At 67.9% G+C, this 57,671-nt stretch carries 43 protein-coding genes, 8 pseudogenes and 1 other annotated feature (1 of these 52 running past the window's edge); of the genes and pseudogenes, 19 read left to right on the forward strand and 32 right to left on the reverse strand.

Features of this window, described 5'->3' with window-relative positions; genetic code table 11:
- Window positions 1–37: 37 nt before the first annotated feature.
- The 20 genes and pseudogenes from V5F53_RS21750 to V5F53_RS21845 form a co-directional block, all read right to left on the reverse strand.
- Window positions 38–1,750 (reverse strand): plasmid recombination protein, encoded by a 1,713-nt coding sequence (locus V5F53_RS21750; protein ID WP_393998683.1) that lies wholly within the window; start codon window positions 1,748–1,750, stop codon window positions 38–40.
- A gap of 295 nt (window positions 1,751–2,045) precedes the next feature.
- The gene (locus tag V5F53_RS21755; protein ID WP_393998685.1) at window positions 2,046–2,969 is read right to left on the reverse strand and encodes an IS3 family transposase; all 924 of its coding nucleotides are present in this window, start codon (window positions 2,967–2,969) and stop codon (window positions 2,046–2,048) included.
- 366 nt (window positions 2,970–3,335) lie between these two features.
- A complete protein-coding gene (locus V5F53_RS21760) occupies window positions 3,336–3,719 on the reverse strand; it encodes a hypothetical protein (RefSeq protein ID WP_393998682.1) in 384 nt (127 codons plus the stop codon).
- A 143-nt stretch (window positions 3,720–3,862) separates the two neighbouring features.
- Window positions 3,863–4,114, reverse strand: a complete 252-nt coding sequence (locus tag V5F53_RS21765; protein ID WP_393998681.1) for a hypothetical protein — start codon at window positions 4,112–4,114, stop codon at window positions 3,863–3,865.
- Between the two features lie 5 nt (window positions 4,115–4,119).
- Window positions 4,120–4,647, reverse strand: a complete 528-nt coding sequence (locus tag V5F53_RS21770; RefSeq protein WP_393998680.1) for a hypothetical protein — start codon at window positions 4,645–4,647, stop codon at window positions 4,120–4,122.
- A gap of 129 nt (window positions 4,648–4,776) precedes the next feature.
- Complete coding sequence (locus tag V5F53_RS21775; protein ID WP_393998679.1) at window positions 4,777–5,007, reverse strand: DUF4113 domain-containing protein; 231 nt, start codon at window positions 5,005–5,007, stop codon at window positions 4,777–4,779.
- A gap of 13 nt (window positions 5,008–5,020) precedes the next feature.
- The gene (locus V5F53_RS21780) at window positions 5,021–5,308 is read right to left on the reverse strand and encodes a DinB/UmuC family translesion DNA polymerase (RefSeq protein ID WP_393998684.1); all 288 of its coding nucleotides are present in this window, start codon (window positions 5,306–5,308) and stop codon (window positions 5,021–5,023) included.
- Window positions 5,309–5,575: 267 nt separating this feature from the next.
- Entirely contained in the window at window positions 5,576–6,403 is an 828-nt protein-coding gene (locus V5F53_RS21785) for a Fic family protein (protein WP_393998678.1), read from the reverse strand.
- A 77-nt stretch (window positions 6,404–6,480) separates the two neighbouring features.
- Window positions 6,481–6,702 (reverse strand): hypothetical protein, encoded by a 222-nt coding sequence (locus V5F53_RS21790; protein ID WP_393998677.1) that lies wholly within the window; start codon window positions 6,700–6,702, stop codon window positions 6,481–6,483.
- 26 nt (window positions 6,703–6,728) lie between these two features.
- Window positions 6,729–6,890 (reverse strand): hypothetical protein, encoded by a 162-nt coding sequence (locus V5F53_RS21795; RefSeq protein WP_393998676.1) that lies wholly within the window; start codon window positions 6,888–6,890, stop codon window positions 6,729–6,731.
- Between the two features lie 17 nt (window positions 6,891–6,907).
- Window positions 6,908–7,219: a hypothetical protein gene (locus V5F53_RS21800; RefSeq protein WP_393998675.1), complete on the reverse strand. Its 312-nt coding sequence runs from the start codon at window positions 7,217–7,219 to the stop codon at window positions 6,908–6,910.
- Between the two features lie 68 nt (window positions 7,220–7,287).
- Window positions 7,288–7,929 (reverse strand): PIN domain-containing protein, encoded by a 642-nt coding sequence (locus V5F53_RS21805; protein ID WP_393998674.1) that lies wholly within the window; start codon window positions 7,927–7,929, stop codon window positions 7,288–7,290.
- A gap of 55 nt (window positions 7,930–7,984) precedes the next feature.
- On the reverse strand, window positions 7,985–8,275 hold the full coding sequence (locus tag V5F53_RS21810) for a hypothetical protein (RefSeq protein ID WP_393998673.1): 291 nt from the start codon (window positions 8,273–8,275) through the stop codon (window positions 7,985–7,987).
- Window positions 8,276–8,361: 86 nt separating this feature from the next.
- Window positions 8,362–8,514 carry a hypothetical protein gene (locus V5F53_RS21815; protein WP_393998672.1) on the reverse strand — a complete coding sequence of 51 codons (153 nt, stop codon included), beginning with the start codon at window positions 8,512–8,514 and terminating at the stop codon, window positions 8,362–8,364.
- 10 nt (window positions 8,515–8,524) lie between these two features.
- Complete coding sequence (locus V5F53_RS21820; RefSeq protein WP_393998671.1) at window positions 8,525–8,896, reverse strand: hypothetical protein; 372 nt, start codon at window positions 8,894–8,896, stop codon at window positions 8,525–8,527.
- Window positions 8,897–8,917: 21 nt separating this feature from the next.
- Window positions 8,918–9,265 (reverse strand): helix-turn-helix domain-containing protein, encoded by a 348-nt coding sequence (locus V5F53_RS21825; RefSeq protein WP_393998670.1) that lies wholly within the window; start codon window positions 9,263–9,265, stop codon window positions 8,918–8,920.
- Window positions 9,266–9,273: 8 nt separating this feature from the next.
- Window positions 9,274–9,528: a type II toxin-antitoxin system RelE/ParE family toxin gene (locus tag V5F53_RS21830; protein WP_393998669.1), complete on the reverse strand. Its 255-nt coding sequence runs from the start codon at window positions 9,526–9,528 to the stop codon at window positions 9,274–9,276.
- 860 nt (window positions 9,529–10,388) lie between these two features.
- A pseudogene (locus V5F53_RS21835) lies at window positions 10,389–11,372 on the reverse strand (IS3 family transposase); the annotation flags it as partial.
- Window positions 10,972–11,088 (reverse strand) — a sequence feature (AL1L pseudoknot). It overlaps the preceding pseudogene by 117 nt.
- Window positions 11,373–11,441: 69 nt before the next feature.
- Window positions 11,442–12,455, reverse strand: a complete 1,014-nt coding sequence (locus V5F53_RS21840) for a glycosyltransferase 61 family protein (protein WP_509213027.1) — start codon at window positions 12,453–12,455, stop codon at window positions 11,442–11,444.
- A 180-nt stretch (window positions 12,456–12,635) separates the two neighbouring features.
- Window positions 12,636–13,151 (reverse strand): annotated as a pseudogene (locus tag V5F53_RS21845) (IS5 family transposase); the annotation flags it as partial.
- Between V5F53_RS21845 and V5F53_RS21850 the strand changes: the two are divergent.
- Window positions 13,148–13,390, forward strand: a pseudogene (locus V5F53_RS21850) (transposase); the annotation flags it as partial. The pseudogenes V5F53_RS21845 and V5F53_RS21850 overlap by 4 nt on opposite strands.
- Here V5F53_RS21850 and V5F53_RS21855 read toward each other — a convergent pair.
- Window positions 13,358–14,287: an alpha/beta fold hydrolase gene (locus tag V5F53_RS21855; RefSeq protein ID WP_393998667.1), complete on the reverse strand. Its 930-nt coding sequence runs from the start codon at window positions 14,285–14,287 to the stop codon at window positions 13,358–13,360. The pseudogene V5F53_RS21850 and the gene V5F53_RS21855 overlap by 33 nt on opposite strands.
- A 148-nt stretch (window positions 14,288–14,435) precedes the next feature.
- Window positions 14,436–16,193: a sulfotransferase family protein gene (locus V5F53_RS21860; RefSeq protein WP_393998666.1), complete on the reverse strand. Its 1,758-nt coding sequence runs from the start codon at window positions 16,191–16,193 to the stop codon at window positions 14,436–14,438.
- Window positions 16,194–16,552: 359 nt separating this feature from the next.
- On the opposite strand from V5F53_RS21860, the gene V5F53_RS21865 reads away from it, so the two are divergent.
- From V5F53_RS21865 to V5F53_RS21900, 8 genes and pseudogenes are all read left to right on the forward strand, one after another.
- Window positions 16,553–17,581 (forward strand): hypothetical protein, encoded by a 1,029-nt coding sequence (locus V5F53_RS21865; RefSeq protein ID WP_393998665.1) that lies wholly within the window; start codon window positions 16,553–16,555, stop codon window positions 17,579–17,581.
- Window positions 17,578–17,856 carry an acyl carrier protein gene (locus V5F53_RS21870; protein WP_393998664.1) on the forward strand — a complete coding sequence of 93 codons (279 nt, stop codon included), beginning with the start codon at window positions 17,578–17,580 and terminating at the stop codon, window positions 17,854–17,856. The genes V5F53_RS21865 and V5F53_RS21870 overlap by 4 nt, the downstream gene beginning before the upstream one ends.
- Window positions 17,853–19,571, forward strand: a complete 1,719-nt coding sequence (locus tag V5F53_RS21875; protein WP_393998663.1) for a fatty acyl-AMP ligase — start codon at window positions 17,853–17,855, stop codon at window positions 19,569–19,571. Before V5F53_RS21870 ends, V5F53_RS21875 begins: the two co-directional genes overlap by 4 nt.
- Window positions 19,564–20,844 carry a cytochrome P450 gene (locus tag V5F53_RS21880; protein WP_393998662.1) on the forward strand — a complete coding sequence of 427 codons (1,281 nt, stop codon included), beginning with the start codon at window positions 19,564–19,566 and terminating at the stop codon, window positions 20,842–20,844. Before V5F53_RS21875 ends, V5F53_RS21880 begins: the two co-directional genes overlap by 8 nt.
- On the forward strand, window positions 20,819–21,085 hold the full coding sequence (locus V5F53_RS21885) for an acyl carrier protein (protein ID WP_393998661.1): 267 nt from the start codon (window positions 20,819–20,821) through the stop codon (window positions 21,083–21,085). The genes V5F53_RS21880 and V5F53_RS21885 overlap by 26 nt, the downstream gene beginning before the upstream one ends.
- Window positions 21,082–22,824 carry a TylF/MycF/NovP-related O-methyltransferase gene (locus tag V5F53_RS21890; protein ID WP_393998660.1) on the forward strand — a complete coding sequence of 581 codons (1,743 nt, stop codon included), beginning with the start codon at window positions 21,082–21,084 and terminating at the stop codon, window positions 22,822–22,824. The genes V5F53_RS21885 and V5F53_RS21890 overlap by 4 nt, the downstream gene beginning before the upstream one ends.
- A complete protein-coding gene (locus tag V5F53_RS21895) occupies window positions 22,821–24,278 on the forward strand; it encodes a class I SAM-dependent methyltransferase (protein WP_393998659.1) in 1,458 nt (485 codons plus the stop codon). Before V5F53_RS21890 ends, V5F53_RS21895 begins: the two co-directional genes overlap by 4 nt.
- A gap of 203 nt (window positions 24,279–24,481) precedes the next feature.
- A pseudogene (locus V5F53_RS21900) lies at window positions 24,482–24,604 on the forward strand (transposase); the annotation flags it as partial.
- A gap of 143 nt (window positions 24,605–24,747) precedes the next feature.
- Here the strand turns inward: V5F53_RS21900 and V5F53_RS21905 are convergent.
- Window positions 24,748–25,544: pseudogene (locus V5F53_RS21905) on the reverse strand (IS5 family transposase).
- A 428-nt stretch (window positions 25,545–25,972) separates the two neighbouring features.
- Between V5F53_RS21905 and V5F53_RS21910 the strand changes: the two are divergent.
- Both V5F53_RS21910 and V5F53_RS21915 read left to right on the forward strand, forming a co-directional pair.
- Entirely contained in the window at window positions 25,973–27,808 is a 1,836-nt protein-coding gene (locus tag V5F53_RS21910; protein WP_393998840.1) for an ATP-binding protein, read from the forward strand.
- Between the two features lie 192 nt (window positions 27,809–28,000).
- On the forward strand, window positions 28,001–28,414 hold the full coding sequence (locus tag V5F53_RS21915) for a hypothetical protein (RefSeq protein ID WP_393998839.1): 414 nt from the start codon (window positions 28,001–28,003) through the stop codon (window positions 28,412–28,414).
- Between the two features lie 220 nt (window positions 28,415–28,634).
- Here the strand turns inward: V5F53_RS21915 and V5F53_RS21920 are convergent.
- Window positions 28,635–29,743: pseudogene (locus V5F53_RS21920) on the reverse strand (IS3 family transposase); the annotation flags it as partial.
- Between the two features lie 71 nt (window positions 29,744–29,814).
- Here V5F53_RS21920 and V5F53_RS21925 point away from each other — a divergent pair.
- Window positions 29,815–30,754, forward strand: a pseudogene (locus V5F53_RS21925) (IS481 family transposase); the annotation flags it as partial.
- Between the two features lie 71 nt (window positions 30,755–30,825).
- Here the strand turns inward: V5F53_RS21925 and V5F53_RS21930 are convergent.
- The gene (locus V5F53_RS21930; protein WP_393998867.1) at window positions 30,826–30,999 is read right to left on the reverse strand and encodes a transposase; all 174 of its coding nucleotides are present in this window, start codon (window positions 30,997–30,999) and stop codon (window positions 30,826–30,828) included.
- Window positions 31,000–31,363: 364 nt separating this feature from the next.
- The gene (locus V5F53_RS21935) at window positions 31,364–32,344 is read right to left on the reverse strand and encodes a hypothetical protein (RefSeq protein ID WP_509213028.1); all 981 of its coding nucleotides are present in this window, start codon (window positions 32,342–32,344) and stop codon (window positions 31,364–31,366) included.
- Window positions 32,345–32,560: 216 nt separating this feature from the next.
- Here V5F53_RS21935 and V5F53_RS21940 point away from each other — a divergent pair.
- The 4 genes and pseudogenes from V5F53_RS21940 to V5F53_RS21955 form a co-directional block, all read left to right on the forward strand.
- Window positions 32,561–32,860: pseudogene (locus tag V5F53_RS21940) on the forward strand (integrase core domain-containing protein); the annotation flags it as partial.
- 414 nt (window positions 32,861–33,274) lie between these two features.
- Window positions 33,275–34,216, forward strand: a complete 942-nt coding sequence (locus V5F53_RS21945) for a class I SAM-dependent methyltransferase (protein ID WP_393998712.1) — start codon at window positions 33,275–33,277, stop codon at window positions 34,214–34,216.
- An 81-nt stretch (window positions 34,217–34,297) separates the two neighbouring features.
- Window positions 34,298–39,580, forward strand: coding sequence for a glycosyltransferase (locus V5F53_RS21950; protein WP_393998713.1), 5,283 nt, complete (start codon window positions 34,298–34,300; stop codon window positions 39,578–39,580).
- Between the two features lie 211 nt (window positions 39,581–39,791).
- A complete protein-coding gene (locus tag V5F53_RS21955; protein WP_393998714.1) occupies window positions 39,792–42,137 on the forward strand; it encodes a capsular polysaccharide export protein, LipB/KpsS family in 2,346 nt (781 codons plus the stop codon).
- 69 nt (window positions 42,138–42,206) lie between these two features.
- On the opposite strand, the gene V5F53_RS21960 is transcribed toward V5F53_RS21955, so the two are convergent.
- From V5F53_RS21960 to V5F53_RS21985, 6 genes are all read right to left on the reverse strand, one after another.
- On the reverse strand, window positions 42,207–44,084 hold the full coding sequence (locus V5F53_RS21960; protein ID WP_393998715.1) for a hypothetical protein: 1,878 nt from the start codon (window positions 44,082–44,084) through the stop codon (window positions 42,207–42,209).
- 82 nt (window positions 44,085–44,166) lie between these two features.
- Window positions 44,167–45,228: a glycosyltransferase gene (locus V5F53_RS21965; protein WP_393998716.1), complete on the reverse strand. Its 1,062-nt coding sequence runs from the start codon at window positions 45,226–45,228 to the stop codon at window positions 44,167–44,169.
- Window positions 45,228–47,114: a glycosyltransferase family 2 protein gene (locus V5F53_RS21970; protein WP_393998717.1), complete on the reverse strand. Its 1,887-nt coding sequence runs from the start codon at window positions 47,112–47,114 to the stop codon at window positions 45,228–45,230. Before V5F53_RS21970 ends, V5F53_RS21965 begins: the two co-directional genes overlap by 1 nt.
- Window positions 47,114–48,958: a tetratricopeptide repeat protein gene (locus tag V5F53_RS21975; RefSeq protein ID WP_393998718.1), complete on the reverse strand. Its 1,845-nt coding sequence runs from the start codon at window positions 48,956–48,958 to the stop codon at window positions 47,114–47,116. Before V5F53_RS21975 ends, V5F53_RS21970 begins: the two co-directional genes overlap by 1 nt.
- Window positions 48,959–48,998: 40 nt before the next feature.
- Window positions 48,999–50,774 (reverse strand): hypothetical protein, encoded by a 1,776-nt coding sequence (locus V5F53_RS21980; protein ID WP_393998719.1) that lies wholly within the window; start codon window positions 50,772–50,774, stop codon window positions 48,999–49,001.
- 114 nt (window positions 50,775–50,888) lie between these two features.
- On the reverse strand, window positions 50,889–53,681 hold the full coding sequence (locus tag V5F53_RS21985) for a glycosyltransferase (RefSeq protein ID WP_509213022.1): 2,793 nt from the start codon (window positions 53,679–53,681) through the stop codon (window positions 50,889–50,891).
- A 244-nt stretch (window positions 53,682–53,925) separates the two neighbouring features.
- On the opposite strand from V5F53_RS21985, the gene V5F53_RS21990 reads away from it, so the two are divergent.
- The 3 genes from V5F53_RS21990 to V5F53_RS22000 form a co-directional block, all read left to right on the forward strand.
- Window positions 53,926–55,116, forward strand: a complete 1,191-nt coding sequence (locus tag V5F53_RS21990) for a glycosyltransferase family 61 protein (RefSeq protein WP_393998781.1) — start codon at window positions 53,926–53,928, stop codon at window positions 55,114–55,116.
- 128 nt (window positions 55,117–55,244) lie between these two features.
- Window positions 55,245–56,411, forward strand: a complete 1,167-nt coding sequence (locus tag V5F53_RS21995) for a nucleotide sugar dehydrogenase (protein WP_393998780.1) — start codon at window positions 55,245–55,247, stop codon at window positions 56,409–56,411.
- 301 nt (window positions 56,412–56,712) lie between these two features.
- A protein-coding gene (locus tag V5F53_RS22000) for an alpha/beta hydrolase family protein (RefSeq protein WP_393998779.1) crosses the window boundary here: on the forward strand, window positions 56,713–57,671 show its 5' portion. The gene runs 832 nt beyond the window's last position; the window shows 959 of its 1,791 coding nt (coding positions 1–959); the start codon lies at window positions 56,713–56,715; the stop codon falls past the right edge of the window.

The following is a 57,671-nucleotide window of genomic DNA, read 5'->3' on the forward strand; positions in this document are numbered from 1 at the left end:
CGACGTCCCCTTCGCCTACGTTGCAACATCGTTGCGGCTAGTAGGTTATGGTTCTTGGTGTCGCGATGTCCACTGAAGGGACTGAATCACGAAGCTCCGATTCTGGCAATTTGATGCGCTGGAGGCTTGCTGCCAGACGGTCCAGTCCGAACCATTCCAGGATGATGCGTGCTGCCAGCAGCCCGTTGCCGATGAGCGTCGTCAGCCAGGATAGCGGCCCAATACCCTTGCGCTGCTTTTGCTCCTGATCTGTCAGGATCCAGCGGTTCTCCCCGTCGAAGTGCCCGTCTGTCCATTTCGGTTGCGCCATGGACCAGGCGAGGCGGACTAAGCCGTCCGGCAACTCGTGGAGCTGGATGGGGGTTACCCGGGCCTCCTCCTCTTCGCGCAGGCGTGCCTCGGCTTTCCTCACATCTGCCTCCCGCTGCGCGAGCGAAATGCCTAGCTTGTGCAGCTCTGCGGCACGCACATCGTCACGTGCGTTGAGCCGCTTCGCTTCTCGCGCCCGGGCGTGCAACCGCTCCACCTCGACGCGCTGTTGCGTCTGCTGCCTTTCCGTTTCTGTCAGCTTTTTTTCCCTGGCCTGAATCCGGGCGGAGTACTCGGTTGCCCAACTCTGGATCCGCTTGTTCTGTCTGGCCGCCCAGGTTTCTGCGCTGGCAGATCGCATGAATAGGTCAGGTGCAGGAATCGTTGGTGGTTCCGGCAAGGGAGAGGATGAGAGGGCTGCGATTTCGTCCTCGATCCGCTGCTTTTGGGTCTGCGCCTGCTCTCTCAGGCGCACCTGCTCGGCAGCCTGTTTGGAAGCCCGCTTCAGCGCGGTATCGGCGTCCCCGAGCTTGTCCAGAACGCTCTCCATCTCGGCTGTCAAATCGCCCAAGTTGGCTTTAGCGTCCCGTGCACGACGTTCATAGGTTTCGACGTTCTGGCGCGCCTTCTCGGCTTTCTCGGCGGTCTCCGCCCATTTCTCAGCCTTTTGCCGCGCTTCCGCGGCTCGCTGCTCGTTTTTGGAGATCTTGTCCTTTGCCTCCACCACCTGCCTTTCAAGATCGTTCAGCTGGGCGCGGAGAGCGTCGGCCTCGACAGGCAGGTCATGGTGCAGTTCCTTGACCGTGCGGTGCACCACCTCCGAATATTTCGCCCCCGCCGCCAAGCGGTCGCGCTTTTTGTTCCCACGCTCAATTCGGGGCTCGTACTGCTGGGCCACAGTTGCGGCGATATCCTGGAGCTGGGATGTCACCGAGGGTGTCGCGATCTTCGCGACCGGCCGCCCGTCCTGGGCGACGGCAGCGAGCTGATAATGGGCATGGATCGCGGTCTCGTCGAGATGCACGACCAAGCCGTGCAGGCTGGTATTCAGACGTTGGGCGATCGCCTCCGCTACCTCGCGGAACATGCGATCCTGGACATCAATGGATAACGCTTCCACCCATGGCTGTGCCTCCGCGCCGAAGGTGATGATGCCCGCCGTCGAAACCGCCGCGCTCTTCGAAACCTTGCGTTTGCGGGAAATGCCGGAGGCCTCGCGTCGGGCGTCGCAGATCTTCCGCATGTCCGTGCCGGGCAACGTCGGGATCAGCTTACGATTCAAGTGGGTGCGGTCGGCAATCACATATCCAGGCTGTTTCCCTAGCCTGAGATCATGCCGGCGCTCCCCGTTCGTTCCCGCCTGACTCCGCGCCTCGATGCGGGTCGAGATGGCCCGCGGATTGGCCTTTGCGGCCTCGGTGTCTGGCCTCATCTCCACCATTGGAGGCCCCCCCAAGAACCATAACCTACCAGCCGCAACCATGTTGCGTCGCAGGCGAAGGGGGCGTCGGCCACCTTTCGAAACCCCCTCGGGCCATCAGCCCATGGTGCAGTGGTCACTGATCGCTCTCCAATTCCTTGAGTAGAAGGTGGACCAGGCGACGAGATCACCCCTTTAGCCTGTCGGTTTCCAACTGAGGAGCCTGATCACGAGGCCGTGTAAATATCTTGGTGGAAGTGGTCTCCCATGTTAATGCTAACGTAACATGGGAGACTCGTGACGTTGCCCCGAAGTTTTATCCAGCGGTGAGTTTGTTCTGGCGGTTGGATTTGGCCTTGTCGGCCGGGTGAGCGACGGGATCTGTCGCGGAGCTTTTGGCCTGGCGCCGCGGCAGATCCCGTCGCGGATGGAAGGTGGCGGCGAAGGCGGAGGGGGTCTGCCAGCCGAGGGCGGAGTGCGGGCGTGATCCAGTGTCGTCGGACCGCCACCTGCCCAGGCTTGCTCGGGCCTGGCCGAGCGCCGAGAACAGCGTCTCGTGGAGAAGCTCGTCCCGCAGGCGGCCGTTGAAGCTCTCGATGAAGGCGTTCTGCATGGGCTTGCCCGGCGCGATGGAATGCCACTCGACCTGTGCCGCGACCGCCCAGGCGAGGATGGTATTGGAGGTGAACTCGCTGCCGTTATCGCTGACGATCATCTTCGGCCGGCCGCGCTCGGCCACGAGGCGGTCCAACTCCCAGGCCCCCCGGAAGCCGGACAGCGATGTGCCCGCCAGCAGGGTGAGGCATTCCCGGGTACAGTCGTCGACGACGGTGAGGATGCGGAAGCGACGGCCACAGGTGAGCTGGTCCGACACGAAGTCGAGCGACCGGCGCGCGTTCGGCCGCATCGGGATCGTCATGGGGGCCCGCGTCCCGATGGCCCGCTTGCGGCCACCACGGCGCCGTACCTTGCGCCGCTCCTCGCGATAGAGCCGGAACAGGCGCTTGTGGTTGAGCGTGAACCCCTCCCGCTTGAGCCGCACGTGCAGGCGTCGATAGCCGAAGCGACGCCGCTCGTGGGCGATGGCCTTCATGCGCTCACGCAGGGCGCCGTCATCGCCCCGCTTTGCCTGGTATCTCATGGTCATAGGTTCTCTCCTTGAGTTGTCTGCGAAGCAGCACTGCGCTGCTGCTTCCCGGGGCCGCGTGAGCGGGCAGGGCTGGGAGAGGGAAAGCGAAATCGCTGCGGGTGGTGCGGGCGCAGGGAGCCGAAGGCGACCGAGCCTCGGCCGCGGCTATTTCGCTTGGGGAGAGAGAAGGGGCAGCCAGCCCCTCGGCCTCTCCCCCTCACGCCGCGTCTGCGGCGGTGAGGATCTGCATCAGGGGTGGAAGCCGGAGGGCCGAAACCGCGTGCGGGTTCGGTTCACGACAGCCCGGCCCGAAGGGGATGCCAGTCCTGCACATTGCATGCGCATCCTGGTCAAGCACGATCTCAACGCCACGCTTCTCATGCAGAAGGGCCGATACGAACTGTAATTCGTACCGGCCACATCCAGGCGATGAGAAAGAGACGCGGCCTTGCTTACTGCATCGGCCGCATCCTTCATTCACTTCTTCTGTTCATTGATGGTCGTCTCGGGGTACTTGGGATAGGTGACGGTCACACCGCCCTGCACCCCCCCAGGCGTGTGAAAGACGCCTCCGTTGATCTCGGTGTTGCCGATGCGCCCCCCACCGACGACGCCGGGCGTCTGCGGGATCGGGACCGGACGGGCCCAGAACTCGTTCTGGGAGGGCTGCATCGGAGCGATCGGGGGAAGCGTCGGCACCGGGTTGGGGGTCGGCGTCGGCGCCGGGAAATAGTTCGGGAAGGTCGTATCCACCCCGAGGTTGTAGGACAGCTTCGTCAACGGGCGGTCGAGGAGCTGGGCGGACGCGACCTGAACCCCGAAGATGGAGAGTGTCACGAAGTAAAGGAAGAGACGTTTCACTGTCGGTCTCCATTGCCAGGCCCGCGATGCGGGCGATTTCAATGGAATTTACATTGCCAGTTCCTGATTCCTAATTGTGTCTTCCGGCCATTACCGGAATGAGTACAAGTGCGCCTTGGGTCTTACCCAAGGCGCACACGCTATCAGGCGATATCGAGGAGCTTTCCCGCATCGGCCGGGTCGGATTCCTCTCCACCCCTGCTGCGCCCGATTGCGATCTGAGCCGAAGCTAAGATAGTGCCCGTGACAGATTCATTGTAAAGGAACTCGCCGGCATCCGCTGGGTCGCCCTCCATGACGATGCGCTCGCCAAGCGCTACCGGAATCGCCGTTGCCACCGGGCCCGCAATGCTTGCGGAGAGCAGGGCGGCCAGGAAAAGGCTTTTGATCCTCATGGTCTTCACTCCGCTGCCGCCTGGATGGCGGTTTCACGTGCATGACGGTTCGCCACGATGTTAAAATAAACTCCAGTGGGCAGCAGCTCCCGTCCAATATAGGGATCATCCGGATTTTCGGCCTGCAGGGCGACCACCCGGCCGATGACGAGCTTAAGCTCGGCGAGCTGGGCGAGAGCGTCACGGATCTCCGGCCCCTTCAGGTGCCAGTGGTGAACGTTGCCCTGGTCCTCGCTTTGACGCTGGACGATGAAGACATTCTCGAGTTTTCGCGCCAGCCGCTCGACGGCGGAACGGCTCCTACAGAGCCATTTCTCGGCCGCTTCGTAGAGCTGCATCGTCCGGCCGGTACCGGCATGGCTGTAGTTCTGGGCGGCGACGATCGAGATCATGACCTGCGTCGCCAGCGGCACCTTCGTCATCCCGAGCACATGTCGCCAGGCCCGGGTCTCCATCTGCCCCGAATTGACGAGCAGGATCGCCGTGCGGGCGTCAACGTCCGGCACCGGCGCATGAGGCGTAGAGAACTTCATCTGAGTTCACCTCGTTAAAACTCCATTCAGTTGCGGCAGGAAACATGTCCGCAAAAAGGCACCTCAGCGTCACAAGTTAGTATTCCCATTTCGCGACACACCGTTGCTTTGGATGTTGGTGGCGGGACGTTATCGCACCGCCAACAGCTCGTTCCAACGGGTCGTGAAGCGCGGGCTGCGCATGGCGCTGCGTAGCGCCCAGGCTTGCGTGCGCCCAGCGGCGGCAAGCGCGATGGTGCCGCGGCCATGGTCGCGGTTGATGGTGTCGATCGTCACCATCAAGGCCTTACGGCGTTCGGAATCGGGGCGGTCGAACAGGCCGTGCTGCACTTGCCGGGCCGGCACCAGATCGAGCAGCATGACGCCAGCTTTCTTATAGGCGTAGCCCTCGCGCCAGAGGCCCGCCGAGCGCATCGAGCGCGGCGCGGGTCAGGCGCGTCGTGTCGGCGGTCGCAACATTGAGATCCACGGTACGGCTCGCGGCATATTGCAGGTCGGCCGGGCGGAAGCGGTTGGTGTGCAGGAACAGCTGGAGCTGAGTGGCCGCGAGCTGCTGGCGGCGCATCTTCTCGGCCGCCCGCGCGACATAGGTGGCGACGGCCTCCTCCATTTCGCGGCGGGCAGTGACCATGCGGCCGAAGGAGCGTGAGCAGGGTGTCAGAAATTGCCATGGTTCATCTCCGCCTGCTCCTCAGTTGGACACGAGTTCAGCAGCGCGCGCGCCCGGCTTTTCGGCATCCAGCGGCGCCACCAACCCCAGCTTCAGCAGCTTCATGACGACCCTCGTGCGGAACTTGGCCATATCGCTGCGATCGATGCCACGACCGCACAGCCGCACCAGATCACCCGCTGTGATCCGCCCTCCCCTGCGAGCTGGCGCAGCGCTCTCATGTCGAGGTCATCCAGATCGCTCATCTCGCATCGCTCCTCAGTTGGAAGGCCCGAACGACGACGGGGGCACAAAGCCACCGTTATCATCCTCCGGCTCGTCCTCATCGTGCTGGCGAGCCGCAGGCGTAGACGTTGCCCCGGCTTCCCGCGCCGCGGTGATGTACCGGTCCAGCGTCTCTGCGAGCCGCTGGAACATCAGCCCGCCGAAACTGGCGAACCCCTGGCCGGCTTGCCCGGCTTCCAGCGCGCCAATATAGGCCGGCCGGTCCTCGGGCCGTATCGCGATCGGCGGATAGCCTCCACGGACCAGCACCAGGTTCATCAGCAGCCGGGCGGTGCGGCCATTCCCGTCATTGAACGGGTGGATGCCGACCAACCGCCGGTGCGCCTCAAAACCAGCGGACGGCGTGTTTCCCGCCTGCTGGAGCCAGGTCCCGAATTCGTGCATCAAGGCGGGGACCTCCATCGGGGACGGAAAGTGGTGCACACCGGCGTCCGTGTTCACATAGCGCGCCACATCGGCATAACGGCCCGCAATCTCGGGCTTCGACTGGGCAACCACCAGCTCATGAAGGTTCCGGATATCGGTTTCACGGAGTGGCTCCGCACGCTGAGAGCCGATTTCCACGACCCAGTCCAGTGCGCGCGCATGATCTACGGCCTCGAGGTGATCCTTCAGCGGCTTCCCGCTGACGGTGATGCCCTTCTCGATCACCAGGGCGGTTTCACCGGCGGTGAGCGTGTTCCCTTCCAGGGCATTTGAAGTGTAGGTGATGTCAATACGCTGGGCGTGATCGAGATTGTCCAGACCGCCGTGGCGCAGGTCGCCCTTCAAGGCGTCCAGCAGACGCTTCTTGTCCGCCACGATACTCTCCAGTCGCGCCAAGTCGCGCTCCGCTTCCGTTCCGCCCCTGGGCGGCAGCCTGATCATCATCTTCCTCCTCAGTTGGACGAACGCCGGGTCGCCACGGCGCGGCGCGCCAAGTCCTCGTCCCATTCGGCCCGCTCCACGAAACCGGAGCGCGCGATGCGCAAAGCCGCCACGCTGGCGCCATAGTCCTGCCCGCGGGCCACCGCGCAGCCCTCGCCACGCTCCAGGTGCCCGTCCATGCAGCTCAGGCGGGCGAGGTAGCCGTTACAGCGGGCACCAGCGGATTTGCCCATGCGGACAGCCCTTCACCTGCCTCTCCCTATTTGGAGGCCGCGAGCGCGGCTTCGCATTCGTTGGCGATGGCCTCCGCAAGTTCGGTCGAGGCATTGCCATATTGGTAGCTGCGCAGCGCATGGCCCGCGCCACGCGTGGCCTTCTCCAAGGCGGTGGCCATAGCCTCGAGGTCACTCGCCACTTTCATCGCGCCGGGTCCTGCCATCACACGACCGCGATGACGCTGCTCGTCGGCGTGCGGAACAGCGAGAGGGCGAGGCGGAGCCGCGCCAGGTACTCACCATCGATCTCCAAGCGATCTGGATCATAGATGTCCAGGAACCCCAGAGGATCAGGGGGCAGGCGCGGGTTGGTGCGCTGCACCGACACCTCGATGGCACCGGCCACAGTCTCAACCAGGCACAGCCGCCGGAGCGCGGCCATGGCCTCGCGACGGCGCCGGGCTGCGGTGTCGCCAGCGAAGCGATTGTGCTCGCCCAGCACGGCCAGGAAGCCTTCCAGGAGCGGGCGCGTCATTCTTCGCCACCACGATGCCCTTGGGCTCGCCACCGGACCTCATGTCTCGCTCCTCAGTTCGAAATGACCTACATCCCCGGCCCGTCGCCGCCGGGCGGCCGACGCTGGGAGAAGGAGCGGATGGTGTCGTTGGTCGTGGGCGAGGACTCAACGATGCGCCGCCACAGAGCCTCTGCGGATGGGATCAACCCTCGGCGCTCTGCCAGCGCCAGGAACGCCCGCGTCGTCACCACGTCGATGTCGGCATGCAGGTCCTGGTCCGCGATCAGCTTCGGCACCTTGCCATTTTCATAGAGCACAAGGGCAGTGCGGTCGGTGCCCGACACCTTCTCCGCAAGCCACTCGACCATGGCCACCTCGCCGCCGTTGCGCATGCGGAAGTCCGGCTTCACGAGCCGTGCCAGGCGCAGCGCCTCTCCGGTCTCGGTCAGCTCGAGTCGCACGGGCATGTTCGAGCCGGGCTCCAACCCACGTTCGATCCACTGCTGGATGCGCTCAGCCTCTGGCTTGGTCATATCGGTCGTCAGCTCGTAACGGACCACGTCCACGATCACCACCGCGCCACCGATCTCATGCAGGAGCGGCAGGGCGTCCACCTGCGAGAGGTGGATCAGGGGTCCCGTGTCCGGGATCACGATGTCCGGCCTCTCGATCGGTTCCACCGGCATGGCCTCGCCTCCTCGCCGCTCCCGCGGCACCTTGATGATCATCCGCGCTCGCTCCTCAGTTGGTCATCGCCGCGATCATCCGCGTACGGCCAACATCTCACCTCTCCTTCGCAAGGCCCCGGCGTCGAGCGATGGCGAAGTCGCGCCCCACCACTGTGCAGCCGGATCGGAAGTCCTCTTTCCTGCGCCGCCATGCTTCGTCGAGCTTCTTCGCCGCAATTGAATGGAGCGCACATTCCTGCGCCTCGATGATCTCGGCTCGCATGCGCTGGAGCCTCTTATAGGCCGCGTCGTACGGCTCGACGATGTGGAGAAACGCGTCGGAAGGGTCGATGTCGCGCTCACAGTCAGGGCACCAAATTCGCCGCTCTTTCTGATCGTAGTGCAATCGTGGATGTTTGCACGTCGACGCGGGCCGACGCGTCAAGCCGCGAGCGACACGAATATCTCCAATATCGACGACAGTCGTACCACTCAGATAGTCCTGCGGCTCGATGGGCTCAGTCCGGGGGAGGAGAACCCGCCCACGGCCTCCACCTGGCGGCCGGGCAGAGCGGCCTCGTAGGCCCACCGGCCCGGCCGCTCCGCGTCCGGCACGATCTTGAACTGTGCTGCCTCGATTGCCATTGGCCGCTCCTCAATTTGACGCCGGCGCGCGGCTGGCGCTCTCGACCAGGAAGTGGCCCAGGCTGGCCGCGGAGCCGGGCGGCAGCTCGAAGGCGAGCCAGCCAAGCCCGGGATGGCGCACGGCCAGCATGATGCGCCCATCATCCACCACCGCCCTCCAGATCGGGTCCTGGATCGCCATGATCCGGGCTCCGGGATCGAGTTCCCTCACCACCTCCGGCACCATGTTCCCACGGAGCGCGGCCAGCCGCTCGACCGCCTGGGACAGCTCGGCCGCGTCCAGCTCCACCCAGGCGGCCGGATCAGCCTCGCCGTCGAGCGACAGCCTCACCGCCTGGCGATCCTCCGAAAGCACGGCATTCATCGCGACCCGCTGTTGCATCGATCCGCTCCTCAGTTGGAATTATGCCGCCCGGCCTTCCGCCACCAGGGCACGGCGGACCGCCTCCGGCTCGCGTTCGATGATGCGGAACAAGGCTTGGGTCGCTGCGTCCGGCCGGCGGCGGCCGCGCTCATAGCCATCGATCGTTCCGGCCGGAATTCCAGTCATCTTCTCAAACACCTTCCGCGACCCCACGCTCTCGCGGATCGCGCGGATCCGCGCGGGGCTGAGATCCTCGGGCGGGACGAACTCGTAGCTCTCGACCTCAGCCTCTCCCCGGAGGTGCGCAGCCAGTTCGGTAAATGCCTCGATCAGGCCCTCGCCGACCGTCGGCATGGGCTCAGCAGACGATGACGCCGCCTTCTTCATAGTGGCCATCACTGAACTCCTTTCATGATGTCGGACACCAGTGCCAGCAGCGCCTTGCGCTGGTCCGGTGTCAGGTCTTCCTGCTCGTTCTTCGGGTAGGCGAACATCATGAAATGCGAGGCGCCAAGGTGAATGTAGTAAATCACCCTCGCCCCGCCACTCTTGCCGCGCCCCGGCAGAGCGATGCGCGCCTTCCTGAGGCCAATGCCCTTGACCACAGGATAGCGCTCCGGCGCGAGCGCGATGATGCCGCGGACTTCCATCTCTGTGCGGATGCGCGGGCCAGGCGCTCCAGCAGCGCCCGGCAGGTGTCGGCCATGCCGGCCGCCAGGTCCGGGGCGGCGTTGCCGTACTGGTAGCTGCGCAGCGCGTGCACGCCCCCTTCAGCACCGGCACTAGCTCGCCCGTCGGCATCGCGCGGCCATCTAGCGCCATGCCCAGGGCCACCAGCGCAGCGCTCGTGTCCGCAGCAGCGGCCACCGCCAGCGCGCGGCTCACCTGATCCAGTTCCGTCCGCATCAGCGACAGATACAAGCGATCTTCATCCTCGCTCATGAGGTTCTCCCGCGGTCACAGCCGTGTTCGGCGCGAGGAATGTCACCCCTGGCCGCCAGCAGCACGATCATCGCCTCCCGCGCCGCCGGCCAGCCCCTGGCGCGCCGCGCTGGATCTCCGGCCCACAGGTATTCCAGCCCGAGATGGTCCGCCACAGCCCGCTCCAGCCAGTGGTGGGGGGCTAGCATCGACCTCCTCCGCCGGCTCCGGGGCGGACGCCATGACATAATCCCAACCCTTGCGGCGGGAGCCGACCGGCGTCGCCCAGCGGGTCACATGGCATTCCGGCTCGCCGTCACCATCGGGCGCCGGCGGCAGGAGCCGGCCGACCACGATGCCCTCGACGCCTCGGCTCCACTCTCCCTCGAACGCCGAGTCCTTACGATGCTCATCAATGGTTCTTCAGTTGGAACTCGCCTTTCGCGCTTCCCTGCGCCGGCGCTCGAATGCCTTCCGGGCGGCATCGGCGGATGCGAAGCCGCCCACCGTCTCGGTGGCGCGACCGGGCAGCGTCGCCTCATACACCCATCGGCCCGGCTGCCTTGTGTCCGGAACGATGGCGGTCGGGAATGCTCACATATTGCGAACCGCGATCACTATGGTGCACGAGGCCGCCGCGATGAACAGGGCGGCGCTCGTGAAGGGCCTGCTCCAGCGCATCCAGCACGAAGCTGGCATGCGCGGTCCGGCTCACCCGCCAGCCGACGATACGGCGAGCATAGGCGTCGATCACGAAGGCTCGCGTTGTCGAAGCCCGCCCAGGTGCTGACATAGGTGAAGTCCGACAGCCACAGCCTGTTCGGTGCCGGGGCATGGAAGACCCGGTTCACATGATCGAGCGGGCATGGCGCCATCTTGTCCCGCATCGTGGTGCGGACCGGCTTGCCGCGGATCACGCCGGCGAGGCCCATGCCCTGCATCAGCCGCTCGATGGTGCAGCGGGCGACATCGCCCCCTCCCGCGCCATCTGCCGCCAGACCTTGCGTGCCCCGTACACCTCGAAGTTCTCGGCGAACACGCGCTCGATCTGGGGCCGCAAGGCCGCGTCCCGCCGCGCCCGCACCGAGCACTTCGAAGGATCAGGCCGCCGGGCGACATGCGCATGATAGGTCGCATAGGGTCGCGGGACGCGATCAATTCCGGATCGCTTTGGGGGCGATCGGCAGGACCTTGCAGATCGGCTCGACCCCATACGCACCGCGATGATCGTCGATGAAAACGATCATGTCTTCGACCGGCGGTCGAGCTCCGCCAGGGCAAAATACGCCGACGCCTTGCGCAGGATCTCGTTTGCCTGCCGAAGCTCCCGGTTCTCACGCTCAAGCGCCTTTAGCTTCGCCGCCATATCCGTCGACACGCCGGCCCGCTTGCCGGCATCTACATCGACCTTCTTCAGCCACTCGTTCAGTGAGTGCGCCGAGCAGCCCATCTTCGCTGCAATCGACATGATCGCCTGCCAGCGAGACGGATACTCCGCCTCGTGATCCAGCACCCGCCGCACCGCCCGCTCGCGCACTTCGGGCGAAAACTTGTTCGTCGTCTTGCTCGTCATAGACCCATCCTCTCTGGAGTTGGGGCCTCCGACAAACCCGGGGCGGTTCAGTGGGTCAGGTGTCGGCAGTCAATCGATGAACCCGGCTTCCCGAAGAAATGGCTGCAACAGCTTCATGTTGACCACTTGGTCTTGCGTGCTCGTGTTTACTTTTTCAGAGGATATATTGTCTTTTTTATTTGTTTTAAAATAAAATGAATTATAATCTTTTATCTTATCGATCATATAGAATCTCCAATTGCTTGGCTTTGGTCCAAGGACGCCGAGCTTCATATCGGAGTATGAAAATAGAGATGTGTGAACAGCAGAACCCTCGCAAAGTAGAACGTTTCCAGTCGTGTTGAATATTTCAATCTGCTGAGCGACAGTAAGTTGCTCCGGAAACATAACCTTATATCCATGCCTAACAAGGAACGCCTCAACCTCGCCTTCATTTATCACCTTGCGTTTAGTGGATGGCAGTCGCGACCTTGACAGGTAATAATTGTCTTTCGTATCCTGAATATTTCCACAATCTCGCAGATATTTTACAACATTAAAAAAGAAAATGTTGTGGCATTTATATATTTTTGTTGTGAATTGAAATGATGGAATAGGAATAGTTACGCTATTTATATTAATTGGAACTTTTGATTTCAAGATATGATCTTGATTTATACCGGAAAGCCGAAGCAATTCTAGGACCCACTTTTTCTCCAGCCCGGAAGAAGCGGAGAAAAATATTTTTCGATCTCGCCCAGAAGTAAAATAATACCATAAACGAGATATGTCATCAGTGAGAAAGTGCCCCCACTCTGCATAGATGGAGCTACCGAAAATCACGTGCTCATCCAGTTTATAAAAAGAGTATTTAGATATATCTACTTGAGTAGGTGGCTTCGACCATTTAAAAAGGATGTCACCCTTCTCCGTATAATCACAACATGATTCGATAATTATATTTCCGCCTGAATCATATAGGCAATCGAAATGCGGGATATAAAATACATTATCGTATTCGATCACCGCAGGATGTTGTGTTGACACCTCGACTCCATAGTAGCGCTTTGACAGATAATCAACGCCGATTCCGATCGAATGCATGTTTCCGAGCTTCCCGCGAATAATATCTTCCATAACAGCCTCGTATTTTATGTTTTACATGCCATTTCTCGTTGAATATATTTAATATAATTTAACGAGAATGTTCACGACCTTGATATCATATCCTTATCGCAAGCGTGAAGTAAAAATTTATTTGGATGTAAGAGTCCGTCCCGAACCTCATGACGTTCGGGCGATGCGGCGGATGAGGACCATGGCGGCGGCGGCGTAGAGGAAGGCGGTCGCTGAGGCAATGGTGGCTTCGGCGTCCTTCCAGAGCCGTCTGTTCCGATTGATCCACGCGAAGAAGCGCTCGACGACCCAGCGCCGGGGCTGAACGGCGAAGTCGATCTGATCGGGCTTGCGACGGACGATCTCGACGGCGATGCGGGTCGCGGTCGCGACACGCGGGCCCTGGTAGCCGGCGTCCGCGAAGACCTTCTCGATGAAGGGGAACGGGCGACGCGAGGCAGCCAGCAGCGGGCCCGCCCCATCGCGATCCTGCACACTGGCGGGATGGGCGAAGAGGACGAGGCCACGCCCGTCGGTGTCGACGAGGGCGTGGCGCTTGCGACCCATGATCGTCTTGCCGGCGTCGTAGCCGCGCGGGCCGCCGGCTTCGTTGGTCTTCACGCTCTGGCTGTCGATGATGCAGGCGCTTGGCGAGGCCGCCCGACCGCTGCGCTCGCGATCGATCAGGGATGGAAGCGCGCGGCATCACCCCGATCATTCCGATGCGGCGAAGTCGGAAGGTGCAGTTGCCCGTAGATAACCACGTCTACGCGCTCCGGAACCGGATCGAACGTTGCTTCAACAGGTTGAAGAACTGGCGCCGTCTCGCCACCCGCTACGACAAGACCGCCGACAGCTACCTTGGCTTCGTCCTCATCGCCGCCGTCCGTCTATGGATGCGCGCATTCGTCAACAGGACCTAGCAGCTCGGCCAGCAGCGGCTGCAGCGCGCCGCGCCGCAGCAGCACGCCGAGCACGTCATGCTGATCGCATTCCGGCACCGGACGGATGCTGACCCCGGGCCGGCCGGCCAGCCGGCGGCACATGGCGGCATCCCCCGCATGCTCCGCCCCGTGCGCCAGAACCACCGGCGCGGGCGCCTCCCGCCCGGGATAGAGCGCCACGAGATCGAGCGGTTCCGGCAGCTGGCTGGCGGGAATGCCGGCCGCGCCCAGCACCGCGGCGAGGCCGGAGACCTCCGTCTCCGGCGACAGCGCCAGCCCGCGGGCCCGCTCCGTCAGCGCGAAATGCAGCGCCGGAAAGCCGCCCGACGAGGTGCCGATCACATCCACCCGCTCGGCCCCCAGGCGCGCGATCAACCGGCGCACCCCCGTCTTCAGGGCCGCGAATCCGGAGCCGAAGGCATCGACGCCGGTCAGATAGCCGCGCCGGTCCGGGTCCTTGAGGAACACCAGGTGCCGGTCCGCCGGCAGCAGCCCATATAGCAGCCGGAGCGACACCAGATACTGGCTGGCCGTGCCCAGGAACACCACCACGCACGCCGTGGCGCCGGGGCGCCGGGCCAGCACCACGCCGCGCGTGCGCAGCGCCCGCTCGGCCATGGGCGCGGCCGGATCGGCGTAGGCGTCCAGCCGGGTGTCCAGCCCCCAGCGTTCGAACTGGCGGATGGCCGCCTGCAGCCGGCGGGCACGGGGCGCGACGGCGGGGTCCGCCAGCAGCGCCTCGGCGACCCCGGCCATGGGCGCCAGCACCCCTTCCCCGGCCATGATCTCGGCCATCACGAGCCGGTCCGCCGGCGGCGCCGAGGGATCGAGGGCTTGGGCCAGCCAATCCTCGAAGGCTGGGATCGAGACACGCATTCAGACCTCCGGACCCGCGCCGCCCGGCGGCGGCGCGGCCATGCAATGCACCAGCGGCCCCGGTCTTCGACCGGTGCCAAGTGGGTCCGCTCAAACGCCGCGCGGGCTTGGCCAAAGGCCTATGAGTCAGGCCCATGGGCCTTTGGTATCAGGACCGGGCGGCGGGCTTGCGCAGCAGGATGCGGCGGGCCTTGCGCGGGGCGGCGAGGTCGGTGACCGGGCCCAACGCCGAGAGCCTGGCGATCTGCGCCTCGGCGGTCTTGATCCGCAGGTCGAGGATGGCGGCGCCGCCGGGCCTGAGCCCGGTTTCGAGGAACGACAGGTAGCGATCGACCGGATAGCGGAAGCCGCAGGACAGGAAGCTGACCACCAGGTCGACCGGCGCCGCGCGGTCCAGCCCGCCGTCGCGCGGATTGAGGGTGGCGATGGCCCCTGGCGGCACGCCATTGTCCTCCAGGAAGCGGCGGGCCACCGCCAGGCTGGAATAAGCGGCCGCTTCGGCGGTGAAGCCGAAATGACGGTGCTCGTTGCGCTCCAGGTCGATCAGCAGCAGGTCCGCCGCGAGGTCGCGCGCGGCGAACAGGTCGAACATGGCGTAGCCGCAGCCGATGTCGGCGATCCGCCGGGGCGCCAGCTGCGCCAGCAGCGGCGCCAGCGCCCGGTATTCGGCCCCGATCACCCCGGCCACCCGACGCGGGATCTCGTTTCCCAGGGTCGCGATCACCTGGTTGGCCGGCCCCAGATCATGGCTGCTCCAGGCCGGCAGCACCTGGGCCGCCTCCGGCCGGTCGAACAGGATCTCCGGACGCTGCAGGATCAGGTTGACGCAATCCGCGTGGCCGAACGCCGAGACATCGAGGGCGACAACGGCGGCCGCCTTCGCCTCGGCGCCGATGTCGATGGCCAGGCGCGCCGTCTTCGCGCCGTCCTCGGGCGGCCGCGCCACGACGCGCGCCGGGCGCGTCCCGAGCGCCTCCTCGACATCCCGCACGAAATCCCGGGTCAGCGTCTCGACCGCACTGGCCGCGGCCCGCAGCTCGGCGATCTGGCGATCCCGCTCCAGGATCTCCCCGATCAGGTCCTCGGCCGCGTTCAAGCGGTCCCGCACCGTGTCGAGCGCGGCCTGGGCGGCGCCGTCATCGGGGTCGGCCTCCAGGCGCCGCAGCGCCCCATGGGCGGTGCTCACCCAAGCCTTCAGATAGGCGTCGGCCTCCATCTCCCCGTCATCGGCCGTGTGGTGGACCAGGGCGCGGTCGAGATGCGCCTCGATCTCGGCGGCGCGCGCCGCCACCTGCTCCGGCCACGCGATCGCCAGCCGCCGCTCGATGTCGGACAAGACCGCGCGCCAATCCGCCAGCAGGCGCGACATGCTGGTGACCGCCCGCCGGCACGGCCGGCTGTCGTGCTCGGCATCGACCACGTGGCGCAGCCACAGCAGGAGCGAATGGGACAGGCCGAACTGGTTGCGCCGCTCGAGCGAGCGCGCCACCTCGAGCGGATGGCGATAGGCGATCAGCGCCAGCGGCTCGCCGCCCTCGGCGCGCGCCGCGTCGAGCCAGACCTGCGTCAGCCGGCAGATGCGCGGGTCCTTCACGACGATGAGCCCGGCGTCGCCGAACTCCTCGCGCAACCCCGCCGCCGCCCGGTCGCGCAGCGCGGCATAGGCCCCGCTGCCGCGCTCCGGCAGGCGAAGCGCGCGCCAATCGCTCCAGCTCGACCCCCGCGCCGCCAGGATCCGCTTGTTGATGTTCATGATCTCCACGGACTCGAAATAGCCCTTCGGATTGAAGGTGCCCGCGCCCATGGGATGGCGGGGCATGGGGGCCCCCATGATCGTCAGCAGGCCGGTCAGAGCCGACGTTCCGCTGCGGTGCATGCCGAGAATGTAGAGGATCTTGCGCATCATCAGGAGGAGTAGGACAAAGGGGACCGGGGGAGCCCGGAAGGCGGCGCGCCGCGGGCCAGATCGCGTGGAAGCGGTTCTCGCGCCGGGCCGGATGTATTGACTTCGCCGACCGCTCCTTGCAAATCGGCCACCTCATGCATCTCATAAGCATGCCATGTGCGTGAGGTATAATTGAGTTGCCTGTGGGGTAAAATGTTCTTCCCTCTCCATCCCCAGGCCCCTGCGGCAGGCCCCTCCCCACGACACCCGGCTCATCCTCGCGTTCCCCGCCCGGCCCGGATCGCCCGGCGCCGCGCGGCGCCGCGTGCCCGTCGTCTTCCCGACCCCGCGCCCCCGTCCCGGCATGCGAGGCGGCGGCCATGGATCTGACCGACAAGCTCGCGCTGCTGCGCCATTTCACCTCCGGCTGGGCCGGCGCGCCCGTCGCGGCCCAGAGAGAGGGCCAGGGGGAGGAGGCCCAGGGTCTGGTGCGGGTGCTGAACCGGGAGGGCGGCCGGCCGCCGCTCGTGTGGTGCTTCAACGCCAAGGAGGAGTTCCCCGCCCTCGCCGCCGGGCTCGGTCCCGACCAGCCGCTCTACGGCCTGCGCTCACTCAATCTGGTGACGCGGATGGAAGTAGGGCGGACGGTGTGGGACGAGGCCCTGGGTGAGCGCTACGCGGCGCTCCTGCTCGACACCCTGGCCGATGTCCCCTGCCTGTTCGGCGCCAATTGCCAGGCGGTTCCGGTGATGATGCAGGTGGTGCGGCGCTGGCTGCTGGCGGGGCGCCGCTGCGCCGGCGCCATCGCCCTGGAATGGCAACCCACCGTGCCCCTGCCGGTCCCCATGGAGCTGCTGTTCGGCGCCGAAAGCCAGACCTTCAACCCGTTCCTCAACGGGCAGGACCCCACCCCGCGCTGGCGGCTCATGTTCGCCCGGCACCGGGTGGGCATCCTGCCCGGACGGCACGGCCGCTATTTCCGCGGGGCCGGGCTCGAGGCCCTGGTCGCGGCGGTGCGGCAGGCCGGGGACGCGGCACCGGCAGCCGCGCCACCAGGCCTCCGCCTCGGCCCGGTGACCCTGCCGGACCAGGTCGCCGCCGGCGGCGACATCGACATCGCGCTGCCGGCCGTCGCCGGGCCGGTGCCCGATGGCCTGACCCTCTGCCATTTCTGGCGCGCCCCGGACAGCGGGCTGGTCTCGCCACTCGGCTGGCAGCTGGCCGACGGCTCGGCGGCGGCGGCGCACCGTCTCGCCGTCACGGCACCCGCATGGCCCGGCCCATGGGACCTGCACCTGTTCCCGGCGCTGCCGGAACACGGGCCGCTGGCGTGGCGCGACCACCTCGCCCCGGCGGCGCGGACCCAGGTCATCGCGCCCCTTCCTCCGACCGGACAGGACACCCCATGACGGATGACGCAACCCCGGACCTCGCCGCCGAGGTCATCGCCATGGTGGCGGAGCAGGTGGGCCTGCCGCCCGCGGCCATCGGCCTGGACGACAGCTTCATCGACATCGGCCTGGAATCCATCGAGGCGGTGCTGCTCTGCGGCCAGATCGAGGAGCGGTTCGCCCTTGAGCTCGATCCGGTCATGGTATTCGAGCACCCGAACATCGGCAGCTTCATCGCGGCGGTCGGGCAGATCGCCGCCCAGGCCGCCCAGCGCGCCACGGCCCCGCGATGAGCGCGCGCGACCTGCGCGACGCCCTGTTCCACTGGGCCGCCCATCGGGGCGACGTCGCCGCCTTCACCTTCATGGAGCGGGGCGAGGACGTCACCGACGCGCTGACCTTCGCCGAGACGCGCGCGCGCGCCAGCCGGCTGGCCGCCCGGCTGCGCCGGCAGGGGGCCGGGGACGGCCCGGCGGTGCTGCTGTTTCCGCCCGGACTGCGGTTCGTCGAGGCCCTGTTCGGCTGCCTTATCGCCGGGGTGGTGGCGGTGCCCGTGCCCTATCCGGTGAACGCCCGGGCCCGGGCGCGGATCGGCACCATCCTCGCCGCCGCCGGCGCCACCTCGATCCTGACCACGGCGCGGCTCGCCGCCGACCCAGCGCTGGTGGAAGCCGCCGGCGGACACCGCCGCTGGATCGCCGTCGACGCCGCGCCGCAAGACACAGACACAGACACCGGCGACGGGACGGGGGACGTCCCGGCGGCGGCCGGCGCGGACCGTTCGCCCGAGGACGTGGCGCTGATCCAGTTCACCTCCGGGTCCACCTCGGCCCCGCGCGGGGTCACCCTCAGCTTCGGCAACCTGCAGGCCAACCACACCATGATCGGGCCGGTGTTCGGGTCCGATCCAGACGCCCCGGCGGTCACCTGGCTACCCATGTTCCACGACATGGGGCTGATCGGCACCCTGCTCCACGCCTTCCAGGCCGGGCGCACCCTCCACATCATGCCGCCCTTCGCCTTCCTCCAGAAGCCGGCGCGCTGGCTGCGCGCGATCAGCCGCACCGGGGCGACCACCAGCGGCGCCCCCAGCTTTGCCTATGACCTGTGCGCCCGCGCCCTCACCGCTGCCGACCGGGAGGGGCTCGACCTCCGCCGCTGGACGGTCGCGTTCTGCGGCGCCGAGCCGGTCCGCAGCACGGCGCTGGAGCGGTTCGCCGCCGCCTTCGCCGGCTGCGGCTTCGACCCCGCCGCCTTCCTGCCCTGCTACGGCCTGGCGGAGGCGACCCTGTTCGTGTCCGGAGGCCCGGCCGGCAGCGGCCTCAGCACCAGCGGCGGCGCCCGTCCGGTGGTGTCCTGCGGGCAGGCGCTCGGCCCGCAGCGGATCGCCATCGTCGATGCCGACGGCCGGCCGCTGCCCGAGGGCGAGACCGGCGAGATCTGGATCGCCGGGCCCCATGTCAGCCGCGGCTACTGGCGCGACCCCGAGGCCACCCGCCGCACCTTCGGCGCCACCCTCGCCGAAGCCCCGGGCGAACGCTTCCTGCGCTCCGGGGACCTCGGCGCGCTGCGGGGGGACACCCTGTTCGTGACCGGGCGGATCAAGGACATCCTCATCGTCCGCGGCGCCAAGCACCATGGCGACGACCTCGACCGGACCGTCTGCGCCGTCTCCGACGCCCTGCTGCCCGGGGCCGGCGCGGTGCTGGTGGCCGACGCCGCCGCCGCCGCCGGCGAGCCGCCGGTGGTGGCGGTGCACGAGGTCGGCCGCCGGGCCTGGCCCGGCCTCGACCGGGCGGCGCTGGCGGCGGCGGTGAAGGCGGCGGTCACCCGCGAGCACGGCATTCGCCTGGAGCGGATCGTGTTCGTGCGGGAAGGCCGACTGCCCCGCACCACCAGCGGCAAGATCCAGCGCCACCTGTGCCTGCCCCTCGCCATGGCGCGGGACACTTCCACCGATGACGGCGGCATCACCAACACCGGGAGCGGCGAGAATGGCGATGACTGACAAAGGCCCCCAGGTCCCCGGTTTTTGCGCCCTGGCGCCGAACCAGATGGACGACCCCGCCGCCTTCTACGCCACCCTGCGGGCGGCCCCGCCGGTGTTCTGGAGCCCGGCCGACACCTCCTGGATCGTGCACCGCCAGGCCGAGGCCCGGGCGGTCCTCGGCGACCGCAGCTTCCGGGTGGCCGAGCTGTCGGCCATCGTCGCCGGGGTCGCCACCCGCGGCGGCAAGGCCGCCCCGACCCTGACCAGCCTGCTGTCGGTGTTCCTGCCCTTCATCAACCCGCCGGAACACGCCGCCGCCCGGCGCTACATCCACGCCGTGCTGGAGCCCGGCCGGGTGCCGGAGCACGCCCCGGCCATCGCCGCGATCGCCGCCGGGCTGCTGGCTGACATCCCTCCCGGCCAGGCCTTCGACGGCGCCGCCCATTATGCGGACCTGCTGCCGTCCCTGGTCATGGGCCACCTCCTGGGCCTGCCCGGGGCGATGGTGATGGACTTCGTGCTGGCCTCCGCCGAGATGGGCCGCGCCTTCGACCGCGGCGGCTCGCCCCGCTATTATGCCCGCATGGAGGCGCTGATCACGCGGCTGCGCGCGCCGTTCCAGGCGGCGGTGGACGCGCGGCGGCAGGCCCTCGACGCCAACGGCCCGGGCCCCGCCATGGACGGCCTCACCCGCATGATCGTCCTGGCCGACAGCCTGCGCCCGATGCCGGATTCCGCCATCGCCGACCATGCCATGTTCCTGATCATGGCCGGATCGGAGAACACCTCGGCCCTGATCGGCTCCACCCTCGCCGCCACCCTCGAGGCCGGCCTCGACCTCGGACGGCTGGCCACCGATCCGGACTGGTGCCTGGCCGTGGTGGAGGAGACGCTGCGCCACGACGGGCCGGTGCTGCACCTGTGGCGCTTCGCCACCCGCGACCTGGAGCTGGGCGGAGCCTCCATCCCCGCCGGCGACCGCCTGCTGCTGCTGGCCGGCGCGGCCAACCGCGACCCGCTGGCGTTCCCCGACCCCGACCGCTTCGACCCCGGCCGCACCGACCGCCACGGCATCGGTCTCAGCATCGGCATGCATTATTGCCTCGGCGGCGACCTGGCGATGCTGGAATCGAGGATCGCCCTGCAAACCCTCGCCGCGCGCCGGCCCCGCCTCGACCCCGGCCACACCACGGCCTGGCGCGACCGCCAGACCCTGCGCCGCCTCTCCCGCCTTCCCCTCCGACTGGACACCAAGGATCCCCCCGATGCCCTCGCCGACCCGCAAGCTTGACGGCGCCGCCGTGACCGCCTGGGTGCGCACGCACCTCGCCGATTTCCTCGACCTGCCCGAGGACACGGTGACCGAGGACGCCGAGTTCGCGGCGCTCGGGCTCGATTCCGCCGACAGCGTCATCATCTGCGGCGCGTTCGAGGAGGCCTTCGACGTCGAGCTGGACGCCACCTTGTTCCTGCGCAACCCCAACATCGCCAGCCTGATCGAGGATCTGCGCGGCACGGGCGTGGTGGCATGAACACTGGGCCATCGCCGGTCCTCAGCGTCGTCGTCGCCTCCTATGAGATGGCGCGCGAGCTACGCCGCACCCTCATCAGCCTGTCGCCGGGCTACCAGCGCGGACTGGATGTCCCCTACGAGGTGATCGTGGTCGACAACGGGTCGGCCGAGCCACCCCGCCTGGAGGAGTTCGCCGACCTCGGCCTCGACCTGAAGATCCTGCTCCATCCGCCCGGCTCCATCTCGCCGGTGGCGGCGCTGAATCGCGGCCTCGCCGCCAGCCGGGGAACGCTGATCTGCAGCATCATCGACGGCGCCCGCATGGCCTCCCCCGGCCTGCTGGCGGCCTCGGTCGCCGCCGCCGGCGCCCACCTCCGGCCGGTGGTGTACACCGCCTCCATGATGCTGGGCTTCGCGCCGCAGTGGCTGGCGCATGAGACCGGCTACGACCAGGCGGTCGAAGACCGGCTCCTCGCCTCCATCGGCTGGCCCGCGGACGGCTACCGCCTGTTCGAGATCGCCAACGGCCTGGTGGTGCAGCCGGGGGCGCTGGTGTGGTATGCCCCCGGCGGCGAGAGCAACGCCATCACCCTGACGCGGGCCATGTGGGACCAGCTCGGCGGCTATTGCGAGGCGTTCCAGACCGCCGGCGGCGGCTGCGCCAGCCACGACCTGTTCAGCCGCGCGGCGGCCCTGGACGGCAGCCAGATCATCGTCATCGGCGGCGAGGCCACGTTCCACCAGTATCACCGCCGCAGCGCCTCGACCGCGACCCCGGACGCCGGGCGCCGCATGGTCGAGTTCAGCCGCGAATACTTCCGCATTCGCGGCCGGACGGCGAAGCCGGTGCGCAAGCCCTACTGGCTGTTCGAGACCCATACCCCACCCCTGGCCGCGCAGACGCCGGAGGCGGCGCCCGACGGCCTCTCCCGCCGCTATCTCCACCTGCTCCAGAACCGCCTGCTCAACACCGGCGCGCGCGAGGTGGAAGCCCGCCTGCGGGCGCTGGAAGCCACGGTGCGGGCGGCCGGGCGGGACGACCTGATCGAGACCGCCAAGGCCAGCGTCCCGCGCCAGCTCAAGCGCGTGGTGGGGGCCTATACCGAGGGCATGCTGCTGGACCAGACCCCGCCGAGCGGCCTGACCATGACCGGTCGGCGGCGGCTGGAACAGCTCACCGCCTGCCTCCACCAGATCCTCGACGAAGCCATTCCCGGCGACCTGGTGGAATGCGGGGTCTGGCGCGGCGGCTCGGCCATCATGATGGCCGGCGTCCTGGCCGCCCGCAACGTGAGCGACCGCAAGGTGTGGGTGGCGGATTCCTTCGCTGGCCTGCCGCCCGCCGACAGCCAGCGCGACTACGGCTTCGACAGCGCCGCCGTCAATGCCGCCGGGCTGGCGGTGTCGCTGGAGAGCGTGCGGGCCAATTTCGAGGAACTGGAGCTCCTGTCCGACACCGTCCGCTTCCTGCCCGGCTGGTTCAAGGACACCCTGCCGGAGGCCCCCATCGCGCGCATCGCCGTGCTGCGGCTGGACGGCGACCTCTACGCCTCCACCATGGACGCGCTGAACGCGCTCTATGCCAAGGTGGTGCCGGGCGGCTTCGTCATCATCGACGACTATGCCCTGCCCTCGTGCGCCGACGCAGTGCGCGACTTCCGCGCCGCCCATGCCATCACCGAGCCGCTGCAACGCATCGACTATACTGGTGTGTTCTGGCGCAAGACCCAGGCCGAAAAGGACCTGAGCGCGCCATGAACCGCACCTGGGCTCCCATCCTGCGCCCGATCATCGCGGCGGCCGCGGCCCGGCGCGTGATCGAGATCGGCGCCGACCGTGGGCGGACCAGCGAGCGGCTGGCCCGCTGGTGCCGCGCCAACGGCGCCCATGCCGACATCATCGACCCGGCGCCGGGCTTCGACGCCGCCGATTTCGAGCGGCGCTGGCAGGACACGGCGCGCGTCCACCAGGCGCCCAGCCTCGACGTGCTGGACGCGCTGGCCGGGGCCGACGTGGTGCTGATCGACGGCGACCACAATTGGTACACCGTCTATCACGAGATCCTGACGCTGATCGGCCCGGCCGACGCGCCCCGCGCCGACGCGCCGGTGATGATCTTCCACGACGTGGGCTGGCCCTGGGGCCGGCGCGACGCCTATTACGCCTTAGAGCGCATCCCCGAGGCGTTCCGCCAGCCCTGTTCCGAGGCGCCCATCAGCCCGCGCATGCGCGGCTGGGACCCGGAGGGGGGGGTGCCGTTCGGGATGCCCTGCGCCAATGTGGCGGGCGGCCCGCGCAACGGCGTGCGCACCGCCATCGAGGATGCCCTCGCCGGGCGCGGGGACGCCTTCGATGTGGTCTGGATCGAGGGCCTGTTCGGGCTGGCCGTGGTGACCCCGCGCGCCCGGCTGGAAGCGCGGCCGGAGCTGGCCCGGTTCCTCGCCGGGCTGCGCCCGGCACCGGCGCTCAAGACCCTGATCGACCTGCTGGAGCTGGAGCGCCTGGGGGGAGCGCGGGCCAGCCAGGTCATGACCAAGGTCCTGTCCCCGCCCGCCGTCCCCGCGCCGGTGCCGTCCGGCGAACGGCCGCTGGCGACCGCCTTGTCCACCGACGTCTGGCGCGGCCTGCAGCAGGGGCTGCTCTCGCAGCGCTACAAGGGCCGGGCCTTCCTGCTCTGTCCCATGGACCAGTACAATTACATGAGCCTGATCGAGACCCTGCGCCCGGCCACGATCTTCGAGATCGGCACCCTGGAAGGCGGGCGGGCGCTGTGGATGGCCGACCAGCTGCGGGCCTTCGGCATCGACGGGCGGGTGATCGCGCTGGACCTGCGCCCGCCCGCCGGCCTCGCCGACCCGCGGGTCGAGCTCATCACCGGCAACGCGCTGGATCTCGAGGCCGCCTTGCCGGCCGCGCGGCTGGCCAGCCTGCCCCATCCCTGGCTGGTGATCGAGGATGCCGCGCACACCGAGCCGGTCACCCGCGCCGTGCTCGACCACTTCGATCCGCACCTGGCGCCGGGCGACCGGCTGGTGGTCGAGGACGGCAACACCGGCAGCCTCTCCGGCACCCCCGAGGCGGCGCCGGTGATCGACGCGCTGCGGGCGTTCCTGGCCGGGCGCGGACAGGACTACCAGCTGGAAACCGAGGTCTGCGACCGCTACGGCTACAACATGACGGCCAACCCGAACGGCTGGCTGCGCCGGCTGTGAGCCGGCGGCCGCGGCCTGCGTCTCGCCATGCAGGCCGCCATCGAGGTCACGCGGACGGCTCTAAGAGCCCGTCCCGAAAGGGTTGAGCGGCTGGGGCGCTTGTGATTCCCAGGGGTTGTTCAGGCCATCTTGGGAAGCGAGCGATGTGGACCCCAGCCACTCGCCGGCAGCATAGTCGTGCGGGGCTTCGATAAGAAACGGATTTGACGGATGCGGAGTGGCGGCTGGTGGAGCCGTTGCTGCCGGCGCCGAAGCGGACGGGGCGCCCCGGGTCCTGGCCGGTGCGCGAGATCGTCAACGCGATCTTCTACGTGATGCGCGGCGGCGGCGCCTGACGGCTTCTGCCGGCCTCATGCTCCTTCAGGATCCCAATAATCTGCTCTTCCGAAAAGCGACTGCGCTTCATGTTCTGGTCCTCGCAATGGGCCAGAACGAACTTCAAACTGGATTAGCTAGGGCTGAGACTCGATCAGAGCCAGAAGGCGATGGCGGTGGCGAGCGCTACGGCTGAGAGGAAGTTGGCAGCGAGTTTGTCGTAACGGGTGTGGACGCGCCGGAAGTCCTTGAGGCGACAGAAGGCATTCTCGATCAGATGGCGGCCCCGGTAGCGCGCTTCGTCATATCGGATGGTACGTTTGCGGTTGCGACGGCCCGGTATGACGGGCGTGGCACCCGCTTCGCGAGCCAGGCGGCGTAAGCGGTCGGCATCGTAGCCCTTGTCGCCCAGCAGGTAACGAATGGTCCCGGCCCGTTCGAGAAGCTTGGGGGCCGCCTTCATGTCGCTCACGTTGCCGGGTGTCAGCATCAGCGCGTAGGGACGGCCGATGACGTCGGTGAGCGCGTGGACCTTGGTTGTCCAGCCGCCACGCGAGCGACCGATAGCCTGCGCTGTCCGCCCCCTTTTGCCCCGAATGCCGCGCGCTGCGCCTTGATGTAGGTGCTGTCGATCGCTGTGCTCTTTGTGACCGCACCGGCCTCTACCAGCGCGTCGAGCAGCTGGAGCCAGAAGCCCCGGCGAGACCAGCGATTGAACCGATTGTAGACCGTCGTCGATGGCCCGTAGTCGGCCGGGCAATCGCACCAGCGGCAGCCGACCTTGAGGACGTGCAGAATGCCGGAGATCACCCGCCGGTCATCAACACGCCGCGCACCGGGTTGGTTTTTCGGCAGATGCGGTTCGATCGCCGCCCACGCCGCATCCGACAACCAGAACAATGCCATACGTCGCCTCCCGTGATCCATGCCCCTATGAATCAGGAAAACCATGCATCCTCAAACCAATGATTGGGTTTTGACCCTAAGCTAGCATAGCGCGGGCTTCGAACTCCATGGGGCTGAGGACCCGTGACCAAGACGTCTCGGCTGTGCAGTCCAGGCCATAGGCGATGAGATCGTCGCGGCAAAAGGCACACTGCAAGTGATCATCCTCGACCACGCGGGACCGGACGTTTGGGGGAAATTCCGGGTGTCGCGCTCACCGAGGAGTGGCGAGACAACGCCGCCCTCGTGCCGCCCCACTGGCTCACGCAGCGCGGCTAAGGTTGTCCGGTCGGGCTTGCAGACCGGCGCGAGGCGACATTTTCGGCACGAGGCCCGTCACAAAGCGCGTTTCCCATCTCCAATAGAGTGAAGGCCCAGCCTTCTCCCTGGCGGCGTCAGAGCACGACCCCCACAGACCCTAGGAGACTAAAGCTATGTCCAACACCAAAAACGCCACCGTTGCGCCCGAACCGGCGCTGACCTGGTCTTCTGACGCGCCTAAGGGCGGCAAGGCGGTGATGAACCGCGTGCTGAAGGACGGGGCCAGCGTGCCCCTGTTCTTCGCCCAGACCCTGATCTCCTCCTTGCGCGACGTGGGCTACAACAACACCACGTCGGCGATCTGCGAACACGTCGACAATGCCATCCAGGCCAAGGCGACCGAGGTTCGCATCTTCTTCCGCCAGACCGGCAAGAAAGGCGACACCGTCATCGACGCAGCCGTCTACGACAACGGCCTGGGCATGGCACCCAACGTGCTGAAGGTCGCGACCTCCTTTGGCGGATCAATGAACTTCAACAACCGCGCCGGCATCGGCCGCTTCGGCATGGGCATGAAGACCGCCGCCCTCAGCATGAGCCCGGTAATGGACCTCTATTCCTGGCAGGAGCCGCGCACCTACTACAGCATGACGCTCGACGTGGACGCGATCGGCCGTGAGCGGACCAATACAGTCGAGCTGCCGGACCCGACCCTGATGACCGAGCTGCCCGACGAGTTGGCGGACCTTTTCGTCAAGCCGCTGAGCTTCCCGGCCAGCGCCAACGAGCAGTCCCTGAAGGTCGGGAAGGGCGAAGACCTCGACGACCGCTTGGGTGGTCACGGCACCATCATCTACATGCCGGCTTGCGACCGCCTCACCTACGCCACAGCGCGCACCCTGGTGGAGCACGCCATGAAGGAGATGGCGCGGGTCTATCGCCGCGCGATCGAAGAAGGCCTCAAGCTTTACGTCAACAACCGCCTGGTCGAGGCCTTCGACCCGACCTACGCCATGGCCGGGGCGCGCCATGTCCGCTTCCTCGATATCCCGGAGAAGACCAGCAGGTTGATGTTCGCCAAGAAGATCCCGGTCCCGCTGCGCGAGCACGGGGCGGAAACCGAGGACATCGTCATCCGCCTGTACCGCCTGCCGATCGAGCAATGGTCCACCCTGACCCGCAAGACCTTGCGCAACGACCTGCAGGTGTTCAATGGCCTAACCGTGACCATGCTGCGCAACGACCGCGAGGTCTTCGCCGGCGCCATGCCCGACCTGACCACGCGCCATACTGTCACCCACTGGTACCGCGTGCAGATCGACTTCCCCGGCGAGCTGGACGAGGCTTTCGGCGTCGCGGCCAACAAGCAGGGCGTGCGCCTGAAGGGCTATGTGAAGGAGGCGATCAAGAAGGCGATCGGCGACGACATCACGACGATCAACGACGAGATCAAGCGCTATCAGGGCGCCCAGGCCAGCGCCCGCAAGGGCGCGCAACCTAGCGCCGCCGAGGCCCGCGCCACCGACGCCGACCTGCACCAGGCCAAGCCCCTGGAGCTGACGCCGGAGGAAGAGGCTCAGGTCGAAGCCAACCTCAAGACCCTGGCCATCGCGCTGCGGCGTGACGGCGAGACCGACCAGGAAGCCTTCGAGCGCGTGAAGGCTTCGAAGTACTTGATCGAGTTCAAGCACGACGAATATTGGCCATTCTACCACGTCGAGCACCGCTACGGCCGGGTGATCCTCACCATCAACACGGCCCATCCGTTCTTCGAGCACCTGTACGAGCCGCTGCGGAAGCTGGGGTCGGTGCAGGCCGAGGAGGAGGACGGCGGCGAGGCGCCGGCGGCCGAGGCCCAGGATGGCCCCCTGGTGGCCCTGGAGCTGCTGCTGCTGTCGCTCGGCCGGGCCCAGGCCCAGGTCACCGCCCAGAACGAAGACGCCCGCAAGATCCTCGAAACCCTGCGGCGCGAATGGTCCGAAGCCTACCGCGTGCAATTGACCGCCTAAGGATCGTCCCCGGTCTGGCGTCTTGCCAGATCGGGGATTTCCTGGCGTATTAACCTTGAGCGCAAGGCGCTGGCCTACGGGTCCGACCGCTTCACCAGGACACAGCGTTCCTGACGAAGATCCCGGACTTGGCCCCCAGCGCCGCTCACAACCCGCGGCGAACATCCGTCGCACAGACCTGGGAGACTAACCATGGCGGAACCTCCGCACCCGTGGGACGCCTATGCGTCCGCTCAAGCCCAACTCTCCAATCGCACTGCCGTCGGCGATCGATCCTGGGGCCTCGAAGCGGCCCTGAACCGGCTCGTCGTCAACACGGCGTTGGACCCGGCCCAGGTGGCGACCGTTCAGGCCAGCGCCGAGCGCCGGTCCCGCTACGGCCGCGCCCTCGTGGGCCGCAACGCCGCCGCCTTGAACGGCGACGCCCCCTCCGTAGAGGCGCAGATGGAGGCTCGATCCGATTTGATCTTCCTCGGCCGCCACCTCTCCGCGCCGGACATGGCGAGCCTGCTGGCCGTCGGCCTCGGCCACGCCGCCGCCACGGACGCCGCGCGTCAGCGCCTCACCCGTGCGCGCCGCGGTGCGCGCATGCTGCTGATTAAGTAGACTCTAAGAGCCCGTTTGGAAATTCGCCCAGATGGGCACGCGAAGCCCTTGCAGGCGCTTTATCACCGTCATGGCCGGCTTCGTCCCAGCCATCCACACGGGGAAGCTGGGAGCAATTTTCGGAGGCTATCTCAAGCGGTTCGGCGTGGATACCCGGGACAAGCCCGGGCATGACAGGCGAGTTTACGGTTATGTCCTTTTGAATTTCCAAACGGGCTCTGAGGTACCCCAGTTTCGAATGCCGCCGACGCGGGTTGTAGAAGCGCTCGATGTAATCGAAGACATCGGCACGGGCTTCGTCGCGGGTGAGATAGAGCTTGCGGGCTGTGCGTTCGGTCTTCAGCGTTGAGAAGAAGCTCTCCATTGCCGAGTTGTCCCAGACATTCCCGGCACGGCTCATCGAGCAAGTGATCTCATTGTCAGCCAGAAGCCGCTGGAACTGCTCGCTTGTGTATTGCGATCCCTGGTCCGAGTGATGAAGCAGAGCGTCGGCCTTGCCACGTCGCCAGACCGCCATCATCAGCGCATCCATGACCAGGGAGGCATCCCGCTCGGCCTTCATGGACCAGCCAACGACACGCCGGGAAAACAGGTCGAGGACGGCAGCGACGTAAAGCCAGCCGTCCGCGGTCCAGATATAGGTGAAGTCAGCCAACCACTTCAGGTTTGGCCGGTCGGCCTGGAAGTCGCGGTCGAGAATGTTATCGGCGATGACCGCGCGTTCGCCGTCATCCTTCGGCTTGCCACGGCGCCTGGGCCGCGCCCTCATGGCATTGACCCGCATCAGCCGTTCGATCCGGTGCAGCCCGCAGGCCAGCCCCTCTTCCAGAACATCGCGCCAGACACGGCGCGCGCCGTAGGTCCGGTCGCTGGCCCTGAAGCTTGTTTCGATCGCCATGACGAGCTTCGCGTCATGGATCTCGCGGGCGCTGGTCGGGCGATTGAACCAGGCATGGAAGCCTGAGCGCGAGACCTCCAGGACCTTGCAGAGCCAGCTGACCGGCCAGATGTGGCGGTGTTTGGCGATGAAGACGAACCTCATATCGCCTCGCGCGCGAAAAAAGCCGCGGCCTTCTTGAGGATGTCACCCTCCGCACGCAGCCGCGCGACCTCTTTCTTCAAGGCTGCAATCTCGGCCAGGTCGGCCCGCATCTGCCCGTTCCCAGGAAACGCTGTGGCCGGGGTCGCGGTCAGCTCCCGCATCCAGCGGCGCAGCACGCTCTCCGCCACATCAAGGTCACGGGCCGCCTGCGCTACCGAGACACCCCGATCCGTCACCAGCCTGACGGCCTCGACTTTGAACTCGCGGCTGAATTTCCGCCTCGTCATATCCACTCTCCAGGTCCTTGGTCACGATCTTATCTTCGTGTCCACGAAACCGGCAGCAGCTCAGACACGCTATGGTGCAGGTTCTTCACGGGAGCGCCAAGGCCACGCACGCCGTACGAGCAGAGCTACAGCGATCGAAAGCTCCGGTCGCGGAACTCGCGCGGCGCTACGGGATCAACGAGAAAACCGTGAGGAAGTGGCGTTCCCGTTCGATGGTCGAGGATGAGCCGATGGGGCCCAAGGAGCGGCGAAGCTCTGTCCTGTCCGCCGTCGAAGAGGCTGCGATCGTCGCGCTCCGGGTGCAGGCCCGCCTGCCGCTGGATGACGTCTTCCTCGCCCTGAAGGACGTTATCCCGCATCTGACGCGCTCCTCCCTGCATCGCTGCCTTCAGCGTCATGGCATCTCGCGCCTGCCGAAAGCGGATCGCGAAAAGCCAAAGCGGTTCAAAGCCTACGAGATTGGCTACTTCCACATCGAGATCGCCGAGTTGCATTATGAGGGTGGGAAGGCTTACCTCTTCGTGGCGGTGGATCGGACAAGCGAAGCTCGTTTTCGCCAGGATTTACCGCAAAGCGACAAAACTGGTGGCTGCGGGCTTCCTCAAGGCCCTGACCGGCACCGTTCCGTATCGGATCCATACGGTGCTCACCGACAACGGCGTGCAGTTCATCCCGCACGACAGGAAGGCAGCGGAGGGCTTCGTCAGCCACGTCTTCGGCAGGGTCTGCGCTGAGCGTGGCATCGAGCATCGCTTGACCAAACCCTATCATCCGTGGACCAACGGTCAGGCCGAACGCATGGTGCGCCCCATCAAGGAGGCCACCGTCCGTTCCTTCCACTCTGCTTCTTTGATCGATCTCAGGCGCCATGTCCGCGACTGGCTGCTGGCCTATAACTACGCCAAGCAACTCAAGGCATTGCGTTTCAAAACACCCTTCGAGGCCATCCGGCAGATCGCGACCCAGAAGCCCGAACTCTTCATTCGCCAGCCAAGCCATCACATGCGGGGACTAGACATTTCGAAGAACAGCTCGAACACGCCGGCTTGGCGCAGCCGCCAGAACCGCTTCCAGACGCTGCTCTACAGGCCGAACTCGGCCGGCAGGGCCCACCAGGTGATGTTGTGCACGGTGAAATAGTGCAAGGCCTCGAGGAACTTGCGATCATCGCGCCCCTTGTCGCCCCGCCGCGAGCGGCAGGCGTGGAACACATCCAGCACCACCGCCCAATCCTCATCCGTCATCCGTGTCAGCATGGTCGACCTCGCCAAAAGCCGACCCGCTATGAATCACCGAAACAGCAGGAAGGGAATCCCCTCCGCTTCGACCCCGCCAAATCCGTCCACACCGCCTAGGCGGGGATGCGTTCCAAGCAACCGTTCAGAAACGCCACAATATCATTTGCACGCTGCACCTGCTCTCTCGCTGCAGCCTCTAAGAGCCCGTTTGGAAATTCGCCCAGATGGGCACGCGAAGCCCTTGCAGGCGCTTTATCACCGTCATGGCCGGCTTCGTCCCAGCCATCCACACGGGGAAGCTGGGAGCAATTTTCGGAGGCTATCTCAAGCGGTTCGGCGTGGATACCCGGGACAAGCCCGGGCATGACAGGCGAGTTTACGGTTATGTCCTTTTGAATTTCCAAACGGGCTCTAAGGCCAAGTGTGCCTTAAAAGCAAAATTTGCCCATTTTTCCTCATCATTCAGAACCTCATGCACGATTTTCTCCAGGTCACTGAAGTCAGGTTTACATTCTATGCAATGAGCCCCTTCCTTATATATGTCAAAACCATGTGTCGTCACGAAGTTGGATGTGGGCTTAATCAGGATACAGCCAGCATATAACGCCTCGTAATCCTTCCATGAATACTCACCGTAGCCATATGGAGAAACACATATCTTTGTATCAGACAATATGCTTGCCCAATTTTCTTGACTCAGAGAACGTCCGATGCCTATCAAAATATTTGCATTTTCAATATTAGATAGTACTTTGCAACAATTTTTGCGATGATTTGTTATAATGTCGACATCATAATCAACTGATCCAGAAAATAAGACATCAGAAGTTCTCCTTTTATATTTTTTTAATTTAGAAAATTTTAAATCTTTATAACGTATGCTGTGCGCATATATCTGAAATATAGTTTCAATTTTTTCTAGTTCGCTATCATCAAGCATTGGAAACGGTTCTTCAGGTATATCATCAGATATTAACGTGTGATGGTATCGTCCTTGTACGTGTTTCTTGTTGTATGTTGATTTATCACGAAATCCAGTTTCTTTTGCGTATCCAATAACGTTCTTATTTTTAAGATAATTTCTCCAGCTCATTGGAGCTATTGATGCGCTACCGCTTCGTTCATAAATAATAAATGGCCTATTAACGCGACTGTCTTTACTCTCCATAAGCGCGCGTATCATCTGTGTCTGTATCATTTCCAGGTCTGGATTCTCAATGTCTATACCAATATGCCATCCTAGGTCTGATAATTTATCTTTTACTTCAAACCAGCCATCGAAACGATGTAAATATTTATCTTCGACCGATATTTTTAAGCGCATCATACCCTCATGGCCGTCAGTCCCAGAGGCTTGTGTCAATACATAGCCCCGATTTAAGTGAGCGGACTTTCGCATAGGCAGTGGGGAGTCACAACTGGCGTGTCCGCTGAGAACCTGTTTGGAAATTCGCCCGGGTGGGCACGCGAAGCCCTCGCAGGCGCTTTATCAGCGTCATGGCCGGCTTCGTCCCAGCCATCTACGCGGGGAAGTTGGGAGAACTTTTCGCAAGCTATCTCAAGCGGTTCGGCGTGGATACCCATGCAGAACGCCTTCATCGAGAGCTTCAACGGCCGGCTGCGCGATGAGCTTCTCAACGAGACCCTGTTCTCGGTGCTGAGCCAGGCCTGGGCGGCCCTGGGCAGGTGGCGCTCCGACTACAATGGATCACGCCCGCGCTCTGCCCTCGGCTGGCAGACCCCGGCCGCATTCGCCGCCACCTTCTACCCGCGACGGGATCTGCCGCTGCGCCAAATCAAAAGCTCCGCGCCAGATCCCGCCGCTCACCCGGCCCACAAGCCCAAACCCAACCGTCAGGACGAACTCAAAGCTGGATAAAACTTGGGGGCAACGTCAGATGTCTTGCCGGGATCGACCAATGGCAGGCGCTCGGGGTAGAGGTGCGATGGTCCCGACACGGAGAAAGAAGGGACTTTCTGTTCACCTACGGAAATTTTGTTTACATTGCACTGCTATCACACGCGCTTGGAGTATCGATCAGGTCACCACAAGGAGGCTCGCGTGGAGTGCCGGTCGGCAGGAAACGCCGTGTGTTTGATCCGCTCGCTGAGGGCTATGCCGCGCCGCCGGGCGTGGTCCCTGCGGCCCGACGGGCCGTCCGATGCCCCCCTGGGGCGGAGTCGGGTCTGAGCTGGAGGGCAAATGGGACCTGAGTACCCCCTTTCCGCTGCCTCGCGCGGCGCCGGCGCGGGCGTCGAAGGGGCGTGGCCAGTGTCGTTAAGGTGAATGCTCATGGAAAATGGAACCTCCATCATGACGGATCAAAGCAAAAGTCAGGACGTTGATCTCCCGTTCGGCCTGGAGCAGGCCGGGGCCGTGGCCGAGCATTTGCTGAAGTTCGACACGCCGCAGAGCCTGTTCCTGAGCTACGTGGCGCATAATCCGGGCGTCCGGATCAAGGAAGGCAAGAGCCTGTTCAAGATCATGTCGGCTGTGTCGGAGGTGGGTCATTACATCCTGCCGCAGAAAGTAATTGGACTAATTCAAGGTCGGGATGTCCTCGACTTCGGCTGCGGAACGACCCTGTACGGGGCAGCGTTCCGCGCGCTCGGCGCCCGCTCCTATGTGGGGATCGATCCGGTGATCGATATTTCCCGACGCAAGTTCCGTAGCAGAAAGCAGAAGAGCACCATAAACGTCGGGATTTCGATTGAAAATATTCTGTCACGCATCCCGAATGTCGAGTATTATAACAATGCGGATATTCTTGATAGCCGTAAGTTTGATACAATCATTCTACACACTGTTACTGAATATCTTCAAGACATTGATGCGTTGTTCGCCATCTTCGAAAACGCCCTCCGTCCTGGCGGTAGCATCTGGTTTCTGCATTCGAATTTCTATTCCTGGTCCGGACATCACCAGAACCCGCGCAATATCAAGGAATTCGATCCTCAGAACGAAGAGCACGTCAGGTATGTCGATTGGTCCCACGTCACGTTCGATGCGCCGGACGATCATGTGTTCAAGACCCAGCTCAACCGCATTCGCCTCGACGACCTGAGAAACCTGACACAGCGCCATTTTTCCATTGTCGAATGGACTCCGATCGAGGAGCCGCGGGTGATCCAAATCCGCCTGACGCCGGAGATCGAACAACGGCACAGCGACTTCTCGCGCCTGGATTTGTTGACGAAACAAGTCGTTTGTCTTGCCCAGAAGCCAACGCTATAAGGCGCCAGGAATATCTTCGGGGTCAGGCTGGACCGCGCGGGGGCCGTCCAGCCGGAGCGGGTAAGGGGGCTAGCTGTCCGCATGCTTGAGAGTGTGAATCAACACCAGTTTGATTTCTATGACATTCATGTTTCGGCGGATGGCACTGTCTCCCTGGTCCTTGGCTCCAGCTCCCCGGCGGCGCCGAGCTTCGAAGTGCTCGAAGGCGGCGGGCGCCGGCCGGTCGAAAGCGTCCGGCTGAAGGGATCGGCCGCGCTCAACCTGCTGCGGGTCAGCGACCGGGACGCCGGCTGGCGCCTCGCCGAGCCGCAGTCGGGGGTGACTCTGGGCGTCAATTTTCGCCCGCAGTGGTCGGTGACGGGCGAGGACACGCCCTATGTCCGGGTGGTTGACGCGGACGCGGAGGCCAGCCCGGTCACCATCCGCTTCGCCGATCCGCTGACCGGCCGCGCGGTGCCGCTGCAACCCTTGCGGGCGTATGTGTTCTCTCTGCTGATGGCCGGGCATCGCTGCCGCGGCGAGGTGCAGCTCAGCGTTCTCGACCAGAACGAGCGGCCGCTGAACGTCTATTCCAGGACCGGCGGCCGGCAGATGAAGGGCGGCACGGACCGGGCCCGCTACGACGAGGTGCGCATCGCCTTCGTCACCCCGGCCGATGCCCGCGGCCTGTCGATCAGCGTGGTGAAATCCCCGCGCGACGAGGAGGAAACCTCCACCGCCGCGGACAGCTTCCTGTTCTTCGCCGATCCGGTCCTGATGGCCGACGAGGGCGATGGGCCGGCGCTGCGGCTGCCGGCGGCGGCGCTGGCGCGGGTCCGCGCCGACGACGGCTATGGCCTGCGCCGCCTGGAGATCCCCGGCCCGGGGCCGGACGGCCCGTTCGATCTGGTATTGGTGCAGCCGCATCCGCAGGTGGTCGCCACCGGGCTCGCCCGGCCGGCGCCGGCGCCGGTGGGCGTCAGCAGCATGAGCCTGTCGGGCGCCATGGTGTCGGTGGCCGGCACCCTGGGGGCGCCGGGCCCGGCGCCGGAGCTGGCGGCGTTCGTGGACGGCGTCGAGAGCTGCGGCCTCGACACCCAGGTGGTGGAACAGGCCTTCTTCGCCCGCGGCGAGCTGAACCCGCGCCATCGCGACGGTCGCCGCCACATGGTGGACGTGCGCCTGCGGGCCAGCCGCGAGGTGGTGGCCGGGCGCCGGATGGCCATCGACCTGCCCGAGGACGGCGGCGCCTGGGCGAAGAAGGTCGCCGATGCCGAAGGGCAGGCGCGGCGGGCCGTCAGCGAGGCCGAATTGCTGCGCGCGGGGCTGCGCGAGGCCAAGATGACCTTGAACGCGGCCGCCGGCATCAGCGACAACATCGCGCGGCTGGCGCCGCTGATCCATGAGATCAGCGCCGATTTCGGCCTGATCGAAAAGGCCGGCCTGGTGAAGAAGGCGGCCCCGGCCAAGCCGCGCACGCCGAGCCGCGAGGAGACCCGGCTTGCGTCGTCGTCGCTGTTCGACGCCAAGTGGTACGCCAAGACCTACATGTCGGGCGCCGACGGCGGCCTGCCCCCGGCTGGCCACTATATCGAGGTCGGCGCGGCCAAGGGTTATGCCCCGCATCCGCTGTTCGACGCCGCCTGGTATCGCCGGCGCTATATGTCGAAGGGGGCGAGCGAGCTGCCGTTCCTGCATTTCCTGCGGGAAGGCGTGAAGCGCGAGTACGTGCCGCATCCGCTGTTCGACCTAGCCTGGTTCGCCGCGCGCTACCAGCGCGAGGGCCTGGTCGACTGCATGACCTTCTTCCAGAAGAACGCCTTCGAGAGCGACCTGGACCCGCACCCGCTGTTCGACAGCAAGTGGTATGGAGAAACCTACCCGAAAACCCGCCAGAAGGGGCGGATCGGGGTCCATGACTATATGGAGAGCGGCGCCCAGAAAAAGCTCTGGCCGAACCCGCTGTTCGACCCGGCCTATTATCTGCGGACCTACAAGGATCAGGTCGATCCCAACGTCAATCCGCTGGTGCACTTCATCGAATCCGGCAGCGACAACGGCCTCAATCCCAATCCGTTCTTCTCCTCCGCCTGGTATCGCGCGGTCAATCCGGAGGTGGCGCAGCAGAATTGGATTCCGCTCGCCCATTACCTGCATGTGGGCGGCGCGCGCGGCCTCAATCCCAGCCTGTCGTTCAGCACCGAGGCCTATCTCAAGGCGAACCCCTCCCTCGACCTCACCAAGGACAGCGCCCTGGCCCACGCCCTGCGCGAACGCGCGGTGCAGTCGGGCGCGCAGCGGGCGATGGCGGCGAGCACCCCGGACACCAAGCCGCGGGCCCGGGCCGAGACCCGGCTTCCCTCGGTCAACTGGGTGATCGGGCCGAAGAACAACATCGAATGGGCCTATGGCAACAACGCCAAGCGCTTCATCGAGAACATGCCGCGCTGGAAGCATGAGATCAGCGGCCACAAGGCCGCGGACATCGTGCTGTATTTCGACGTCATCGTCGCCGACCGCTTCGCCGCGCCGGGCACCCGCAAGGTCGTCCGCATCGGCGGGGCGCGCCCCCTCGACCGCATGTTCGGCGACGATCCCGAGCGCCTGCGCGCGGGCCTTGCCGGCTTCGAGGCGGTGATCGCCCTCAGCCCGGAGCTGCTGCGCCGGGTGTCGGAGGTCCATCCCAACGCCATCCTCATTCCCAACGGCCTCGATCTCGACCGCTGGGCGCCGGCGGCGCGCGAGGCCGGCCGGCCGTTCACCGCCGGCTTCGCCGCCAGCGCCGGGTCGAGCGCGGAACGGGACGTGAAGGGCCTCGACATCGCCATCGCCGCCGCCACCGAAGCGGGCGTGCCGCTGCTGCGCACCCACAAGGGGCCCGAACAGATCCCGCACGACCGGATGGGCGAGGATTTCTACGCCAAGATCGACGTGCTGCTGCACCCGGTCGCCCCCGGCCGCGAGGGCAGCTCCAACGTCATCATGGAGGCGCTGGCCTCGGGCGTGCCGGTGATCACCACCACCGGCGCCGGCTACCATGCCGAGCGCCTGACCGACGGGGTCGACGGCTTCATCCGCTCGCGCGACGTGGAAGACATCGTCGCCGCGATCACGGCGCTGCGCGACCAGCCGGGCCTTGCGGCGCGGGTGCGCGAGAACGCCCGGCAGTTCGCCCTCGACCACCATGACATCAAGAAGATCGCCGAGCAGTACGAGGCGGTGTTCCGCGGCGCCCTGGTGCGCGGCGGGTCCGAGCCGGTGCGCAGCGTCGGCTTCTTCCCGTTCTGGAAGCCGACGCCGAACTTCGCCTCCTCGCGCCTGCGCAGCGACTTCCCGGCGGCCCTGCTGGCCCAGGCCCCGAGCCCGCTGGCGGTCACCGACGACGGCGGCACCGACGTCGACGTGGCGCTGGTGATCCAGTCGGCCGAGGAGCCGCTGTACCAGGCGCTGCTGGACAAGCCGGAAACCTTCCTCGTCTACGACGTGTGCGACCGTTATTTCGAGAACCCCAAGGTGTTCAAGATGCCGTCCGGGGAGGTCAACTCCCTGGAGCGCTTCGAGCAGCTGATGGCGCGGGCGAATGCGGTCATCACCCCCACCATCGAGCTGAAGGCCGAGCTGGCCCGGCGCTTCCCCCTGAAGCCGGTCTATTGCGTGCCGGAGATGATCGACTACAGCCGCGGTTTCCGCGACGCCGCGCCGGTGGAGCCGAAGCGGGTGCTGTGGTTCGGCTCGCCGCAGCGCGGCAATTTCGAGTCCGCGCGCTGGATCCTCGACCAGATGACGCGAAGCCACGGCTACGCGCTGCGGATCGTGTCCCGGAAAAGCTATTTCTCGGCCCTGCCGGACTATGCGCCCCATGCCATCGAATGGGCCATGGCCACCTTCCTCGACGAGCTGAAGGCGGCGTCCATCTGCGTCATCTCCCACGCCGAGGAGGAGAAGACCAAGAGCCCCAACCGCTTTGTCACCGCCGTGGCGCACGGCGTGCCGGCGATCGTGGCAAGCTCGCGCCCGTCGGCGCAGATCCTGCGCCAGGCCGGGTGCGACTGGGCCGTGGTCTCCACGGCCGAGGAGCTGGAAGCGGCGGTCCGGCGGCTGGAACAGCCGGGCGAGCGGCGGACCTACCTGCAGAAGGTGCAGGCGGTGATCGAGGCCGAGCACGGCAACCGGGCGGTGCGCGCCGCCTATCTCCAGCTGTTCCTGGACCGCATCCACGACACCCGGCGGGAGAAGCCGCGGCGGGTGGCCTATGTCACCCACAACCTCAACTACGGGGAAGGCGCGCCCAAGAGCCTGTTCGAGGTGGCGCTGGGCCTGAAGGCCCATGCCGGCATCGAGCCGTTCGTCTATTGCACCGCGCCGGGCGCCCTGGCCCAGGCCTATGCCGACGCGGGGGTGAAGGTGCGGACCTTCACCGAGGAAAACCGCCCGCCCATGCGGGTGTTCAACCAGAATTTCGACGCCGTGCGCCGCGACTTCAAGGCGTTCCTGGCCGAGAATGAAATCGACTACGTGATCGCCAACACCATCAAGTCGGCGCCGTTCGCGGCCTTCGCCAATGAGGTGGGCCTGCCGGCCTCCATCATCATCCGCGAGAGCTTCCAGAAGGAAGACCGCTTCAATTATTACACGCCGATGGGGCAGGAGGCGGCGGAGCAGGGCCTGCTGTGCGCCCGCAGCGTCGTCTTCGTGTCGCAGAACACCTCCCAGTTCTGGTCGGACCAGCCGATGACGCCGGACATCCGCCTGATCAAGAATGGCGTCAACGCCGGCCCGTTCGGCCCGGCGCTCGACCTCACCAAGGCCGAGGCCCGCGCCCGGCTCGGCATCGAGGCCGACATCCTGGCGATCTGCGTCGGCACCATCAACGAGCGCAAGGGACAGCTCGAGCTGGCGCATTGGTACCAGGCGCTGCCGGAGGAGATCCGCGCCCGCCTGACCATCATGTTCGTCGGCGCCACCGAGAACACCGGCCTTGAAATCTTCCGGCGCGAATACAACGTGCTGCCGCCGGAAATCCAGAGCAAGCTCCTGGTCGTTTCCACCACCCCGGACATCGGCCTTTACTACCGCGCCAGCGACATCTTCCTCATGAACTCGACGCAGGAGAGCTATCCGCGCTCGACCATGGAAGCGCTGCTGTTCGGCCTGCCGGTGGTGTCCACCCCGGTCTTCGGCGTGCTGGAGCAGGTGGTGGACGGCGACAACGGCTTCATCGTCCCCTACAAGGACGGCGCCGCCTGGCAGCAGGCCATGGGCCGCCTGGTGGGCGACCCGCAGCTGCTCGCGAGCATGTCGGACAATGCCGCCTCTTCCTTCTGGAAGCTGACGACCTATGCCGAGATGCTCAACGACTACCGCTCGATCGTCGCGCCGGGCTGAGGCGGACGCCCCACGCGGGCGCCGTCCGCCGCGCCGGCGGGCGGGCCGCCTTGCTGTGAAAAGAGAGAAAATTATAAATCTTTCATGCTGGACTGCCGGCCGCGCCGCGGTGCACTGAAGACCGCGCCGCGCGGGGCCGGCGACACGGGTCCGGCGAACGGACCCGGCGTTCAGGCCCGTCGAGGGCGCTGACGTGGAGGGACTGAGGGAAATGACGACTCTGACGACGGTATTTTCCAATACCTCCGCATTCCTGAACGGCCTTTTCAAGAAAAAGCCCGCCCGCCCCAAGCTCAAGGAGCCGGTGCGCGAGAGCAAGCAGCCGGCCATGGTGGTGCCGGGATGGTACAGGCCGCATCCGGCGCCCGAGACCAAGCGCTTCCTCACCGGCGACAAGCCGGTGTTTCTCTATATGCCGTGGATCGCCGAGCACACCGACGCCCTCATCGCCCGGCTCGGCACCAATATCGGCTATGAGCTCGTGCCCTTCGACATGTTCCTGGGGATCGAGGACAACGCCACGCGGCGCGAGATTTTCCGTTTCGCCCAGGAAAACACCGACACCTATCGCAAGCTGGTGGTGCGCCGCCTGGTGCAGCTGCGCAAGAACGTGCGCGGTATCATCTTCACATTCGACTGGACACCGGTGACCCATGTCATCGCCAATGTCTGCGAAGAGCTGCAGATTCCGAAGATCCTCATTCCCCATGAGTCCGTCTTCGTCGATCGTGACAAATATTATTGGGACCCGACCGCCAAGGCCTCGATCCCGGTGGCCGACGTGGTGCTGGGCTGGGGCCGGCTGCAGCAGGACATCTTCCTGGAACGCGGCTATCCGGCTGATCGCTTCCGCGCCGTCGGCGCGCCGAAGTTCGACCCCTATGTGAGCTATCAGCCCTTCCTCACCCGCGCCCAGTTCTGCGGCCTCTACGGCCTCAATCCGGACCGCAGGCTGATCCTGTTCGCCACCCAGCCGCTGGATTCCCAGCTCGACACGCGCCTCGCCCGCAAGTCGCAGCGCCAGGCCATCCACGACCTGTTCGCCTATGCCCAGGCCAACGACTGCCAGCTGATGGTGCGCCTGCCGCCGTCCAAGGACGACGTGCTGGGCACCGACCTGCGCCGCCAGCTCACCAAGTCGCCCCTGGGCGCCGTGGACGACGCCCATTGCTACCTGGTCAATCCCGAGGAGGCGCTCTACCACGCCGACGTGGTCTCCTCGGTCAACTCGACCATGCTGTTCGAGGCGGCGCTGCTCGGCCGGCCGGCGCTGTCCATGAAATACGTGGAGTTCGACCAGATCTGGGAGCAGGTGGGCATTCCCGCCGCGCGCAATCCGGACGAGATGGCCGCCCACCTCAAGACCATGCTGGCGGGCGAGTGGACCTATCCGCCGGAGGGCATGGCCTGGGCCGCCGACATGTTCGGCATCGGCAGCTTCGACGGCCGGGCCTCCGCCCGCATCGGCGCCTTCCTCGGCGAGCTGGCGGACAACCCGAACCTTCTCACCCCGCGTCCCAATGCGGTGGAGCGCCTGTTCGCGCGCCAGCGGATCGACGTCCTCGGCGTGCCTCCGGCCACCTTCCTGTCCGAGGCGCGCCAGCCCAACCTGCTCGCCCTGCTGAACGCCCGCACCCGGGTGGACAGCCGCGACAGCATGAGCAACCTGAAATCCATCGCCTCGGTGGACCTGTTCGTGCAATGGGGCGTCGGGCCCAGCGCCGCGGCCACCGAGCAGACCGAGGCCGCCCGCGCCCTCGGCCGCTCCGTGGTGGTGGTGGAGGACGGCTTCATCGGCGCGCCGGAAGGCGACACGGTTCCGGCCATCTCCCTGATCCTCGACGACACCACGGCCTATTACGACGCCACCCGCGCCTCGCGCCTGGAGCGCTGGCTGGCGGGCGAGGCGAGCCTGAGCGCGCCGGAGCAGGCCCGCGCCCGCGCCGCCATCGACAAGCTGGTGGCGACGCGGGTCACCAAGGACAACCGGGCGCCCGACCTCGCCCTCAACATCGGCACCGCCGGCCGCAGGAAGGTGCTGGTGGTGGACCAGGCCATCGGCGACCCGGCGGTGCCGCAGGGCCTTGCCGACGCCACCACCTTCGAGCGCATGCTGCGCGAGGTCATCGCCAATTACGAGGATTGCGACATCCTCGTGAAGCAGCACAGCAACCCGGCGAAGAGCGAGAACGCGAGCTATCTGGAAAGCAGCCGCCTGCCGTTCGCCAAGTTCATGACCAACATTCACCAGGTCAATTTCGACATCAATCCCTATGCCCTCCTCGACTTGGTGGACGAGGTGTTCGTGGTCAGCTCCAACCTCGGCTTCGAGGCGCTGCTCGCGGGCAAGACGGTGCATTGCTACGGCCTCCCCTTCTATGCCGGATGGGGCCTGACCGAGGACCGGGTGACGGTGGAGCGCCGCGCCCGGACGCGCAGCGTCGAGGACGTGTTCCACGCCGCCTACATCCAGCATTCGCGCTACTTCCACCCGCTGCGCCAGGAGGCCGTGGCGTTCGAGGACATCGTCGACTACGTGGTGGAAAATCGGGTGTGAGCCCCGCGCGCCGGGGCTGCTGCCTCTCGGCTGCCCCTCTGGCCCGGTCGGCGGCCGGGCCGATGGCCTTCAGTCCTCGAGACGCAGGATCGCGGTTTGCCGCCCCTGGAGATCGAGCCGGAACGGCGCCGCCGCCGCCGTGCCCGCGCCCGTGGTGCTGGCGATCCAGGCGCCGCGGGCGTGCGCGCCATAGGTGAAGGTGGCGGCGAGCGGCGGCTCGTCCTCGTTGAAGAACAGGAGATGGGTCGCCCCGTCCTGGCGCACCGCGCGCACCCGCAGGCCCGGGACGTTCGAAAGCCCGGTGAAGGGAGAGCCCAGGATGGCGCGGGCGAGGCGCGGCAGGTCCTCCGGCCGGCGCTTCGAGCGAACCCCCGGAAGGTCGAGCACGCCCCCATCCCGGGTCCGCAGCGCCAGCACCCGGCCGGCGGCGGCCAGCGGCGCCAGCTTCGCCCGGGTCTCGTCGGCCAGGGCATCGAGCCCGTCGATGATCACCAGCCGATAGCGCATGCCGGCAATGCCCAGATGCCCGTCCGCGGCGGCGCCGGCCGCCACGTCCGCCGCGGTGATGTAGTTGAAGTCGATCTGGGCGCGATACAATTGCTCGGCGGCGACCCAGCTGCAGGCCTGGCCATCGGTCAGCACCGCGACCTCGCACAGGTGGGTGCCGGCATTCAGCCAGGACAGCAGGGCGCAATGGTGGGCGAACGGGGCAAACTCCGCCCACCAGGAACAGCCGACGCCGCCCACCTGCGGCGGGCGCTCATCGCGCCGCACCCCGCGCACGCTGTAGTAAAAGGCATGGGGGATCAGCATGTTCACGCCGCGGATCAGGCACCAGTCGGCGAGCCAGCCGACATCCGCGAACGTGGTCTCGTGCCCGTAGCCGCCGCAGAACTCGTTGCTGTTCCGGGCCCGGCCATGGTTGGCCATGTAGGACGAGGTCAGTTTCGCCTGGGTCGATTCCGGCCCCGCCAGGGCGCCGCGCTGGTTCGGCAGGATCCGCCGCAACACCAGGTCCTGGCCCGGGATGTGGAAGTATTTCTGCACGTCCATCTGGTCGCCCCGGGCCGGATGGCCGCACAGGGCGAGGCCGTGGCGCGCGCACCAGTCGGCCAGCGGGCGATACCAGGTCTGCTCCAGCCGGGTTTCGATCGCCCGCGCGTAATCGGCCCGGAACCGCAGCGCATCACCGAAATCGTCGAACCAGAGGCGGTCGATGGAGCGGGAGACGTCATAGCCCAGGATCGTGCTCACGACCGGCAGCAGGCCGGTGGTTCCCGGCCGCAGGGTCTTGTCGCGGTTGCGGCCGAGGGCGCTGGGCTCGTCGGTGAAGATGCCGAGGATGGTGTCGCCGAAATGGGCGCCGAACGCCGCGCGATACCGCTCGTAGACCAGTTCGATGACCACCTCGGCGGTGCGCGGGTTGAGGATGTCGCTCGCCGGATGGAGCCCGTCGACGGCGTTGGCCTCGTCGGCATAATGCAGGCCACGGATCTGCGAGCCAGACACGGCGTCGACGACCACGTAGCGCGCGCCGTCGGGACGGGTGAAGGCGGCGACGATGGACGCCCCGGGCGGCGCCGCGTCGGCCGGCCAGAGGCGGAGGCAGCGGCAGGCCAGTTCCGGATGGCGCGCCACCACCTGGCCGGCCGAGGCGCCCGAGGGATACATGCCCTCGTCATACAGGATGACCTTCATGCCCCGCGCCCGCGCGGCCTCGATCGCCACCCCCATGAAATCCAGCAGGCGCGGGCTCATCCAGGCGAGGTCCGGCGGCAGCCCGATGCGCGGGTGCAGCACGAAGCCGTGCACGCCATGCTGTTCGAAATCGGCGATCTGCCGGCAAATCTCGGCGGCGGACAGAGCGTCGTTCCAGAACCAGAACGGCATCAGCGAATAGGGGCGCAGGTGTTCGGGAAGCGGGCCCCCCGCATATCCGGTGCTCATGTCCGCACCCTCGGCAGGAGCGGGCCTCTCCGGAAGCCGCCCCGAACGCCTCCCGCCGGCGACGCGGCGGGGCCGGGAGACATCAGCTCAGGCCGAGAACGCGCAGCTCCGACAGGGCGGCGCGCACGGGGGTGAAGGCGGCCACCGTCTCCAGGCCGGCATAGCGCACGCCGTTGGCCTCGGCCGGCGACATGGAGAGCATGCGGCTGAGCGCGGCTTCCACCGCCGCGGGGTCGGTGGTGTCGGCGAGGAAGGCGTTGACGCCGTCGGCGATGAAGTCGCCGGCACCGCCCAGGGCGGGGGCGAGCGGGATGCAGCCGCAGGCCATGGCCTCGGCGGCGGTGCGGCCGAACGCCTGGTAATCGGACAGGTCGAGGAAGACGTCGGCGTCGCCGAGCAGCGCCGCGACCTCCTGCTGCTTCAGCTTGCCGAGCAGTTCCACGCCCGCCGGCACCGCCAGGCCGGCGGCGGCGAGGTCGTCCGCCCCGGCCCCGAACGCCTTCACCTCGACCGGCCCGAACGCGCCGGCCGCGGCCCGCGCCAGCACCGCCAGGGTGCGGCGCGGCGCCCGGCGCGGGGTGGAGGGGCGCACCATGGCGCACAGCACCGGGCGAGTGCGGGCGGCGCGGGCACGGGGCCGGTACAGGCCATGGTCGATGCTGGGCACCACCAGCCCCACCTCGTGGTCGTGGGTGGCGCGCACCAGGTCGCACAGCCAGCGCGTCTTGGCGAAATAGGTGCACTGGGGCAGCACCGAGAAGCTGGTCAGGGCGAGCCGGTAGTCGAGGGACTGGGCATCGTAGAACAGCGGCTCGTAATCCTGCACGTAATAGGCGGTGCGGAAGCTGGCGCGGGTCTCCCGCATGGCCTCGGCCAGGGTGTGGGTGGAGGTGTTGGTGGTGGCCACCACCACCTCGGCCCGCGCCGCCAGGGCGCCCAGCTCGCGGGCGTTCTGGAACGGCAGGACGTGGCTCCCCACCCACGCGAACCGGTCGTAGGTGTCGAGGAAAGCCTCGATGTTGCGGGAATTGACGAACACCGTCACCTCGGCCCCGAGGTCCCGCAGGGCATCGGCCTCCTGCATCACCGAATGGGCGCCGCCGCTGCCGCCGGGAACGGGCAATACGAACGCGATCTTCGCCATTACTGTCGCAGCTCCGCTTCCAGCTCCGCCGGCAACCCCGCCAGGTCGAGGCGCAGGGCGGCCATCACCGGGTCGCTCCGCATGACCTCCTCGAGGGCCGCGATGTTCACGCCCGGATGCTTGTTCTTGAGCTCGAATCCGCCCTGGCGGGTCAGGCCGGCGCGGGTGGCGGACCCGAAGCTCACGCTTTTCTCGTGGTAGACGAAGCAGTCGTCCGCCACCACGGCCTTGAAGCCGGCGGCACGGGCGCGCAGGCACAGGTCGGTTTCCTCGCCATAGCCGAGCGGGAAGGCATCCTCGTCGAGATCGCCGCAGCGCTCGAACACGGCGCGGGAAAACAGGGTGCAGAAGCCGTTGAGCAGGGGAAACAGCGGGTAGCCCCGCCGCGACACCGCCGCGAGCCGCGCCTGGACCTGCTCCACCTGGTCCGGGCCGATGAAGTCGTTCTGCGACCAGCGCCCGTCCATGGTCTTCACCTGTGGCACCGACTGCCAGGAGGCCGCGTTCGAGAGCGGCCCGGCCAGTCCGGCGCCGGGCACCGCCGCCAGCGCCCGGTGCAGCCGCCCCAGCCAGCCGGAGGACACCACGGTGTCGCTGTTGAGAATGACCACCCAGGGCGCGCGGGTCAGCCGCAGCCCCTCGTTCACCGACTTGGTGTAGCCCCGGTTGGCGGCGCGACGGTGCAGGTGGAAGCGCCCGTCGCCCGCCACCAGCTGCTCCAGCAGCCGGGTGGTGTAGGCCCGGCTGCCGTCGTCCACGACCTGCACCCGGAACGGGGTATCGGTGGCCGCCTGCAGCGCCTTCAGGCACCTCAGCACGGTCTCGGCGCCGTTGTAGACGGGCACGATGATGTCGGTGAGGCCGGCATCGCCGGCCGGCATGGCCGGCGGCGGCTCCGGCGGCCGCGCGCAGGCGGCGAAGGTGGCGGCCAGCCGGCCGTCCTCGAAGCCGCCGCCGGCCGGCTCCGCCGCCGGCACCACCGGGCAGACCTCGAGACCGGGAACCCCGGCCACCGACAGGCCCAGCCACAGCCGGCCCTCGGCCGCCAGCGCCCGTTCCTCGTCCTCCAGGACCGGCTGGAAGGCGATGGCGCAGAACGGCCGGGTCACCCGCGTGAGACGCAGCCGACGCAGCGTCTGGAAACCCTGGCCATCGCGGCGGCTCAGGAAGACGTCGGCCGGCACGAAGGTGATGTTCGAGCTGGCGCGGGTGAGGCGGACCCACAACTTGCAGGCGGTGGTCGCCGCCAGTCCGGCGGCGGCGGCGGGCAGGCGCTGCAGCACCGTCCAGTCGGCGGCGGCCTCGGCCTCGACGCGCACCGCCCAGCCCGGGCCGGGAGGGCCGGCCAGATCGCCGGCGGCCGGCCCCTCCGCGCGCGCGAACCAGGGCCGCACCGCCTGGGGGTCGGCCAGGACATGGACATCCTCGGTCAGCGGATTGATGCGCGCCTCCAGCGGCCCGGCCAGGCCCAGCGGCCAGCCGCGCGGCGCCGCGCCCCAGTCCGGCCCGGAGGCGCCGGCCACGGGGGCCAGATCTCGAAGCGCGTCCCGGGGCAGCTCCGCCGGTCCGGCCAGCGCCGTGCCGCGCGCCAGCTCGATCACCCGCAGGGCGCCGCCAGCGGCCCAGATCGGGGCCGGCAGCTGCCACAGGAAGCCCCGCGCCCCGGCCGGAGCGCCGGCGGGCGGGGCGGCATCGGCCACCACCACCTTGGCGAGCTGGCCGCCGCAGATCACCGCCAGCGCCAGCGCCTCGGCCGCATCCGCGTCGTCGCGGACCCAGCCGGACAGGCGGCGGTCCGCCGCGTCCAGGACATAGGCCCCGGCGTCCGCCAGGGCGGCCCGGGGGCTGGCGGTCTCGGGCGCCACCGGCCCTCCCTCGGCGCGCATCACGCCCTCCCTGCAATGGAAAGGCCGGGCCCGGCGCGGCGCGGGGAAGAGCCCTGGCGCAGCACCGCCAGGGCGGCCGGATCGAGCCCCTCGGGTCCCGGCACCCCGGCCACCGGCGCGCCGGGCAGGGGAGCCACCGGCCAGGGCGCGCGCAGCGTCGCCGCCGCGCCGGCGGCGAGCCGCAGCACCAGCCAGGCGGTCCCGGCGGCCACCGCCGCCGCCTCATGGGGCGTGGGCACAAGATCGAACAGCAGGATCTCGCGGCGGCGCCCGGCGGCCAGCTCCGCCACCCGCCGCGTGGCCGTGGGACTGACGGCGGCCGCGGCGGCGCCAAGGCCCAGTCCCACCTCGATGGTGACGTCCGCGCCGGCGGCGGCCAGCGCCTCCAGGGACAGGCGCAGCCCCGCCGCCGTCCCGGCGTCGCCCCGCAGGCGCAGGCCCAGCTCTGCGGCGCCGTCCCGGGCGGCCAGGGTGATGTCATGGCTCGGCGGACCGCCGGCCTGGAAGAAGGACAGCGCGCCGATGCGGTAGTCCACGGCGCCGTCGCCGGTGGCCGGACGCAGGAACAGGGTCGGCAGCAGCAGGCCCGGCGCCTCCAGCCGGCCGGCTGCGGCCGCCGTCCAGGCCCGCAGGGCGCCGCCCGCGAACAGCTCCGGCGCCCGGACCGGTGGTGGCGGCGGCGGCGGCGCGGCGGCGGCCAGCAGGTCGGCCACCTTGCGGTCCTCGGGCCGGGCCGCGCTCACCTGCGCCAAGTGCCGCCGCGCCGGCCCCGTCTGGCCGAGCTCCAGATAGATGCGGCCCAGCAGCAGATGGGCGTCCACGTCGTCGTCCCGGGCGTCGAGCAGCGCGCGGGCCAGGGGGATCGCCTCCCAGGGCCGGCCCATGTCCCTGAGCGCCTGACCCCGGCGCAGCACCGCCTCGCGATAGGCGCTCGCCGTGGGCGCGATCTGCTCCCACAGGGCCAGCGCCTCGTCGCGGCGGCCCTCGGCCAGGGCGAGGCGCGCCATGAGGTTGATGGCCGCGCCATGGGCCGGATCGAGCCCGCGCACCCGCGCGGCAAGAGCCTGCGCGGCCGCGCTGTCGCCCGCCTGGGCGGCGAGCCGGGCCCGCTGCCACAGCGCCTCCACATGGTCGGGCGACCAGTGCAGCGCCCGGTCGAGGGCCGCGAAGGCACTGCCCAGGCCGCCCGAGCGCTCGCTCTGGCGGGCGATGTTCAGCAGGCCCCAGACGATGTCGTCGGCGCTCACCAGGGCGCTGCCGATGAACTCGCCCTCGGCGGTGCGCACCGGCAGCCGCTCGCCCGGCTGCAGCTCCGCCCACAGCCCGGCCGGAACCGGCAGCTCGAAGCCGCAGGCCAGGCCGCCCGCCTCGGGGTCGCTCACCGGCTGGTCGGCCATGGCGCTGGCGATCACGGCGTCGCCCCGCTGCAGGCGCACCTCGACCGTGCGCCGCGGGTCGAAGGGATAGCCGGCCCAGCCGTGGCAGCGGCCGCGCCGCAGCTTCTCGACCTGGGCTTCCAGCAGGGTGGCGCGGAGCGGGAAGGTCATGCGCCGCTCGTGCAGCGTCGCCGCTGCCCCGTGGTCGTCCAGCACCTGCAGCACGACCGTGCGCACCACCTCCTTGTCCTTGGGAAACAGGGACAAGGGCAAGACATGGCGCACGCCGTGGGGACCGCCGGGAAAACCGGCCTTGGCGTCGGCGCTGATCTGGGCCTGGGCCGGCAGCGGCGCGGAGGCGGCGCCGTCGACGCCGACCACGACCTGCAACGGCACGCCGGGCCGGGCCGGGTCCCAGGCCCAGGCGCGCAGGACCCGGTTCTTCAGGCTGACGATACGACCTCGCATGGCGGCCTCTATGGGGCGTGGCGCCTTGCCGTGGCAAGGCTTAATTGTGGCGGGGGACCGCCACCGGCGGCGCGTCCGCCTCGGCGTCGGCACCCGGTTCCGCGCGCGGCTCGGAAGCAGGCTCCGACGCCGGCTGATGGTCCGGAGCGGCCGGGAGCGGGAGGGCCGCCTCGGGGGCGTGGACCGGGACCTCGTCGGCCTCCAGGCCCGGCTCCGGCGCCTCAAGCTCCGGCGCTTCCTCCTCGGCCGGGTCGGGCGCCTCGGCCGGCGCGCTCCCGCGCCCCGCCGTCATGGTCAGCGGAATGAAGGCGAGGTCGGAGATCAGGTAGGGGGCGGCGCGCGGCTCGATCAGGAGGCTCGCGGTCGCGTTCTCGTTCACCCCCGACAGGATGAACATCAGCAGGTTGTCGCCGACCGCCACCGGCAGGCGCAGGCGGCGGTTGCGCGGGCCGCTGGCATAAGAGAGGCCGAGCGGCGGCAGGGCCTCCTCGCCGCCGGCCGCCTCCACCGTGACCGACAGCACCACGATCCAGTTGGAGGCCGGCGCCGCCGGCAGCGTCAGGCTGATCCGGGCCGGGGTATTCTTGGTCCGCCCCACCTCGATCACATCCTCGCCGAGCCGGACGAACTTGGCCGTCGGCGGCGCCACGTCGAGGTCGGACAGGGTGAGCCCGGACCCCCGGATGGCCGAGAGCTCGCGCTGGAGATGGGCGGTGCGGGCCTGCACCAGATCGAGGGCATGGCGGGCCTGCGCCGCCTCGGCCGCCCGGTCGGCCAGCTCCTGCTGGCTGGCCTTGAAGCTCGCCTCCTGCTGGCGGCACAGATCGGCGATGACCTGGCCCATGACGTCGAGGGTCTGCTCGCGGCGCCGGCCGGCCTCGAGCGCCCGCCGCACCTGCCCCGACAGGCCGGCGATGGCGGCGCCGTGGGTCCGCAACTGGGCCTGGATGGGGGAATCGCCCGCCGCCGGCACCGCCGCCACGGGCCCGGCCGGCCGCACCGCGAGCCCGCCGTCGTGCCACTGATAGCCGCACGCCCGCAGCGCATCGGCGGCGACCAGGACGATGGCGCTCACCTGGGCATCGGACAAGGCGAAGCCGGTCTGCTCCGCCCGCACGCTCGCCGCCGGCAGCAGCAGCGCGTCGGTGGCCTCCGGCAGCGGCGCGCCGCCGATGGCGCAGGCCGCCACATGCGCCGCCCAGGCCTCGGGCGCGGCGGCGAACCGCTCCAGCTGGAGCAGCGGCAGGCCACTGGCCAGCAGGGCCCGCGCATGCCGGGCCCACAGGCCGGCGACAAGGGCCGCGAAAGCGGTGTCGTCGGGGCCGGTGTCGTCGAGCGCCAGCCCATCGGACACCATGCCCTCGGCCCCCGGTTCGTGGCCCTCCTCCGATCCGGACAGGATCGCGGCGAGGGCTCGAAGCAAGGTTCCGCGCGCCCGCGCCTGCGCGGGGCCGGCCGCGCCGAGGCCGGCGGACAGCTCAGCCAGCACATGGAAGGGGTTGCGCACCAGCGCCAGCCCGCCGCCGACGCCCGGCCGCCACGTCAGGGCGACACGCCGGCCCCCCCGCTCCTCCTGCTCCGGCCGATCCGCCGTCGCGGCCCCGTCCGGGTGCGCCCCGGTCTCCTCCGGCCGGTCCGCCGGGTCCGGAGCGCCCGGCCACGGCGCGGGCGGGGCCACGCACAGGCCCGGCCGCGCCGCCAGCTCCGCCAGCAGATGGTCGCCACCGCCACCGGGAAAAGCCGAGATCAGGAACGGGGAGGCGCCGGCATCGGAGGCACCGCGCCCGCCATCGGGCGTTTCATCGAAAAGGCTCATGTCGCGTGCCGGTCCGTCCCGGAAACAAGGGTGGCGCGAGGGCGCCAAGGCCCGGCGCCGGGGCGGGAGACGCCGGACGCCCCAGCCGGGCGGGTGGTCCGCCGGCGCTCCCGCTCAGTCCGGGTCCATATCACATGCCGCTCCGGCATTGTCGACGGACGCCGCCGGCGCGGCGTGGCCGAGCAGCCGCCGCCAGACGGCGCTGGCCGCCTCCAGCGCTCCCAGCCGCCGGGCCCGCGCCAGGCCCGCCTCGGCCAGGGCGGCGATCCGCCCGGGCGCGGTGACCAGATCGTCGAGGGCCTGTTCCCAGCAGGCCGGATCGTTGTCCACCAGCAGCCCGTCCACGCCGTCGCGCACCAGGGTGTCGAACGGCATCACCCGGGAGAAGACCCCGGCGGCGCCCAGCGAGGCGGCATCGAGGACCTTCAGGATGGACTTGCCCCGGTTGAACGGGGTGTCGAGCATGGGCGCCAGGGCGATGTGGGCCGGAGTGGCGGCCACGAACGCCACATAGTCGCTCCACGGCAGCGGCTTCATGACCTCCACCCGGGGATGGCCCCGCAGCGGGGCCGGCAGCGTGCGGCGGCCGAACAGCGAGCAGTGCACATGCGGGTGCCGCTCCAGAATGCGGCCGAGGCTGGGAAACAGGAACTCGATGTCCTCGTGATGGCTCTCCGTGCCCTGGTAGGTCAGGCGGACGATGCCCGGCTCACGCAGGTGATCGAGGGTGCGCGGCGGGCGCACGAATGGCGGCGCCATGACCTCGGTCTTGGGGCTGGCGTAGCGCGCCAGCAGGCCCGGCGCGGTGATGAGCAGCCGGTCGCAGCGGCGCAGCAGCGGCGCCACGTCCGAATGCAGCAGCTCCATCATGCGGCGCCGGAAGTCGTGGGACATGCCGGGGGAATCCGCCGCCGCCGCAATGTCGTCGTCGATCAGGTAGATGACGAAGGCCGGGCTGCGCGCGAGCCGGTCGATCCACGCCGGGCTGGCTTGACGCGAGACGATCACCACCGTGTCGGCGGACAACGGCGGCGGCGCCTCCGGCCCGTCGCCGATCGTCACCACCTCCAGCTCCAGCCCCAGCTCGCGCAGCACCGGCGGCACCGGATGGAGCACATACAGGTCGTCGGTGGGAAAGGCGCCGGGGCGGACCAGCACCACCCGGTCGATGACGGCCGGCGGCGGCCGCAGGTCGCAGGCCGGAACCGGCAGCACCGAAGGCGGCGGCAGGTCGCCGGCCAGCGGCCGCGCCGGCGGCCTCAGGCCCTGGCCGTGCTCCTTCAGCGCCCGGCCGGCCGCGCGGTCGGCAAGGCCGCTCCACGACGTGTCGGCAGGCTCGATCCGGGTGACATCGCCCAGCGGCAGGTCCTCCACCGCCAGGCCCCGCCGCACCACCAGCGCCCATTCGCCCGCCACGGGCTGCAGGCGCAGCGGGTGAACCGTCTCGGCCGCGCCGGCCGCATGCTCCAGCCGCAGCATCCGGCCCGCCCGCCGGGCCCGCCGCAGCGCCTCGCCCGGCGCGGCGCGGCGCGGCGCCAGGCTGCGGGCCGCGCCCAGCCCGTCCCCATCCTCGATCGCCAGCAGGTCCACCTCGGCCGGCAGCCGCCCCCGCCACGGCCGGGCCGCGCCAGGGTCTTGTGTACCAAGGTCTTGCGTACCAAAGTCTTGCGTCTCCAAGGCGGGCGTCACCGCCTCGGCCGGCCGGCCGTTCAGGATGATATTCCGGGCGCCGGGCGCCGGCGCGCCGGGACCGGAAAGCGCCACCTCGGTGCCGACGGCGGAAATCCAGGCGTCGATCTCCGTCCCGTCTTCGTCCGCCGCCGGTGGGCCATCGCCGGGCGCCGGCCAGAGCCCGCACAGATGAGCGTCCCGCCGCCTGTGGTCGGGAAAGCGTGCCCACAAATGGACGCCGGCATGGGCCGGGCCGGTCAACCCGGCCTCGAACCCGCCTTCCGCGTCCAGGGGCACGGGCGCGCCGACGCCGGCCTGCCATGCCTCCAGGATCACCCCCTCCAGCTCCCGCGGATGGCCCGGCGCCACAATCCGGCCGCGCAGCACCCGCCGTCCGTCGTCCGCCCCATGGATGGCGGCGTCCACCACCACCGGCAGGATGCGCGGCGCCGCCGGCACGTGCCGGGGCTGCCAGGCCAGCGTCCCGCCCAGATCCACCCGTTCGCCCCAGGCGGTCTCGCCGACCACGCGCAGGGCCAGCCGGCAGCCCTCGGCGCGCACGTCCACGCGGCCGCTCACGGTCCGGCCCGGGCCCGGGCAGGCAGGGCCGAGGTCGAGCGGCTGCGGCGGGCCGTCGTTGACCGCCACGGCGACCCGGCTGAGGCCGCCGCCGCCCAGCAGCGTGCCGGCGATCTCCAGGCTGCCCCCCGGCACCATGGCGCCGTCGCGCGGCAGCGCCAGCGCCAGCGCCGGGCCGGAGCGGGCGCGGGGAGCCGGGGCCGCCGCCGCCAGCAGGGCGCCGGCCTCGGCCGGCAGGCGGCGGCCGTCGAACACCAGGCGCGGCCCGTCCGCCCCAGCGGCGAGGAGGGCGGCCCAGCGGGCCCGGCTCCCGGCCCCGAGGTCGGCCGCCGCCGCCGTCGCGGCATCGTCGTCGGCACCATCGGCCGCCGTGGCGACGACGAGGTCCGGCCGGAGCCGGGCGACCAGCGCCCTGGCGCGCGCCTGGCGGAACGCCGTGAGCGCCAGGGCCGGGTCCCCGGCCGCGCCGTCCTGGCGGACGGGGACGCCAAGACCGGGCAGGCGCACCACGCCGCGCTCGTCCGCGGCGGGCGTGCCCAGGCGGTCGACGCCGACGCACACCACCTGTGCGCCGGCGGCGGCGAGGCCACGGGCGAGCGCGTTGGCGCCGCGGGTCAATCCGTCATCGCCGGCCAGGTCGAGAAACAGGAACCGCATGGATCATCCATCGCTTTCGGCTTGAAACCGGCGCGGGCCCCGCCGGCAGGGCCCGGCGCAAGGCTATAGCATGCCGGCCCTGCGTCACATGGCGGCCGGGTCTTCCGGCCCCGCCGGACCATGGTCCGGCACGCCGGCTCCCTGCCACCCGAACCATTGACATTCGGTCTCTTCCACTCTTAATCCGGACCGCGTCGACGTGGGGCTGAGCGCATCAGCGATACGTGCGGGACAGGGATGCACGATGCTTTTGACAACGCAGTCGATCTTCGCTCTGGTCCCGCAGAGCAAGAAAAGCCTCGTTACTGAAAGCATCGACCCCGCCCACGTCGCCTATATTTCCCGCAAGCTCTTTCCCCGCATGGACCGGCGCGGCCCCGGCCGCTACGACTTCGCCGACGTGGCCAGCCCCGCCCTGACCGCCCTGTGGGACGGCTTCGAGGCGAGCTATCAGGCCGCTCCGCGCTTCGAGGAGTTCTGGACCGCCGAGCTCGAGGACGTGGTGGTGCATCCCCCGTTCGGCCTGGTCACCATCGGCGACGTGATCGTGCGCGAGACGGTCCGGGATTCCGCCGTGCTCGCCGGCACCTTTCCCGGGCTCGACCCCCAGCTCTGCCGCCAGCTGCTCGCCGGCCGCGCCCCGCGCCTGGAGGTGCCCGACTTCGAGGTCGGCCAGAGCCTCGACGAGCCGGCGTTCCAGCTCGGCACCGGCCTGGCCGAGAACTATTTCAACTGGTCACTGCGCTACCTGTCGAAGGTGGCGATCTTCCAGCGCGTGCTCAAGCAGCGCCCCGGACTGCGCCTGCTGGCGCCGGCGCCCAAGCAGGGCTTCATTCCCCGCAGCCTGGAGTTCTTCCGGGTGGCCCAGGACGACGTGCGCTGGCTCACCGCGCGTACCCGCATGCGCCGGCTGACCCTGTCGGCGCCCAGCGCCATCGGCCGCTACAATCTGTCGCCCATGCTGCCGCGCGCCCTGCGCCAGCACGAGGCGGTGACCCAGGTCTGGCGCGAGGACCGCGCCCTGCTCTACGTGCCCCGCGGCACCGTGCGCATGCGCCGGGTGGTGAACGAGCCGGAGGTGATCGCCCACCTGCGCAAGCGCGGCTTCCGCATCTTCGACGCCGGCGCCCATCCCATCGGCGAGCAGGTGCGGGCCTTCAAGAACGCCGCCATGGTGATCGGCCCCCACGGCGCGGCGCTGACCAACATCGTCTACTGCGCCCGCGGCACCCCGGTCATCGAGGTCGTGCCCGAGGGCTACGACCAGTCCCCCACCTCCTATCGCAGCCTCTCGGACATGTTCGACCTGCCCTACGCGCACATGGTGGGGCGGGAGAACCCGCAGGGCGTGCGCAGGAACCGCTGCAACAGCGACTTCTTCATCTCGATACCCCATCTCGACCGCCTCATCGACGACTTCATGCCCCGCCGCTGAGGCGACCCCCGCCACCCGCCCCGGCGGATGGCCAAACTGCAACCCGCGTCTGAGCTTCCAAGGGCCTAGCCACTCCGGCGTCGGGGACCTAGGGACGGACGACGCGCACTGTTAGGACGAGCATCGACATGCGGATAGCGATCGCGGGACTGGGATATGTGGGGCTGTCGAATGCGGTCCTGCTGGCGCAGAAGCACAAGGTGACGGCGCTCGACGTGGACCCGGCGCGGGTGGAGGCCATCAACGCGCGGCGCTCGCCCATCGTCGATCCCGACATCGAGCATTATCTGGCGGAACAGCCGCTCGACCTCACCGCCACCCTGAGCCCGGAGGAGGCGTTCGCCGGCGCCGCGTTCGTGATCGTCTCCACCCCCACCAATTACGACGTCCAGACCAGCCACTTCGACACCCAGTCGGTGGAGAAGGTGATCGGCGAGGCGCTCCGCATCAATCCCGACGCCACCATCATCATCAAGTCGACGATCCCGGTGGGCTTCGTGCAGTACCTGCGCACCGCGCTCGGCCGCGACAACATCATTTTCTCCCCGGAATTCCTGCGCGAGGGCAAGGCGCTCCACGACAACCTCTATCCCTCGCGCATCATCGTCGGCGACCATACCGAGGCCGCCCACGCCTTCGCCGGCCTGCTCCAGGGCTGCGCCATCCGCCAGGACGTGCCGGTGCTGTTCACTGGACCCGGCGAGGCCGAGGCCATCAAGCTGTTCGCCAACACCTACCTCGCCATGCGGGTGGCCTTCTTCAACGAGCTCGACAGCTACGCCCTGGCCTCCGGCCTCGACACCCGCGAGATCATCGACGGTGTGAGCCTCGACCCGCGCATCGGCGGCCATTACAACAATCCCTCCTTCGGCTACGGCGGCTACTGCCTGCCCAAGGACACAAGGCAATTGCTGGCCAACTATTCCACCGTGCCGCAGAACCTGATCCGCGCCATCGTCGACGCCAACTCCACCCGCAAGGACTTCATCACCGAGCGGGTGCTGGCGCGGGCGCCGCGGCACGTGGGCATCTACCGGCTGACTATGAAGGCCGGATCGGACAATTTCCGCGACAGCTCCATCCAGGGCATCATGAAGCGGATCAAGGCCAAGGGCATTCCCGTCACCGTCTACGAGCCGCAGATGAAGGACACCCAGTTCTTCAACTCGCCGGTGGAACGCGACCTCGCCGCCTTCAAGTCGAAGGTGGACATCATCGTCGCCAACCGCTGCACCGAAGAGCTCGCCGACGTCGCCCACAAGGTCTTCACCCGCGACCTGTTCGGATCGGACTGAGGCCGCGTCAGGGACGGCGGGAGCAGCGACGGCGGGCCCCGCGGCGCCCGCCGCGATCCGCCCACTGTGAAGGGCCCGTCATCTCCCGGCCCGTTCTTGAATTCGCCCGGTCGATCCCTATGCCGGAACGAACTACCCGCGGCCATTGCACCGATAAACCTCGGCTATCCACGGGCTAAACTCGCCTTTTTCCTGAAAACTCTACGCACATGCCCTAAGGGCGAATGCCGGTTGCAACGCGGGATCGGCATCCTGTAAAATGGCATCAGGTATCCGAACGTGCCGGAGGCTCTCTCGCGCCATGCTGATCTTCGACGGAGCAGACATCGTTGTTCGCCAAAGGCTTGAGCCGGAGTCGGATTTACTCGTTTTCTGCTTCTCGCCCCGCAACGGATCCAAGCGCAACCTGACCAAGCCCGGGGACCAGATCGTGGGGTCGGGCGAGCCGTTCTTCGTCAAGCGGCAGATTCCCGCCATCCTGTTCACCGCCCGCTGGAACCACTGGTGGCAGACCCCCGAGATGGACGAGGCGATCCGGCTGCTGGAGGAGCAGGGGATCTTCGAGCGCTACCGCACCATCGTCACCTACGGCATGAGCATGGGCGGCTACGGCGCGCTGATGTATTCCAACCGCCTCCACGCGAAGCGGGTGATCGCCGTGGCGCCGCAATACTCGCTGGATGCCAAGCGCGTGCCCGGCGAGCGCCGCTGGGGCGAGGACCGCAAGCAGTACCGCAACCACTATGATGACATGTCCGAGGGCCTGATCCCCTCCGGCCAAGTCACCGTGCTGTACGACCCCCTGTACAAGGCGGACCGGGTCCACGCCGGCCTCATCGCCGGACATCGCCCGGTGGACCATGTGATGGTCCCGTTCGCGGTGCACCGGGTCGGCCGGATGCTGGAGGACATGGGCATCCTGTCGTCGGTGATCGACCGCAGCCTGCGCACCGGGCTCGATCCGGTGACCTTCCGCTCTGAGGTGCGCGCCCACCGGCGGGCGGCGCCGCTCTATCTGTCGTCCCTGTCGCGGCTGCTGTTCAAGCGCGGCCGCCGGGCCGCCGCGCTCGGGCTCGGCCAGAAGGCCATCACCCTCCTGGACCAGCAGCTCCAGGCCCAGCCCAAGCGGCTGGAAAGCGCCAACCGGGCGTCGGTGACGGCCGGCATCGTCACCACCCATGCCGGACTGCTGGCGGAGGATCGCCAGCTCAAGGCCGCGATCGCCCTCCTGGACAGCTGGATCCCCCATTTCGACGGCCT

The sequence above is a fragment of the Xanthobacter cornucopiae genome, from assembly GCF_043195065.2.
GTDB lineage: Bacteria > Pseudomonadota > Alphaproteobacteria > Rhizobiales > Xanthobacteraceae > Xanthobacter.

Excerpts from the sequence above, each read along its gene's own strand:
- V5F53_RS21750 (WP_393998683.1), bottom strand. The coding sequence starts at position 1,750 with ATGGTGGAGATGAGGCCAGACACCGAGGCCGCAAAGGCCAATCCGCGG.
- V5F53_RS21765 (WP_393998681.1), bottom strand. The coding sequence starts at position 4,114 with ATGAGGATCAAAAGCCTTTTCCTGGCCGCCCTGCTCTCCGCAAGCATT.
- V5F53_RS21770 (WP_393998680.1), bottom strand. The coding sequence starts at position 4,647 with ATGAAGTTCTCTACGCCTCATGCGCCGGTGCCGGACGTTGACGCCCGC.
- V5F53_RS21775 (WP_393998679.1), bottom strand. The coding sequence starts at position 5,007 with ATGCTGCTCGATCTGGTGCCGGCCCGGCAAGTGCAGCACGGCCTGTTC.
- V5F53_RS21790 (WP_393998677.1), bottom strand. The coding sequence starts at position 6,702 with ATGGGCAAATCCGCTGGTGCCCGCTGTAACGGCTACCTCGCCCGCCTG.
- V5F53_RS21795 (WP_393998676.1), bottom strand. The coding sequence starts at position 6,890 with ATGAAAGTGGCGAGTGACCTCGAGGCTATGGCCACCGCCTTGGAGAAG.
- V5F53_RS21800 (WP_393998675.1), bottom strand. The coding sequence starts at position 7,219 with ATGACGCGCCCGCTCCTGGAAGGCTTCCTGGCCGTGCTGGGCGAGCAC.
- V5F53_RS21805 (WP_393998674.1), bottom strand. The coding sequence starts at position 7,929 with ATGATCATCAAGGTGCCGCGGGAGCGGCGAGGAGGCGAGGCCATGCCG.
- V5F53_RS21815 (WP_393998672.1), bottom strand. The coding sequence starts at position 8,514 with ATGGCAATCGAGGCAGCACAGTTCAAGATCGTGCCGGACGCGGAGCGG.
- V5F53_RS21820 (WP_393998671.1), bottom strand. The coding sequence starts at position 8,896 with ATGCAACAGCGGGTCGCGATGAATGCCGTGCTTTCGGAGGATCGCCAG.
- V5F53_RS21825 (WP_393998670.1), bottom strand. The coding sequence starts at position 9,265 with ATGAAGAAGGCGGCGTCATCGTCTGCTGAGCCCATGCCGACGGTCGGC.
- V5F53_RS21830 (WP_393998669.1), bottom strand. The coding sequence starts at position 9,528 with ATGGAAGTCCGCGGCATCATCGCGCTCGCGCCGGAGCGCTATCCTGTG.
- V5F53_RS21840 (WP_509213027.1), bottom strand. The coding sequence starts at position 12,455 with ATGCATTCGATCGGAATCGGCGTTGATTATCTGTCAAAGCGCTACTAT.
- V5F53_RS21855 (WP_393998667.1), bottom strand. The coding sequence starts at position 14,287 with ATGCGTGTCTCGATCCCAGCCTTCGAGGATTGGCTGGCCCAAGCCCTC.
- V5F53_RS21860 (WP_393998666.1), bottom strand. The coding sequence starts at position 16,193 with ATGATGCGCAAGATCCTCTACATTCTCGGCATGCACCGCAGCGGAACG.
- V5F53_RS21865 (WP_393998665.1), top strand. The coding sequence starts at position 16,553 with ATGGATCTGACCGACAAGCTCGCGCTGCTGCGCCATTTCACCTCCGGC.
- V5F53_RS21870 (WP_393998664.1), top strand. The coding sequence starts at position 17,578 with ATGACGGATGACGCAACCCCGGACCTCGCCGCCGAGGTCATCGCCATG.
- V5F53_RS21875 (WP_393998663.1), top strand. The coding sequence starts at position 17,853 with ATGAGCGCGCGCGACCTGCGCGACGCCCTGTTCCACTGGGCCGCCCAT.
- V5F53_RS21880 (WP_393998662.1), top strand. The coding sequence starts at position 19,564 with ATGACTGACAAAGGCCCCCAGGTCCCCGGTTTTTGCGCCCTGGCGCCG.
- V5F53_RS21885 (WP_393998661.1), top strand. The coding sequence starts at position 20,819 with ATGCCCTCGCCGACCCGCAAGCTTGACGGCGCCGCCGTGACCGCCTGG.
- V5F53_RS21890 (WP_393998660.1), top strand. The coding sequence starts at position 21,082 with ATGAACACTGGGCCATCGCCGGTCCTCAGCGTCGTCGTCGCCTCCTAT.
- V5F53_RS21895 (WP_393998659.1), top strand. The coding sequence starts at position 22,821 with ATGAACCGCACCTGGGCTCCCATCCTGCGCCCGATCATCGCGGCGGCC.
- V5F53_RS21910 (WP_393998840.1), top strand. The coding sequence starts at position 25,973 with ATGTCCAACACCAAAAACGCCACCGTTGCGCCCGAACCGGCGCTGACC.
- V5F53_RS21915 (WP_393998839.1), top strand. The coding sequence starts at position 28,001 with ATGGCGGAACCTCCGCACCCGTGGGACGCCTATGCGTCCGCTCAAGCC.
- V5F53_RS21930 (WP_393998867.1), bottom strand. The coding sequence starts at position 30,999 with ATGCTGACACGGATGACGGATGAGGATTGGGCGGTGGTGCTGGATGTG.
- V5F53_RS21945 (WP_393998712.1), top strand. The coding sequence starts at position 33,275 with ATGGAAAATGGAACCTCCATCATGACGGATCAAAGCAAAAGTCAGGAC.
- V5F53_RS21950 (WP_393998713.1), top strand. The coding sequence starts at position 34,298 with ATGCTTGAGAGTGTGAATCAACACCAGTTTGATTTCTATGACATTCAT.
- V5F53_RS21955 (WP_393998714.1), top strand. The coding sequence starts at position 39,792 with ATGACGACTCTGACGACGGTATTTTCCAATACCTCCGCATTCCTGAAC.
- V5F53_RS21960 (WP_393998715.1), bottom strand. The coding sequence starts at position 44,084 with ATGAGCACCGGATATGCGGGGGGCCCGCTTCCCGAACACCTGCGCCCC.
- V5F53_RS21965 (WP_393998716.1), bottom strand. The coding sequence starts at position 45,228 with ATGGCGAAGATCGCGTTCGTATTGCCCGTTCCCGGCGGCAGCGGCGGC.
- V5F53_RS21970 (WP_393998717.1), bottom strand. The coding sequence starts at position 47,114 with ATGCGCGCCGAGGGAGGGCCGGTGGCGCCCGAGACCGCCAGCCCCCGG.
- V5F53_RS21975 (WP_393998718.1), bottom strand. The coding sequence starts at position 48,958 with ATGCGAGGTCGTATCGTCAGCCTGAAGAACCGGGTCCTGCGCGCCTGG.
- V5F53_RS21980 (WP_393998719.1), bottom strand. The coding sequence starts at position 50,774 with ATGAGCCTTTTCGATGAAACGCCCGATGGCGGGCGCGGTGCCTCCGAT.
- V5F53_RS21985 (WP_509213022.1), bottom strand. The coding sequence starts at position 53,681 with ATGCGGTTCCTGTTTCTCGACCTGGCCGGCGATGACGGATTGACCCGC.
- V5F53_RS21990 (WP_393998781.1), top strand. The coding sequence starts at position 53,926 with ATGCTTTTGACAACGCAGTCGATCTTCGCTCTGGTCCCGCAGAGCAAG.
- V5F53_RS21995 (WP_393998780.1), top strand. The coding sequence starts at position 55,245 with ATGCGGATAGCGATCGCGGGACTGGGATATGTGGGGCTGTCGAATGCG.